The organism is Nonomuraea deserti (assembly GCF_004348685.1).
Lineage (GTDB): Bacteria > Actinomycetota > Actinomycetes > Streptosporangiales > Streptosporangiaceae > Nonomuraea > Nonomuraea deserti.
In genome coordinates this window covers 1-51,593 of sequence record NZ_SMKO01000051.1, presented here as the reverse complement: position 1 = coordinate 51,593, position 51,593 = coordinate 1, and the positions used below count along the sequence as shown (strand labels likewise).

48 protein-coding genes and 1 pseudogene are annotated in these 51,593 nt (G+C 71.9%); 31 read left to right on the top strand and 18 right to left on the bottom strand.

From position 1 onward, the window contains the following. Nucleotides 1-306: 306 nt before the first annotated feature. Nucleotides 307-1,086 carry a gamma subclass chorismate mutase AroQ gene (gene aroQ / locus E1292_RS20395; RefSeq protein WP_220446960.1) on the top strand — a complete coding sequence of 260 codons (780 nt, stop codon included), beginning with the start codon at nt 307-309 and terminating at the stop codon, nt 1,084-1,086. Nucleotides 1,087-1,101: 15 nt separating this feature from the next. Here the strand turns inward: aroQ and E1292_RS20390 are convergent, their stop codons facing one another. Beyond that, nucleotides 1,102-1,557, bottom strand: a complete 456-nt coding sequence (locus E1292_RS20390) for a GNAT family N-acetyltransferase (protein WP_132596824.1) — start codon at nt 1,555-1,557, stop codon at nt 1,102-1,104. A gap of 107 nt (nt 1,558-1,664) precedes the next feature. Here E1292_RS20390 and E1292_RS20385 point away from each other — a divergent pair, with 107 nt between their 5' ends. The 4 genes from E1292_RS20385 (at nt 1,665) to E1292_RS20370 (ending at nt 6,218) form a co-directional block, all read left to right on the top strand. Further along, a complete protein-coding gene (locus E1292_RS20385) occupies nt 1,665-2,039 on the top strand; it encodes an ArsR/SmtB family transcription factor (RefSeq protein WP_132596823.1) in 375 nt (124 codons plus the stop codon). 174 nt (nt 2,040-2,213) lie between these two features. After that, the gene (locus tag E1292_RS20380; RefSeq protein ID WP_220446959.1) at nt 2,214-3,368 is read left to right on the top strand and encodes a serine hydrolase domain-containing protein; all 1,155 of its coding nucleotides are present in this window, start codon (nt 2,214-2,216) and stop codon (nt 3,366-3,368) included. 86 nt (nt 3,369-3,454) lie between these two features. After that, entirely contained in the window at nt 3,455-4,354 is a 900-nt protein-coding gene (locus E1292_RS20375) for a CHRD domain-containing protein (protein WP_132596821.1), read from the top strand. Between the two features lie 160 nt (nt 4,355-4,514). Beyond that, a complete protein-coding gene (locus E1292_RS20370) occupies nt 4,515-6,218 on the top strand; it encodes a SpoIIE family protein phosphatase (protein ID WP_132596820.1) in 1,704 nt (567 codons plus the stop codon). Between the two features lie 23 nt (nt 6,219-6,241). Here E1292_RS20370 and E1292_RS20365 read toward each other — a convergent pair whose 3' ends face one another. Together E1292_RS20365 and E1292_RS20360 are read right to left on the bottom strand one after the other, a co-directional pair. Beyond that, nucleotides 6,242-7,036, bottom strand: coding sequence for a neutral zinc metallopeptidase (locus tag E1292_RS20365; RefSeq protein WP_132596819.1), 795 nt, complete (start codon nt 7,034-7,036; stop codon nt 6,242-6,244). Between the two features lie 11 nt (nt 7,037-7,047). Beyond that, complete coding sequence (locus E1292_RS20360; protein ID WP_132596818.1) at nt 7,048-7,521, bottom strand: hypothetical protein; 474 nt, start codon at nt 7,519-7,521, stop codon at nt 7,048-7,050. A gap of 219 nt (nt 7,522-7,740) precedes the next feature. Between E1292_RS20360 and E1292_RS20355 the strand changes: the two genes are divergently transcribed. Continuing rightward, complete coding sequence (locus tag E1292_RS20355; protein WP_132596817.1) at nt 7,741-9,384, top strand: AMP-binding protein; 1,644 nt, start codon at nt 7,741-7,743, stop codon at nt 9,382-9,384. 20 nt (nt 9,385-9,404) lie between these two features. Here E1292_RS20355 and E1292_RS20350 read toward each other — a convergent pair whose 3' ends face one another. From E1292_RS20350 to E1292_RS20340, 3 genes are all read right to left on the bottom strand, one after another. Beyond that, nucleotides 9,405-10,541, bottom strand: a complete 1,137-nt coding sequence (locus E1292_RS20350; RefSeq protein ID WP_132596816.1) for an FAD-dependent oxidoreductase — start codon at nt 10,539-10,541, stop codon at nt 9,405-9,407. Between the two features lie 95 nt (nt 10,542-10,636). Next, entirely contained in the window at nt 10,637-11,341 is a 705-nt protein-coding gene (locus E1292_RS20345) for a hypothetical protein (RefSeq protein WP_132596815.1), read from the bottom strand. Beyond that, the gene (locus E1292_RS20340) at nt 11,341-11,904 is read right to left on the bottom strand and encodes a matrixin family metalloprotease (RefSeq protein ID WP_132596814.1); all 564 of its coding nucleotides are present in this window, start codon (nt 11,902-11,904) and stop codon (nt 11,341-11,343) included. The genes E1292_RS20345 and E1292_RS20340 overlap by 1 nt, the downstream gene beginning before the upstream one ends. Nucleotides 11,905-12,205: 301 nt before the next feature. Here E1292_RS20340 and E1292_RS20335 point away from each other — a divergent pair, with 301 nt between their 5' ends. Then, the gene (locus tag E1292_RS20335) at nt 12,206-12,928 is read left to right on the top strand and encodes a phosphotransferase (RefSeq protein ID WP_220446958.1); all 723 of its coding nucleotides are present in this window, start codon (nt 12,206-12,208) and stop codon (nt 12,926-12,928) included. A gap of 164 nt (nt 12,929-13,092) precedes the next feature. Here the strand turns inward: E1292_RS20335 and E1292_RS53855 are convergent, their stop codons facing one another. Further along, a complete protein-coding gene (locus E1292_RS53855; protein WP_439331896.1) occupies nt 13,093-15,858 on the bottom strand; it encodes a glycoside hydrolase family 3 protein in 2,766 nt (921 codons plus the stop codon). A gap of 337 nt (nt 15,859-16,195) precedes the next feature. On the opposite strand from E1292_RS53855, the gene E1292_RS20325 reads away from it, so the two are divergent. The 8 genes from E1292_RS20325 (at nt 16,196) to E1292_RS20290 (ending at nt 25,934) form a co-directional block, all read left to right on the top strand. Further along, on the top strand, nt 16,196-17,836 hold the full coding sequence (locus E1292_RS20325) for an ABC transporter substrate-binding protein (RefSeq protein ID WP_220446957.1): 1,641 nt from the start codon (nt 16,196-16,198) through the stop codon (nt 17,834-17,836). Beyond that, nucleotides 17,833-18,834 carry an ABC transporter permease gene (locus tag E1292_RS20320; RefSeq protein WP_132596811.1) on the top strand — a complete coding sequence of 334 codons (1,002 nt, stop codon included), beginning with the start codon at nt 17,833-17,835 and terminating at the stop codon, nt 18,832-18,834. Before E1292_RS20325 ends, E1292_RS20320 begins: the two co-directional genes overlap by 4 nt. Then, nucleotides 18,831-19,691 carry an ABC transporter permease gene (locus tag E1292_RS20315; RefSeq protein WP_132596810.1) on the top strand — a complete coding sequence of 287 codons (861 nt, stop codon included), beginning with the start codon at nt 18,831-18,833 and terminating at the stop codon, nt 19,689-19,691. Before E1292_RS20320 ends, E1292_RS20315 begins: the two co-directional genes overlap by 4 nt. After that, nucleotides 19,688-20,713, top strand: a complete 1,026-nt coding sequence (locus tag E1292_RS20310; RefSeq protein WP_132596809.1) for an ABC transporter ATP-binding protein — start codon at nt 19,688-19,690, stop codon at nt 20,711-20,713. Before E1292_RS20315 ends, E1292_RS20310 begins: the two co-directional genes overlap by 4 nt. Then, nucleotides 20,713-21,795 (top strand): ABC transporter ATP-binding protein, encoded by a 1,083-nt coding sequence (locus E1292_RS20305; RefSeq protein WP_132596808.1) that lies wholly within the window; start codon nt 20,713-20,715, stop codon nt 21,793-21,795. The genes E1292_RS20310 and E1292_RS20305 overlap by 1 nt, the downstream gene beginning before the upstream one ends. After that, complete coding sequence (locus E1292_RS20300) at nt 21,792-22,841, top strand: LacI family DNA-binding transcriptional regulator (protein WP_132596807.1); 1,050 nt, start codon at nt 21,792-21,794, stop codon at nt 22,839-22,841. The genes E1292_RS20305 and E1292_RS20300 overlap by 4 nt, the downstream gene beginning before the upstream one ends. 99 nt (nt 22,842-22,940) lie before the next feature. Continuing rightward, nucleotides 22,941-24,482 carry an FAD-dependent oxidoreductase gene (locus E1292_RS20295; RefSeq protein ID WP_132596806.1) on the top strand — a complete coding sequence of 514 codons (1,542 nt, stop codon included), beginning with the start codon at nt 22,941-22,943 and terminating at the stop codon, nt 24,480-24,482. A 6-nt stretch (nt 24,483-24,488) separates the two neighbouring features. After that, nucleotides 24,489-25,934: a family 16 glycosylhydrolase gene (locus E1292_RS20290; RefSeq protein ID WP_132596805.1), complete on the top strand. Its 1,446-nt coding sequence runs from the start codon at nt 24,489-24,491 to the stop codon at nt 25,932-25,934. A gap of 193 nt (nt 25,935-26,127) precedes the next feature. Here E1292_RS20290 and E1292_RS20285 read toward each other — a convergent pair whose 3' ends face one another. Both E1292_RS20285 and E1292_RS20280 read right to left on the bottom strand, forming a co-directional pair. Next, on the bottom strand, nt 26,128-26,823 hold the full coding sequence (locus E1292_RS20285; protein WP_132596804.1) for a hemerythrin domain-containing protein: 696 nt from the start codon (nt 26,821-26,823) through the stop codon (nt 26,128-26,130). Between the two features lie 47 nt (nt 26,824-26,870). Then, nucleotides 26,871-27,326, bottom strand: coding sequence for a MarR family winged helix-turn-helix transcriptional regulator (locus tag E1292_RS20280; protein ID WP_132596803.1), 456 nt, complete (start codon nt 27,324-27,326; stop codon nt 26,871-26,873). A 113-nt stretch (nt 27,327-27,439) separates the two neighbouring features. On the opposite strand from E1292_RS20280, the gene E1292_RS20275 reads away from it, so the two are divergent. The 3 genes from E1292_RS20275 to E1292_RS20270 all read left to right on the top strand — a co-directional run bounded on the left by E1292_RS20275 (nt 27,440) and on the right by E1292_RS20270 (nt 29,345). After that, nucleotides 27,440-27,730 (top strand): DUF3040 domain-containing protein, encoded by a 291-nt coding sequence (locus E1292_RS20275; RefSeq protein ID WP_165974644.1) that lies wholly within the window; start codon nt 27,440-27,442, stop codon nt 27,728-27,730. A gap of 158 nt (nt 27,731-27,888) precedes the next feature. After that, nucleotides 27,889-28,434, top strand: a complete 546-nt coding sequence (locus E1292_RS53850) for an MFS transporter (protein WP_246090221.1) — start codon at nt 27,889-27,891, stop codon at nt 28,432-28,434. Next, nucleotides 28,386-29,345 (top strand): MFS transporter, encoded by a 960-nt coding sequence (locus tag E1292_RS20270; protein ID WP_246090220.1) that lies wholly within the window; start codon nt 28,386-28,388, stop codon nt 29,343-29,345. The genes E1292_RS53850 and E1292_RS20270 overlap by 49 nt, the downstream gene beginning before the upstream one ends. Here E1292_RS20270 and E1292_RS20265 read toward each other — a convergent pair. Beyond that, a complete protein-coding gene (locus tag E1292_RS20265; RefSeq protein WP_132596801.1) occupies nt 29,340-29,774 on the bottom strand; it encodes a DUF6010 family protein in 435 nt (144 codons plus the stop codon). The genes E1292_RS20270 and E1292_RS20265 overlap by 6 nt on opposite strands. A 229-nt stretch (nt 29,775-30,003) precedes the next feature. On the opposite strand from E1292_RS20265, the gene E1292_RS20260 reads away from it, so the two are divergent. Further along, entirely contained in the window at nt 30,004-30,954 is a 951-nt protein-coding gene (locus E1292_RS20260) for a GlxA family transcriptional regulator (protein ID WP_132596800.1), read from the top strand. A gap of 320 nt (nt 30,955-31,274) precedes the next feature. Here E1292_RS20260 and E1292_RS20255 read toward each other — a convergent pair whose 3' ends face one another. Next, nucleotides 31,275-32,126 carry a glycerophosphodiester phosphodiesterase family protein gene (locus E1292_RS20255; protein WP_246090219.1) on the bottom strand — a complete coding sequence of 284 codons (852 nt, stop codon included), beginning with the start codon at nt 32,124-32,126 and terminating at the stop codon, nt 31,275-31,277. 404 nt (nt 32,127-32,530) lie between these two features. Beyond that, nucleotides 32,531-33,208 carry an SDR family NAD(P)-dependent oxidoreductase gene (locus E1292_RS20250; protein ID WP_132596799.1) on the bottom strand — a complete coding sequence of 226 codons (678 nt, stop codon included), beginning with the start codon at nt 33,206-33,208 and terminating at the stop codon, nt 32,531-32,533. 388 nt (nt 33,209-33,596) lie between these two features. On the opposite strand from E1292_RS20250, the gene E1292_RS20245 reads away from it, so the two are divergent. The 4 genes from E1292_RS20245 (at nt 33,597) to E1292_RS20230 (ending at nt 38,678) form a co-directional block, all read left to right on the top strand. Then, nucleotides 33,597-35,264 (top strand): FAD-binding oxidoreductase, encoded by a 1,668-nt coding sequence (locus tag E1292_RS20245; RefSeq protein ID WP_132596798.1) that lies wholly within the window; start codon nt 33,597-33,599, stop codon nt 35,262-35,264. A 193-nt stretch (nt 35,265-35,457) separates the two neighbouring features. Continuing rightward, on the top strand, nt 35,458-36,690 hold the full coding sequence (locus tag E1292_RS20240) for a sensor histidine kinase (protein ID WP_246090218.1): 1,233 nt from the start codon (nt 35,458-35,460) through the stop codon (nt 36,688-36,690). Next, complete coding sequence (locus tag E1292_RS20235) at nt 36,681-37,346, top strand: response regulator (RefSeq protein ID WP_132596796.1); 666 nt, start codon at nt 36,681-36,683, stop codon at nt 37,344-37,346. Before E1292_RS20240 ends, E1292_RS20235 begins: the two co-directional genes overlap by 10 nt. Before the next feature lie 207 nt (nt 37,347-37,553). Next, nucleotides 37,554-38,678: an alpha/beta hydrolase family protein gene (locus E1292_RS20230; protein WP_132596795.1), complete on the top strand. Its 1,125-nt coding sequence runs from the start codon at nt 37,554-37,556 to the stop codon at nt 38,676-38,678. A gap of 110 nt (nt 38,679-38,788) precedes the next feature. Here E1292_RS20230 and manD read toward each other — a convergent pair whose 3' ends face one another. The 5 genes from manD to E1292_RS20205 all read right to left on the bottom strand — a co-directional run bounded on the left by manD (nt 38,789) and on the right by E1292_RS20205 (nt 44,376). Next, entirely contained in the window at nt 38,789-40,018 is a 1,230-nt protein-coding gene (gene manD / locus E1292_RS20225) for a D-mannonate dehydratase ManD (protein WP_132596794.1), read from the bottom strand. Nucleotides 40,019-40,111: 93 nt separating this feature from the next. After that, on the bottom strand, nt 40,112-41,260 hold the full coding sequence (gene dgoD, locus E1292_RS20220; RefSeq protein WP_132596793.1) for a galactonate dehydratase: 1,149 nt from the start codon (nt 41,258-41,260) through the stop codon (nt 40,112-40,114). Nucleotides 41,261-41,265: 5 nt separating this feature from the next. Then, nucleotides 41,266-42,081 (bottom strand): carbohydrate ABC transporter permease, encoded by an 816-nt coding sequence (locus E1292_RS20215; protein WP_132596792.1) that lies wholly within the window; start codon nt 42,079-42,081, stop codon nt 41,266-41,268. Beyond that, entirely contained in the window at nt 42,078-43,019 is a 942-nt protein-coding gene (locus E1292_RS20210; protein ID WP_220446955.1) for a carbohydrate ABC transporter permease, read from the bottom strand. Before E1292_RS20210 ends, E1292_RS20215 begins: the two co-directional genes overlap by 4 nt. Nucleotides 43,020-43,086: 67 nt before the next feature. Beyond that, nucleotides 43,087-44,376 (bottom strand): ABC transporter substrate-binding protein, encoded by a 1,290-nt coding sequence (locus E1292_RS20205; protein WP_220446954.1) that lies wholly within the window; start codon nt 44,374-44,376, stop codon nt 43,087-43,089. A 137-nt stretch (nt 44,377-44,513) separates the two neighbouring features. On the opposite strand from E1292_RS20205, the gene E1292_RS20200 reads away from it, so the two are divergent. After that, on the top strand, nt 44,514-45,278 hold the full coding sequence (locus E1292_RS20200; RefSeq protein ID WP_220446953.1) for a FadR/GntR family transcriptional regulator: 765 nt from the start codon (nt 44,514-44,516) through the stop codon (nt 45,276-45,278). A 112-nt stretch (nt 45,279-45,390) separates the two neighbouring features. Here the strand turns inward: E1292_RS20200 and E1292_RS20195 are convergent, their stop codons facing one another. Next, nucleotides 45,391-46,068 (bottom strand): GntR family transcriptional regulator, encoded by a 678-nt coding sequence (locus E1292_RS20195; protein WP_132596789.1) that lies wholly within the window; start codon nt 46,066-46,068, stop codon nt 45,391-45,393. 102 nt (nt 46,069-46,170) lie between these two features. Between E1292_RS20195 and E1292_RS20190 the strand changes: the two genes are divergently transcribed. From E1292_RS20190 to E1292_RS20160, 7 genes and pseudogenes are all read left to right on the top strand, one after another. Then, nucleotides 46,171-46,959: an FAD binding domain-containing protein gene (locus E1292_RS20190; protein WP_132596788.1), complete on the top strand. Its 789-nt coding sequence runs from the start codon at nt 46,171-46,173 to the stop codon at nt 46,957-46,959. Between the two features lie 27 nt (nt 46,960-46,986). Beyond that, nucleotides 46,987-47,475: a (2Fe-2S)-binding protein gene (locus E1292_RS20185; protein ID WP_132596787.1), complete on the top strand. Its 489-nt coding sequence runs from the start codon at nt 46,987-46,989 to the stop codon at nt 47,473-47,475. After that, nucleotides 47,472-48,860, top strand: coding sequence for a xanthine dehydrogenase family protein molybdopterin-binding subunit (locus E1292_RS54975; protein WP_132596786.1), 1,389 nt, complete (start codon nt 47,472-47,474; stop codon nt 48,858-48,860). Before E1292_RS20185 ends, E1292_RS54975 begins: the two co-directional genes overlap by 4 nt. A gap of 2 nt (nt 48,861-48,862) precedes the next feature. After that, nucleotides 48,863-49,876 carry a xanthine dehydrogenase family protein molybdopterin-binding subunit gene (locus tag E1292_RS54970; RefSeq protein ID WP_132596785.1) on the top strand — a complete coding sequence of 338 codons (1,014 nt, stop codon included), beginning with the start codon at nt 48,863-48,865 and terminating at the stop codon, nt 49,874-49,876. Next, nucleotides 49,870-50,172, top strand: coding sequence for an EthD family reductase (locus E1292_RS20170; protein WP_132596784.1), 303 nt, complete (start codon nt 49,870-49,872; stop codon nt 50,170-50,172). The genes E1292_RS54970 and E1292_RS20170 overlap by 7 nt, the downstream gene beginning before the upstream one ends. Beyond that, entirely contained in the window at nt 50,169-51,029 is an 861-nt protein-coding gene (locus E1292_RS20165) for an AAA family ATPase (RefSeq protein ID WP_132596783.1), read from the top strand. The genes E1292_RS20170 and E1292_RS20165 overlap by 4 nt, the downstream gene beginning before the upstream one ends. Beyond that, nucleotides 51,022-51,593: pseudogene (locus E1292_RS20160) on the top strand (hypothetical protein); the annotation flags it as partial. The gene E1292_RS20165 and the pseudogene E1292_RS20160, both read left to right, overlap by 8 nt.

Here is a 51,593-nt window from a genome sequence, read left to right as displayed (position 1 = left end):
GGGTGTGGCTCGAGCCGTTCTGTGGTTGTGCTCGGACGCCGCGTCCCCCATCACCGGCCAGGCGCTGTACGTCCGCTCCGGACCCTGCTGCGACTGCGGTGGGCTCCCGCTGCGGAAGTAGCGACCGCCCAGGAGGAACGCCGGGCAGAAGGGGGTCCCTGGCCGGGGAGCTGCTCCGGGTTGCCGCGTCGGTGAGCCCGGAGGTGAGAGCCGCGTGAGCGTTCCGGTGCGGAGAGTGACAAGGGGCAGGGCCGGCTCGTACGCTCGGCAGCGGAAGCACCGTCCGGTCGCTCGGGGAGTCGTCGAATGCCGCAGCACGTCCCGGTTCGTGTACGTCGTCATGCCGCAGCCGTCGTAGCCGTCCTGGTCGCCACCCCCACTCTCGGCCCCGCCCATGCGGCCGCCATGGTCCGGCACGCAACGCTCGCCCCCGGCCACGAGGCAGGCCCTGTCCGGCACGCAACGCTCGCCCCCGGCCACGAGGCAGGCCCTGTCCGGCACGCAACGCTCGCCCCCAGCCACGAGGCAGGCCCTGTCCGGCATGCGTCGTTCGGCTCGGGCCTGTCCGGGCTGGTGGAGCTGGTGGTGGAGCGGCTCCGGCTGGCCGACGCGGTGGCGGCGGCGAAGTTCGGTGGGACGAGCCCGATCGCCGATCCTGAGCGGGAGCGCGCGCTGCTCGGCAGGGTCGCCACGCTGTCGGCCCGGACCGGCCTCCCGGCGGAAGCGGGTGTGCGGTTCTTCCGGGCTCAGATCGAGGCGTCCAAGGTGGTGCAGCGCGGGCTGCACGCGCGCTGGCGGGCCCGCCCCGAGCTGCGTCCCCGCGAGCGCCCCGACCTGGCCATCGAGGTGCGCCCGAGGCTTGACCGGCTCACTCCCCGGCTGTTGCGCCTGCTGAAGGAGGCCGAGCGCGGCCGGAGCGTCCCCGGCCGCTGCCAGGCCCGGCTGGCCGACGCGCGGCTCGCCGCGCAGACCCGGGCCCGCTTCGACGGGCTGCACCGTGACGCCCTGCGCTCGGCTCTGATCCCCGTCTGCCGGCCCGGTACCGTTGATCACCGGCCCCACAGCGGGAAGGGGCCGGTCGAATGAGGCGGCGCGGAGGCGTCAGAGGGTTCTCGTCATGAACGCGCTGTGCGGGTCGGGCTTGTAGTCCGCGAACGGCTCGCAGTACGCGAAGCCGAACTTCTCGTACAACCGCCGGGCGGGCAGGAAGAACTCGGCCGAGCCGGTCTCCAGGCTCAACCGGGTGTAACCCATGCGGCGGGCTTCGGCGATGATGTGGTCCAGCAGCAGGGACGCGATCCCGCCCTGCCGCCGCGCCTGCGAGGTGCGCATCGACTTCACCTCGGCATGGCCGGCGTCCAGCCTCATGATCGCCCCGCAGCCGACGACCGTGTCCTCGTCCATGACCGACCAGAACGTGACCCCGGGCCCGCGGAGCCCGTCGAGGTCGAGCGCGTGCTTGCTCTCCAAGGGCGTGATGGATCGCATCTGCTGGACGTGCTCGTCAAGGAACCTGGCGATCTCCGGGCTGGACAGGTCGTCGACAACGATCTTCATCCGCGTCTCCTTCCGGCGGCTGTCAGGCATAGCGTGCCAGCCCGCCGCCGGCCGGGCTCCGGAGGGTGGCGGCCGCGAGTCCCCGTACTCGCCTATGCTTTAGACATATGCCGAAGCAGGGGGTTGCTCTCGTGACCGTCGCCGCCGGGCAGCAGTGCTGCGCGCCGATCGCCCGCGAGCCGCTGTCGGAAAGCGCCGCGGCCGACCTCGCCGCGCTGCTCAAAGCGGTCGCCGATCCGGTACGCCTGCGCCTGCTGTCGCTGATCGCCTCCCACCCCGGCGGCGAGGTGTGCGTGTGCGACCTCACCGGCGCGTTCGACCTGACCGCCCCGACGATCTCCCACCATCTGAAGGTGCTGCGCACCGCGGGACTGATCGGCGGCGAGCGGCGCGGCACCTGGGTCTACTACTGGGTCGTGCCCGCGCAGGTGGCCCGGCTGGGGGAGCTGTTCATCCCGCTGGCGCAGCCCGCCGGCGCATGACGGAACGGGTGGCCGGCAGGCCGCCTTCGTGGCCGCACCTCACCCGACGGCCGCGGTAACGCGCAGGAAACGCCTCCCCGTGTTGGATCGCGGGCCAAGAGGGTCGTTCTTGGAGGAGGCATGGTCATGGAACGTCGATCACCTGTGGCATCGCGACGGTCCTTGCTGGGAGTGATGGGAGCCGCGCCGTTCGTGGTCGCCGGTGGCATGGTGGCGGGGCCCGCGTCGGCCGCCTCGTCCCGGCGCGGCCGGATACCGAAGGAGTTGCGCCCCGGCGGCGAGTACGACCGGTACCTCGCCGCCCGGGCCAAGGCCGACGAGTTCTCCGGCACGGTCCTGCTGGTCCACCGCGGCAGACCCGTGCTGGAGCGCGCCTACGGCATGGCCGACAAGGCCGGGAAGGTGCCCAATCGCAAGGACACCCTTTTCAACCTCGGCTCGATCGGCAAGTGCTTCACCGCCACGGCCCTGCTGCAGCTGGTGCAGCGGCGCAAGGTGGCACTCCACGAGAAGCTGGGCGCCTACCTGGACGGGTTCCCCGCCGAGGTGGCCGGGAACGTGACCGTCCACCAGCTGCTGACGCACACCTCCGGTGTGGGCAGGCCGCCGAAGCAGAGCGGACCGCCGGACCAGGAGGAGCAGGACTGGGACTCGGTCGAGGAGGTGTGGGAGGGCACCCTGAAGGCCATCCGTCCCCTGCCGACGCAGTTCACGCCGGGCACCAGGTACCAGTACAGCAACGACGGGTTCGTCGTGCTCGGCGCCATCGTGGCCGAGGTGTCGGGGCAGAACTACTACGACTACGTACGCAAGCACGTGTTCGCTCCCGCCGGCATGAAGCGTACGGACTTCTACACCAGGCCGCAGATCCTGGCCGCGGACGACATCGCGCACTCCTACACGACCGACCGCCGGACCGGTGAGCGGTACGACTTCACGGCGAGCGAGAGGGCCCCGTTCGTCGGCCTGCCCGCCGGCGGCTCCTACTCGACCACGGGAGAGCTGCTGAAGTTCGTGCAGGCTCTGCAGGAGGACGGCAAGCTGCTCGATCACGCGACCGTCGAGATGGCGACCAGCGGCAAGACCGTCGTGCCTCCCGAGGAGGGCCAGGACCCGCTGCTGCTGTGCTCCCACTACGGCTACGGGTTCGCGGCGAACATCTTCGACGGCCGGCGCCTCTTCGGCCACACCGGCGGCGGCCCGGGGGTGGGCGACACCTACAACGTCTATCCCGACCTGGACTGGGTGTCGGTGACCCTCGGCAACTACGACAGCACGTGGACCAAGCCCATCCTCCACCTGGAACGCCGGCTCATCACGGGCAACTAGACGGCGGGCGCGCCGGCCCGGACGGTGGTTGAACCCCGGTGGGGGAGGGGGCCGTACCAGGCCGAGAGACCACCGAAAGGGCAATCATGAACATGCGCACCCTCAGCGTCCCCGGCCTGCCCGTCGCCGTCGTGCTGATCGTCACCTCGCTCGGCCCGGCGACGGCAGGCGCCGCCACGCCCGTCTACCTGGCGGCGGCGCTCGAAGGCGCCAACGAGGTGCCCGCCAAGGGGACGAAGGCCGGCGATCAGGACGGCGGCGCGATCGCCGTGTTCCGCGTCCACGGTCACCGGGTCGACTACGCCGTCCGGTGGCACAAGATCGCCGCGCCCAGCGGGTTCCACATCCACCGCGGCCGGGCCGGGGAGAACGGCGACGTCAAGATCCCGTTCTTCGGCCAGGCGTTGCCCGCCACCCTCCACGCCGTCAAGGGGACAATCACGGTCAAGGACCTCAACCTGCTCGGCCGCATCCTCAACAATCCCGGCAACTGGTACGCCAACCTGCACAACGCGAAGTTCGCCGCCGGAGCCGTGCGCGCCCAGCTGCACCGGATCCGCCCGGTGGCGCTGGAGTCGGTGCTGGCGCACGGGTTCAGCACCACGCTCACGACGCGGGCCGACGGGCGGCAGGAGGTCCCGGCGGCCGGCACGAAGGTCGGCGACCGCGACGGCCGGGCCGGATGGCTGGTGCAGCCGCAGGGCGAACGGGTGTGGTTCGCCGCCGCGTGGAAACGGATCGGCGCGCCGGTGGGCGCGCACCTCCACCGCGCGCCGAAGGGCAAGAACGGGCCGGTGGCCGTGCCCTTCTTCGCCGCGAAGAAGGGCCTGCCGGCCGGGATCAACGGCGTCGCCGGCAGCGCGACCACCTCCGCCGCGCTGGCCCGCCGCATCTGGGACAACCCGCAGAACTGGTACGCGAACCTGCACACCGCCCGGTTCCCCGGCGGAGCGATCCGCGGCCAGCTCTACCAGGGCGACTGGTAGGCCGGCGGCGCCAGCGCGCGCCCTGGTGGGTCCCGTCGGCGCCGCCTCGACGGCCGCGCACGGAATGTAGTGCACGCTGTCATGAAATGTCCGTAATAGGTAGATGGTGATGTGGGAGGTCGCTGGGTAGAGCTCGCAGCACGGGGGAAAGGAGGCGGCCATGAACGTTCCAGCGGGAGACGCCGGATGGTCCTTGGCGGCGGAGGCCGCATGCTTCTTCCGGCTGGGGGACCTCTCCGACGCCGGGACGTACGTGGTGGACGACGCGGGGCGGATCGTCGGCATCAACCCCCGGGCGGAGCAGATTCTCGACCGCGCCGCCTCGACCCTGCTGGGCATGGACGCCCACGACATGCTGCACCGCGGGAAATACGGAGAACCCCTGCCACGCAGCCGGTGCGTGATGCGGCAGGCCCTCGTCGCCGGCGAGACCAGGCAGAGCCACCACGAATGGGTGGAGCGCGGGGACGGCTCGCTGCTGGCGGTCGCCCTGATGGTGACCCCCTGCCGGATCGGCGAGGGAGGGAAGGGCGCGCTGGTGCTCTTCCACGAGGCCTCCTCACCCGCGCCCGTCGAGGGGCACCGGGGACGGTCCGCCTCGACGATGCCGGAGCTGGACCGGCTGGCCCTGCTGGCGGAGACGACCGCGACCCTCACCTCGAGCCTGGACGTCGACGAGACCGTGCGCCAGCTCATCCGCCTGGTGGTGCCCCTGCTGGCGGACTGGGCGGTGGTGGACCTGCTCACCGAGGAGGGCGGGGTGTCGCGCGTCGCCGTGGTGCACTACGAGAACGGCGTCCGGGTGCACCGGCGGAATCTGGAGGGGCCGATGCCGCCGTTGCCGCAGGAGTCGTCGATGCCCCTGTCGCGGGCGCTGCGCGGAGTCACCCCCGCGCTGGTGGGGCCGCAGGACTACCAGGGGCCTCCCGACGCGGACATCGCGGTGGCGCAGCGGGAGCTGTTCGAGGAGACCGGCATGCACTCCGCGAGCATCGCGCCGATCCGCGGCGTGCGGGAGGTGGTGGGCGCCCTGACCCTGGGACGCTCCGAGCGGTCCTGGGCGTTCACGCCGGCCGATCTCCTGCTGGTCGAGGACATCGCCCGCCGTGCCGGGCTCGCGCTCGACAACGCCCGCCTGTACGAGCGGCAGCGGCGGGTCGCGGAGACCATGCAGCGCCACCTGCTGCCGACGCTGCCCCGGGTGCCGGGGTTGCAGATGAGCGCGCGCTACCTGCCCGCGCCGGACGCCTCCCAGGTCGGCGGCGACTGGTACGACGCCTTCATCCTGTCCGGCGGGGTGACGGGCCTGGTGATCGGGGACGTCGTCGGCCACGACCTCGACGCCGCGGCGGGCATGGCCCAGGTCTGCAACATGCTGCGCGCGTACGCAGGGGAGGTGGAGGAGCCTCCCAGCGTGATCGTGAACCGGCTCGACGAGGCGGTGGTGCGGATGGCCGAGACGACGATGGCCACCGTCATCTTCGCCCGGGTGGAGCAGCCGGAAGACGCCTGGCGGCTGCGCTGGACCAACGCGGGGCACCCGCCGCCCCTCCTGGTCGAACGCGACGGGCGGACCCGCTTCCTGGAGGGCGGCAGCGGCCTGCTGCTGGGCACCGGGCTGTCTCCCGGGCGCGTGGACGCCGCCGTCGAGCTGCCGCGGGGCGCGGTCCTGCTGCTCTACACGGACGGGCTGATCGAGTCGCCCGGTCACTCCCTCGACGACGGGCTGGCCAGGCTTGCCAGGTACGCCTCGTCCCTGGTCGACCGGCCCCTCGGCTCGATCTGTGACGCGCTCCTCGCCGGCGTGCGCCCCTCCGACAACGACGACGACGTCGCCATGCTCGCCCTCCGCATCCCCGGCTGACCCGCGGGCTGCCGGGGGGCCGGTCAGGCCACCTTGGCGGACGCGGCGGCCCAGGTGTTGCAGGAGCCGGGGTCGCCGGTGGCGAAACCGCGCCCCACCCAGGAGCGGACCGTGGCGGTCGTGCCGTACCAGCTCATCCTGCCGTCCTGGTCGCCGACGGGGAGGGACTTGAAGTGGTGCCAGTCCTTCGCGGAGCGCCCCTTCATGGGCCAGACGCTCTTCATGAAGGCGCCGCCCAGGCAGGCCGACTGGAGGAAGTAGCGCCGGGACTGCTCGCGGGACTCCGCCTTTCCGTCGGCGGACAGCTCGCCGAGGGCGGCCGAGATCCCGGTCAGGTACTGCACGTGGTAGGCGTACATGGAGGCGGCCGTGTGGAACAGCCACAGGTCGGAGGGGTTGGCGGCCCACTCTTCGCCGATCTGGAAGATCAGCGTGCGGGACTTCTCGCAGTACCAGGCCTGGGAGTCGGCGCCGTCCACCGCCAGGCCGCAGTAATTCCTGGGGATCCGGTTCATGTGCCGCACCCTGACCGGTTCGTACGGCAGGCCGGCGCCGGTGAGGTGCCGTTTCCAGGCGCGCTCCAGGCAGGCGACGACCGCGTTGACGTAGGCGCGTGCCAGCTTGCGGTCGCCGCGCCTGACCGCGGGCTCCGTGCAGGTGGTCCTGGGGAGCGGACCTGCCTGGTAGAGCGGGTTGGCGGTCAGCTCGGAGCGGTCGACGGGGTGGACCGCCGTGCCCGCGGCGGCCGTGCCCATCGATGGCCCGGCCAGCGGCGCGGCGAGGGTGCCCGCCAGCGCCGTGATCATGAAAAGTCTCACGTGGCGTGACTTTAGGGCCCGGTCCGACCGCCGACAAATCGCCGCCGGCCGGTCGACGTGGCGTAGGACCGGATCGTCTCCATGAACAATACGATCACGACGATCCCGAGGACCCCGTGGTACCACTGCCAGCCCACGCCGATGCCGACGAACCCGTCCACGGCCATGATGCCGGCGCCGCCGCCGACGGCCGCGGCCATCACGGCGAGCACGAGCAGCATCAGCCGTCTGGGCACCCGGCGGCCCGGCGGCAGGACCGTGAGGAGGACGATCGCCGCCCCCACCACTCCGGACGCGGTCGCGAGCCACTGCGCCGCGGCCGCGTCCATGAAGTAGCTCGCGGCCTCGGAGGCCGGCACCGGCGGGCCGCCGGGGAACCCGAGCCGGTCCTGCGCGGCGAAGGCGGCCTTCCCGGCGGCGTAACCGAGGAACAGCCCCGCCACCGCGTACGCGGGCCAGCGTCGTGGCCGATCAGAACGCTTCATGGCGGTAACCGTAGACGCCGCCCGCCGGGTCTCCTTCCCCGCGTCAGGGGAGGTGCATCCCCCGCGAGAGGGAGAATCCCCGGAAACGGCGTCGGCTACGTCATTTGTCCACCCGCCGCCCGGTCATTTGGGCGGTGTCGCCCGGATCAGGTCCGTGCCTACCATGTGGCGCGGACGGCGCCGGCGATTTCCGCCGGGAACGAGAAGGGAGACCGATCCGTGGACGTCTCCATCGGCACGATCTGGGAGGCCGTCGCCCGCCGCCTTCCCGACGCGGTGGCCATCTCCGAGCCGGGGCGCGACCACACCTACGCCGAGTTCGACGACCGGGCGGCGCGGCTGGCCGCGGCGCTGGAGCGGGCCGGGGTCGGGCCGGGTGACACGGTGGCCTGCTACCTCTACAACGGCGCGGCCTACCTCGAGACCGTGTTCGCGGCGTTCAAGCTCGGCGCCGTGCCGGTCAACGCGAACTACCGCTACACCGGGGAGGAACTGTCCGCCGTGCTCCGGGACGCCGACGCGGCGGCGATCGTCTTCAGCGGCGAGCTGGCCGCCCACGTCGGCCACGCCGCGCGTACGGTGTCCACGCTGCGCCTGCTCGTACGGGCCGGCGCGCCCGCGGACGGAGCCGCCGGCCCTCCCGCGGCCGGCCTGGACGACCTCCTCGCCGGTACGGAGCCCCGGCCCGCCGCGTCGCGGCCGAGCTCGGACCGGCTGTTCATGTACACGGGCGGCACCACGGGCCGGCCGAAGGGCGTCATCTGGCGGCAGGGCGACCTGCTGCACTCGCTGACGGTGCCGATCTACCGGCCGCTGGGCGTGTCCGAGCTGCCCGCGACGCTCGACGAGGCGGCGCGGATCGCGGAGAGCGCGCATGCGCGGGGCCGGGCGCCCGCGACGATGCCGGTGGTCCCGCTCATGCACGCCACCGGGCTGTTCAACTCGATGGGCGCCCTGCTCACCGGCGGCCGGGTCATCACCACGCGCAAGGGCGGGCTCGACGCGCGGCACGTGTGGGAGACCGCCGCGGCGCGGCGGGCGGGCACGATCATCGTGGCCGGCAACGCGGTCTGCCGGCCGCTCGTCGACGAGCTCGTCGCGGCGGAGGAGGCCGGGCGGCCGCACGACCTGTCCTCGCTCACATCGGTGATCAGCTCGGGTACGGTCCTCAGCGACGGCCTCAAGCGGGCCCTGCACGAGCGCGCCGACGTCACGATCATCGATGCGCTCGCCTCCAGCGAGGGCGGGCCGTTCGCCTTCGCCATCACCTCCTCCGCCGGCGACCTGCCGAGCCGCTTCCTGCCGGTCCCCGCGACCAAGGTCATCTCCCACGAGGGCGCCGAGGTCGCCCCCGGCAGGGGGGAGACGGGCGTGCTCGCCTACGGCGGCCCGCTGCCGCTCGGCTACCACAAGGACCCGGCCAGGACCGCCGCCACGTTCCGCGTCATCGACGGCGTCCGCCACTCCGTCCCCGGCGACCTCGTGCAGGTCGAGGCGGACGGCGCGATCCGGTTCCTCGGCCGGGGCTCGGGTGTGATCAACACGGGCGGGGAGAAGGTGTTCCCCCAGGAGGTCGAGAACGTGCTGCTCGCCCACCCGGGCGTGACGGACTGCATCGTGGTGGGCGTCCAGGACGAGACGTGGGGCGAGCGCGTCTCGGCGGTGGTCGCCACCGCGGACGACACCCTGACGGAGCAGGAGCTCCAGGGCTGGGTCCGCCGCGACCTGGCCGGATACAAGGTCCCGCGCGCCATCGTGCTCCTCCCGGCGCTGCGCAGGACGCCCACGGGCAAGCTCGAAGTCGCGTGGGCCCGGCGCGTGATCGAGGAGGCGAGCGCCGGCTCAGGCGGGCGGCGGGGCTGACACGCCGGCGCCGGGTGGTCTCAGATCCGGTCGCTGAGAGCGCTCAGCAGGCGTCCGAACCCCCGGGTGGCCAGCCGCGGCGGCGCGGCGCCGTTCATGCGCATGAGGCGCTCGCTCTGCATCAGCGTCCGCGGGCCGGACACGGCGAGGGTGTTCGAGGCGACGGTGGAGGCCAGGGCCGCCCGCCGCCTGCGCCTGGCGGAGTACACGCCGACGACCTCGGCCGGCTCGGTCACCGTGGCCAGGCAGTCCACCAATGTCGCCACGTCCTCCAGCGCCTGGTTGGCGCCCTGCGCCCCGACGGGTGGCATGCTGTGCGCCGCGTCCCCGAGCAGCACGCACCGCCCCTCACCCCAGCGGCACGGCACCTTGTGCCGGGTGTGCGGGAACAACTCGGCGTCGCCGTCGCGCAGCGAGTCCAGCACCTGCTCGACCGGGGAGGCCCACCCCGCGAACCGCCGGCGCAACAGCTCCAGCGGCTTGTTCTCCCTCGGCGCGTCCGGTGACCACGGCACGTCGAAGAACCACTGCATGAGCCCGTCGCCCGCGCTCGCGTAGCCGAAGTCGCCCTGCCGGCCGATCATCAGCGTCGTCACCGACCCCAGGTCGAACGGGGCCGGCGTCAGACCCTGCCAGATCGCCGCGCCGGTCAGCGCCGCCGGGGCGTCGCCCAGGACGTGGGCCCGCACCCGCGAGTGCACGCCGTCGGCGCCCACCAGGAAGTCGCCGCGGTACTCCTCGCCGGTCCGCGTCCGCACCCGCACGCCGTCGCCGTCGCCCCGCACCTCCGTGACCCGCGCGCCGAACCGTACGGTGCCCCCGGGCAGCCCGCCGTCCAGGAGAGTGATCAACGAACCGCGCGGGAGCACCCGGGCCGCCGACCCGAACCGCTCCGCCAGCGCCTCCAGGTCGAGCTCCAGCACCGGGTGGCCGCCTGCGGTCCGCAGGCGCATCGCCGTCAGCCGCCGGCCCGTGCCTTCCAGGTCGACGCCGATGTCGCCGAGGATGGCCGTGCCGTTGCACCACAAGGTGATGGCCCCGCCCCCCAGCCGCAGCCCCGGCGCCTGCTCCAGCACCACCACCTCGTGCCCGGCGGCGATCAGGCCCCGTGCCGCCGCGAGCCCGCTGATCCCCGCTCCCGCCACAAGCACCCGCACCGGCGGCCTCCAAACTCTACAGAGAGTAGTACTACACTTTATAGAGTCTTGGGGTCGCCGGCCGGACCGGGGTGCCGATCGCTCTTATGGGCTGATCAGTCCGTCTTCGCAAGCTCGTCAAGGGCGGCGCGGGTGACCTGGAGCGGGTTGCCGGGAAGCGGGGTGTACGTGTCGCCCGCTTTCGCGGACGTCGCCGCCCTGCCGTCCGGGCTCGTCGCGACGTACTGGCCCTGTTCCGGACTCACCATGGTGTGATCCCCGGTGTCGTCCCAGGCGTGCAGGAACAGCAGATAGCTCCTGTCCTGGCCGAGCTTGACCTCGTCGAGCGCGGTCAGCTTCTCGCCGCCGAGCTCGCCGCCGAGCTGCCGGACCTCGACGGAGCGCACGTCGGCGGGACCGCCCTTGAACACGTGGGTGATGTCCGCCGTGGCGATGGTGACGATGTCGCCGACCTCCTGTTCGGCCAGCTTCCTGGCCTCGGCCAGCTCATCGGGGCCGAGCCCGTACAAGGGGTTGGCCCTGGGGTCGTCGTACCCCTCGTCGCCGGGTTCGAGGATCTTCGAGGGCTTGTCCCTCGCGGTGCGCATGCCGGTGACGTTGGCCTGCACCACGAGGTCCGCGTCGTCCCACATCTCCTGCACGGAGGCGAAAGCCGGGTAGTCGGCCGACACGACCGCCTCCTGCGTGCCGGTCCTGTCCATGGAGATCGCCGTCGTCGTGGCGGCTCCGCTCCCGCATCCCGCCACAGGAAGGACGAGGCCCGCGATGACGGCGAGCGTGGCAAGGTGTCGCTTCGCCATCAGAACTTCCTCGTGTAGCCGGTGGTGTAGTAGTCCGTCACGTCGCTGTTGTCGTGAGCCTGGCGGCGCGTCATGGTGTTCCGGTTACGGCACCTGCACATGATCGAATCGTCGCGCTCGTTGTGCCCCAGGCTCAGCGCATGGCCGAGCTCGTGCGTGAAGACGCTGTGCACGAAATTCTGGAACCGGCCGGCCTCGGCGGTGATGGTCCGGGCATTGAGGGTGATGTAGCAGCCCGTCGACCCGCCGTTGACGTGGTAGCTGTAGTAGTGCCCGTACGACGACGAGCTGTAGCGTCCCGCCTTGACGTTGCAGTTGGCGCCCGATGCCTTGTGCAGGGCCACCCTGCCGTGCTCCGACCAGCGTTGTGGCGCCTTGGTCATGGGTTGCTCCCACTCATCGTTGTAGCCGGTCACGTGGTGATAGCTGAAGTTCGACCACTTCTGCCCGTAGTCCTTCCTGTGCGCCGACACAGGGGTGGCGGTCAGCGGCACGACGGCGGCGACCAGCCCCACGACGACCACGCCCGTGGCCGTGCGGTAGTGACGGGGGTTATGCCTCAACAGGAAACCTCCTTGATCACAGCACTGCGGATCAAGATCTTCCTAGGGCGGCCGTTGTTTCTTTTCTGTTTCCGTTCACGAACCCACCGCCTTCCGGTGCCGGCAGCGCGGACATGACCTGCCTCCCGGCGCGCGAGGAACGGCTACCGCGGCCTTGCTGCGGAAGCGGTCCCGTGCGAGATTTCATGGGGCGCAAGGACGGAGCAGGGAACCATCGATCGACGTGAGCCGCCCGGCCGGAGCCCGTTGGGAGGCGCTCGTGACCGGGAGTCGGCTCGGTGGCGGAAACGACGGGGGCGCCGTGCGCGTGGGATCCCAGGTCCGGCGGCCGGTGCGGGCGTGGACGGCATCCGTGCACCGGCTGCTGCGGCACCTGGAGAGCAAGGGATTCCACGGGGCTCCCCGCGTGCTCGGCATCGACGCCGACGGATACGAGATCCTCACCTACCTCGAGGGCGACACCGTCGGCGACGCCCAGGTCTGGCCGTGGTGGACCCGCGCCGAGGACACGCTCGTGCAGGTGGCGTCGTGGCTGAGGTCGTACCACGAGACGGTGGCCGACTTCGTGCCGCCCGCGGACGCTCACTGGCGCACCGGCCGGCCGTGGAAGCCCGGACTGGTCATCGGGCACAACGACGCCAGCCCGTCCAACGCCGCCTACCACGCCGGGCGGCTGGTCGGCTTCTTCGACTGGGACTTCGCCGGCCCGACCACGGTGGACTCCGACGTGGCGTCGATGGCGCTGTGCTGGGTGCCGCTGCACGCCCGTCACGTGGCCGCCGCGGAGGGGTTCACCCAGTTCGACGCGCGGCCCGCGCGGTTGCGCCGCTTCCTGGAGGCGTACGGATGGGAGGGCCGGACGGAGACCATCATCGAGGACGCCCAGGCGCAGATGTGCGCGCGGGCGGCCCTGATCCGCCGGCTGGGCGTCACCGGCGACGGCCTCTACGCCAGGCTGCTGCGCCGGGGCGTCGCCGACGACCTCGACCAGGCCGTCCGCGAACTCGACGGCTTCCCGCGCTAGCGCAGCACGCCGCGCCCACCGCGACGGGCTCGGCCCAGGTCGAGGCGACGCCGTCCGCGTGCGACAGGAAGTCCGGGCCGAGCTCGCGCGGCGACCGTGGCGGTGCCTCGCAGATGCGGACCGAACTGCGGCGGGACCGGCAGAGCGCCTGAGCGACGGTCGCCCTACGGCACGCTGATCCGGGCGGTGAGGGGGAGGTCCGCGACGCTGGCGCCGGCGTGGACGGTGAACTCGCCCGGCTCGGTCCGCCAGCCACCGTCCCAATGCTGGAACGCGCGGCGCGCGAGCAAGATCGTGACCCGTTCTGCCTGCCCGGCGCCGGCGCGCACCACCGCGTATCCGGCCAGCCAGCGCACCGGCCGGTCCACCGCGCTCGACTCCCGTGACAGATACACCTGCACCACGTGCTTGCCCGCACGCCCGCCGGTGTTGCGCACGGTCAGGCTCACCTCGCCGGGAGTGGCGGCGAGGTCGGTCAGCTCCCAGCTCGTGTAGCCGAGCCCGTGCCCGAACGCGTAGGCGGGCTCGGTCCCGGCACGCAGCCACGCGCGGTAGCCGACGTGGACGCCCTCGTCGTAGGCCACCACCCCGTCCACAGGGGCGGTTTCCAGGACCGGCACGTCCGCCTCCTCGCCGGGCCAGGTGGTGGGCAGCCGGCCGCCCGGCTCGGCCGCCCCGAGCAGCACGTCGGCCAGGGCGTCGCCGAACTCCTGCCCGCCGAACCAGCCCAGCAGCACGGCGGCCACCTCGTTCCGCCACGGCATGAGCACGGGCGCGCCCGCGTTGACGACGACGACCGCGCGCGGGTTGGCCGCGGCGACCGCACGCACCAGCCTGTCCTGCGCGCCGGGAAGCGCCAGCGTGGCCCGGTCGGCCGCCTCACGTTCGATCTCCGGGCTCGTGCCGACCACGACCACGGCCACCTCCGCCCGCCGCGCCGCCGCCACCGCCGCCTCGACCGCCTCCACCTCGCCGGCGTCCATCTCACCGGCGTCCGTCTCGACCGCCTTCACCTCGCCGGCGTCCATCCCGCCGGCACCTGTCGTGTTGACGGAGGTCTCGTCGGTGTCGGTCGCGTCGGCGGAGGCTCCGTAGGTGGTGGTCACGTCGGCGGAGGCCCTGGCGGCGTCCATCATGACGGTGTCGGTGTTGGTTGGGTCAGTGTTCGTCGTGTTGGTGGTGGTCGCGTCGGCGGCTGGGGTGTCGGTGCGGGTGCCGGCCGTTTCCGGCGTGGCCGCGTCGTGGGTGCCCGCCGTACCGGGGGTCGGACTGGCCGGGGCCAGGTCCTCGCCCAGCGTGAGGGTCAGGCCGTTACCCCGTGGTACGCCGTCCAGCCTGGCCGTCAGCCGGGCCTCTCCGGCGGCGAGCTCGACCGTGACCGAGGCGTGCGGCGGCGAGACCAGGCCGCCGCCGAAGTCCTCGCCCTCGTGCACCAGCTCCCGCTCCAGCACCCGCACACCGTCCACGGCCAGCGTGGCGAACCCGGCTCCCGCGACGCCGAGCCGCACTGTGCCCGGCGCCCGTACCAGGTAGCGGGTGGTGACCTCCACCGACGTCGTGCCCGCAGGACGGGATCCGCCCAGCCTGGCGAGGTCGGACGAGCGGCGGTTCTCGCATAGCAGCTCCCGGCCGCCGGAGTCGAGGAAGCGGGCGCGCACCCCCGGTTCGCCGGAGACGGGGTCGGTCAGCCGCGTGATCGGCAGCGCCGCGAGGCCCTCCTGGGTGACGGCGCCGAGGGTCCACGTGATCTCGGCGTCCGGCAGCGCGGCGCGCAGCCCGTCCAGGGGGGAGATGACGTACGGCGGTGTCACGGTGGCGCTTCCGCCGCCCTGGCTGCGGAACTGGAGGGCGTTGTGCCCGATCACCGCGACCGACCGGGGGCCGGGAGCGGGCCACGGCAGCTCGCCCTCGTTGCGCACCAGCACCATCCCGTCGGCCGCCACCCGCCGCGCCAGCACGGCGCCGTCCTCGACGGAAACCGCCGGCGCCGTAGCCGGGGGCGCGCCGGTGGATGTCCCGCAAGCGGGAGTGCGGCCATCCCGCGTGCCGGTGGCTGGGTCAAGGGCGGGGGTCGATCCATCCCGTGCGCCGGTGGCTGGGTCAAGGGCGGGGGTCGATCCATCCCGTGCGCCGGTGGCTGAGTCGGGGGCGGTGGTCAAGTCGTCGCGTGTGCCGGTGGCTGGGGTGGGGGTGTCCAGAGCGCCGACGCGGGCGGCCAGTCGCAGCAGGCGCCGTACCTTCTCGTCGACCGCAGCCTCCGGGACGCGCCCGTCGCGCACCGCCGCGACCAGCGCGTCCCCCCACGGCCCGTCCGGTCCGGGCATCGCCAGGTCCTGCCTGGCCAGCGCGGCGGGTACGGTCGACCGCGCGGCCCACCAGTCGGACACCACCACGCCGTCGAACCCCCACTCGCCGCACAACGGCTCGGCCAGCAGCGGGTTCTCCGTCATGGTGGCGCCGTTGACCGCGTTGTACGCGGACATCACCACCCAGGCCCGCCCCTCGACCACGGCCTTCTCGAACGCCGCCAGGTACAGCTCGCGCAGCGCCCGCTCGCTCACCACGACGTTCGCCGTGAAGCGCCCGGTCTCGAAGTCGTTGCCCACGTAGTGCTTGGGAGTCGCGGCGACGCCGAGGCTCTGGACTCCGCGCACGTACGCCGCCGCCAGGTCCGCGGTCAGCAGCGGGTCCTCGGAGTACGCCTCGAAGTGGCGGCCTCCGAGCGGGCTGCGGTGCAGGTTGATCGTCGGCCCGAGCACCACGTGGGCGCCCTTGCGCCGCGCCTCGGCCGCCAGCACCGCCCCGTACGCGTGGGCGGTGGCGACGTCCCAGGTGGCGGCGAGCGCGGTGGCGGACGGCAGGTTCACCGCGGGGTCGCGCTCGTCCCAGGTGACGCCGCGGATGCCGGACGGCCCGTCGGACAGCACCATGGGGCGCAACCCGATGCCGGGATCGGCGTGGGTGCTCCACTCGTCCGCTCCGGTCAGCAGGCGGACCTTGCGCTCCAGGGTGAGCTTGTCCAGGAGCCGGTCGATCTGGTGCACGGATGCCTCCCGCTGCTCATACGTATGAGCACATCTGCCGAATGGGTTGATCCGGGACGCTAAGCACAGAACGCTCGCCCGTCAAGGGGGACGAAAAGTTCCGGTCACACCCTTGACGCCTGGCCGTAACGTCCATACCGTCCCTGTTCATACGTAGAAGCAACCGGTCCTTCCCCGTCCGGGCTGGCTTGCGCATACGTATGCGCACCCCCTGGAGACACACATGCGAACAAGAGGACTCCTGGTCGCCGTCGTGATGGTGCTCGTCACCGCGTGCACGGCGGGTGTCCAGAACCGGTCGGCCGGCGGCGCCCGCGCGGACACCATCGTCTTCGGCAAGACCGACGCCGGCACGACGTACATCCGCAACTACAACGTCGTCGGGCCCGCGACGCAGAAGACCCCGAACGCGGAGATGATCTACGAGCCGCTGGCCCGCATCGACTACAGCGACGGCGGCACGGTCAAGCCGTGGCTGGCCGAGAGCCTCGAGTTCAACGAGAAGGGCACCCGGCTCACGATCAAGGTGCGCCAGGGCGTGACGTTCTCCGACGGCGCGCCGCTGACCGCCGACGACGTCGTGTTCTCCCTGAGCCTGCCCCTGGAGAACCCGGACTTCAACCTGGGCGGCACCACGTACACGGCCGTGGAGAAGGTGGACGAGTCCACGGTCGCGGTCACGTTCGGCAAGCCCGGGTTCAGCGAGATCAACCAGTTCGCCTCGTCGTCGTTGCCGATGGTGCCGAAGAAGATCTGGGAGAAGCAGGACCTCAACACCTGGACGAACCCCGACCCCGTGGGCACCGGCCCGTTCGTCCTGGAGTCGTTCGCCGCCCAGCAGATCACGCTGCGCGCCCGCGACGACTACTGGGGCGGCACGTTCCCCATGAAACACCTGAAGATCATCCCGACCAACCAGGACGCGGTGAAGGCGCAACTGCTGCGCGGCGAGGTCGACTGGGCGATCCAGTCATGGCCCGGCGCCGAGCAGGAATACGTCGCCAAGGACCCGCAGAAGCACCTCTACCAGCTGTACGCCACCGGCGGCGCGTACTCGATGCTCTACAACACCGCCGAGCCGCCTTTCGACGACGTGCACGTGCGCCGCGCGCTGGCGATGACGATCCCGCGCGGCGACATCGTCACCACGCTCAACCGGCCCGGCACCGAGGCGGGCCCCACCGGCCTCGTCGACCTCGTCTACCGGGACTGGATCAAGCCGGAGTACCGCGGCAAGGTGCAGCAGGTCGACGCCGGGGGCGCCAAGCGCGAGCTGGCGGAAGGCGGCTGGACGGTCACCGACGGCAAGCTGGTCAAGGACGGCAAGTCGTACGCGCCCACCCTCTCCTTCAACCAGGACTTCGGCTGGGCCCCCTACGCCGACATCATGATCAACAGCTGGAAGTCGGCGCTCGGACTGCAGGTCAAACCCGCCGGAGCCCCCGGCGCCAACCTGTACGAGAGCCAGCAGCTCGGCAAGTTCGACCTGACGATCCTCGCCACCGGCGGCGCCGGCGTGAGCGGCGTCTACAGCATGCTGGCCGGCCGCGCCGCCAAGCCCGTCGGCAAGAAGGCCGCCACCAACCAGGGCCGCTGGCGCGACGCGAGGACCGACGCCGTGCTCGCCAAGCTGATGGGAACCGCCGACACCGGCGAGCTCAAGCGGTACGCCCAGGAGATGCAGACGATCGTCGTCGACCAGGTGCCCTTCAGCCCGATCTACAACTCGTACTGGTTCGTGGCGATCAACGCCGGGCGGTGGACCGGCTGGCCCACCCCCGACAAGTTCACCTACATCCCGTTCCCCGGCCTGGGCCCCGACACCACGATGACGCTGATGAACCTCAAGCGTGCCGCCCCATGACAGGCAGGCGCTTCCTGGCCAGACGGCTCGGCTTCTACGCCGCCGCCGTGTGGTCGGCCGTCACCCTCAACTTCCTCATCCCGCGCCTCATGCCCGGAGACCCGTCGCTGGCGATCATCGAGGAGCTGGAGCGGGTCAGCGGCCAGTCGCTGCCGCCGCGCACGCTGGAGTCCATCCAGCGCCTGTTCGGCGACCCGAGCGCCAACCTCGGCGCCCAATACCTGGACTATCTGGGCCAGCTCGCCCGGCTCGACCTGGGCGTGTCGATCAGGAACTTCCCGACCCCGGTCAGCGACCTGGTCTGGCAGGGCCTGCCGTGGACGCTGCTGCTGGTCGGCAGCACCACCGTGGTGGCGTTCCTGGTCGGCACCGGGCTCGGCGTGATCGCCGGGTGGCGGGCCGGCGGCCGGTTCGACTCGATCGTCAGCCCGCTGACCACGTTCGTGTCGTCGGTGCCGTACTTCTGGGTGGCGCTGCTGGCGTTGTGGGCGTTCGGGTTCCTGCTCGGCTGGTTCCCCCTCGCCGGCGGCTACGACCCGGACCTGCCCGTCGGTCTCAACGCGCCGTTCGTGCTGAGCGTCCTGCACTACGGCGCCCTGCCCGCCGCCACGATCGTGTTCTCGGCGTTCGGCGGCTGGCTGCTCGGCATGCGCAACATGACCGTCACCACGGTCCGCGAGGACTACGTGCTGCTCGCCCTGGCCAAGGGCCTGTCGCCGCGGAGGGTCATGCTCCGGTACGCCGCCCGCAACGCCATGCTGCCGAACTTCACCGGCTTCGCCCTCGCGCTCGGCGGCGTCGTCGGCGGCGCGCTGCTGACCGAGATCGTCTTCAGCTACCCCGGCATCGGCTACCTGCTCTTCATCTCGCTGCAGCAGCGCGACTACCCGGTGATGCAGGGCGTCTTCTTCCTCCTCACGCTCACCGTGCTGCTGGCCAACCTGGCGGCCGACTCGGTGTACGCGCTGCTCGACCCGCGCATCAGGGAGCGCGCATGAAGGTACGCGCAGGCTCGGCGATCATCGCCTTCTTCGCGCTCGTCGCGATCTTCGGCGGCTGGTTCAGCGAGACCGTGCTGGGCCTCGATCCCAGGGCCAACGACATTCAGGCCATCGCCCAGCCGCCGTCGGGCGAGCACCTGCTCGGCACCACCCAGTTCGGGCAGGACGTGCTGGCCCAGGTGATCGCGGGGGCGAGCGGCTCGATGTTCGTGGGGTTCCTGGCCGCCGCGATCGGCACGGCGCTGGCGGTGCTGGTCGGCGTGACCGCCGGCTACTTCGGCGGCGGCGTGGACGGCGTGCTGAACTTCCTGACGAACCTCTTCCTCGTCATGCCGGTGCTGCCGCTCATCTTCGTCGTGGCCGGCTACCTGCAGGGCACGGGCCTGTGGACGATCGCGCTCATCATCGGGCTGTTCGGCTGGGCGGGCGGCGCCCGCACGCTGCGCGCCCAGGCCATGAGCGTGGCGGGACGCGACTTCGTACGCGCCATGCGGCTGCTCGGCGAGAGCAACCGCCGGCTCGTCTTCTTCGAGGTGCTGCCGCACCTGACCGGGCTGATCGCCTCGATGTTCCTGCACGCGCTGATCGGCGCGGTGCTGGCCGAGGCCGGGCTGGCCTTTCTCGGGATCTCCGACTCAGCGGCGATCAGCTGGGGCACCATGATCCAGGCGGCGCAGCAGCAGAGCGCGGTGCTGCGCGGGCTGTGGTGGTGGTTCGTGCCGCCGGGGTTGTGCATCGCGCTCATCGGCACGGCGGCGGCCCTGGTCAACTTCGGCGTGGACGAGGTGGCCAACCCCAAACTCCGGGTCGTCAGGACCCGCCGGCGACGGATCGCGAGGAGCGAGGCGGCATGACCTCCCAGACACAGGAACACGCGCCGGCCACCCCGGCCGCCCACCGCGCGGTGCTGCGGGTGGACGGGCTCAGCGTCGAGTACGCCGGGGAGGTGCGGGCGTGCGTGGACGTGTCGTTCACGCTGCGCCGCGGCGAGATCCTGGGCGTGGCCGGAGAGTCGGGGTCGGGCAAGTCCACCCTGATCACCGCGCTGACCCGGCTCCAGCGCCCGCCCGCCGTGACCACCGCGGGCCGCATCCTCTACCACGGCCGCGACGGCGGCCCGCCCGTCGACCTCGTGACGCTGGACGACAAGGCCCTGCGGGACCTGCGCTGGACGAGCCTGTCCATCGTCCTGCAGAGCGCCATGGACGCCCTCAACCCCGTGCTGCGGCTCGGCGCCCAGTTCGCCGACGCGCTGCGCGCTCACGACCGGCGGATGAGCAAGAAGGAGGCCTGGCAGCGGGCCGCCGAACTGCTGGCCATGGTCGGCATCTCGGCCGACCGGGTGCGCGGCTACCCCCACCAGCTCTCCGGCGGCATGCGGCAGCGCGCGGCCATCGCCCTCGCCCTGGCCTGCCGGCCCGACCTGGTCGTCATGGACGAGCCGACCACCGCCGTGGACGTGGTCATGCAGCGCCAGATCCTCTCCCAGGTGCTGCGCCTGCGCGACGAGCTGGGCTTCGCCGTCGTTTTCGTCACCCACGACCTGTCGCTGCTGCTGGAGGTGGCCGACCGGATCGCCATCATGTACGCGGGCCGCATCGTGGAGATCGGCACCGCGCGGGCCCTCTACACCGGCCCGAAACACCCGTACACCCAGGGCCTGCGTGACTCGTTCCCGCCGCTGCACGCCCCGCTGCGGCCGCTGTCCGGCATCCCCGGCAGCCCGCCCGACCTGCGCAGGCCACCGCCAGGGTGCGCGTTCCACCCCCGCTGCCCCGAGCGCTTCGACGGCTGCGACCGCATCCTGCCCGAGCTCGTCCCGGCCGCCGGGCACGAGGTCGCCTGCCTGCTCTACCCTGCTGGAGGTGACCGGTGATGAGCGAGCCCGTGCTCGAGGCGCGTGACGTCGCCAAGCACTTCCCCGTCGGCAGGCGCGGCGTCGTGCGAGCCGTGGAGGACGCCACCCTGGCGCTGCTGCCCGGCCGGATCGTGGCCCTGGTGGGCGAGAGCGGCAGCGGCAAGACCACGCTGGCCCGCGTGCTCGCCCGCTTCTATCCGCCCACCAGCGGCGAGGTGCTGCTGCACGGCCGCGCCGGCACCGGCCGCCGCGGCTACCACAGCGACGTGCAGCTGATCTTCCAGGACCCGTTCGGGTCGCTCAACCCGCTGCACCGCGTCCGCTACAACCTCGAACGCGCCCTGCGCCTGCACCACCGCACGCGCGACCGGCGGGAGCTGGAGCGGCAGGTGCTGGATTTGCTCGAACGGGTCAGCCTCAGCCCCGCGGGCGACTTCGTCGACAAGTTCCCCCACGAGCTGTCCGGCGGCCAGCGCCAGCGGGTCGTCATCGCCCGCGCGCTCGCCGTACGGCCGAAGGTGCTGCTCGGCGACGAGCCCATCTCGATGCTGGACGTGTCGATCCGGCTCGACATGCTCAACCTGCTCGCCCGGCTGCGCGACGAGGACGGGCTGGCGCTGCTCTACATCACGCACGACATCGCGAGCGCCCGCTACCTCTGCGACGACATCGTCGTCATGTACGCCGGGCGCATGATCGAGGGCGGGCCCAAGGAGGACGTGATCGCCCGGCCCCGCCACCCGTACACCAAGCTGCTCATCGAGTCCTCGCCCGACCCCGGCCGCGGCGAGGACGACCGTGCCGCGCTGTTCGACGGGGCCGACGAGCTGGGCGAGCCGCCGAGCCTGGTGAACCCGCCCGCCGGGTGCCGCTTCCACCCGCGCTGCCCGTTCGCGATGCCCGAGTGCGAGCAGAGCCCGCCGCCGCGCACCGACCTGGGCGGCGGGCACTGGGCGCACTGCTGGCTGCACCAGAAGGGCCGGGCCGGCGATCTCGCGTCCACCACCCACGCGGCCGCGCCGGCCCTGCGAGCCGCCGGCCCCGCCGATGCCCCTGGTGCCGCCGATGATTGCGGTGACGGCAAGGAGGAAGGTCCATGACGCCCAAGCGCCGCGGGCAGGCCCCGCGCCAGTCCGACGTGGCCCGGCTGGCCGGGGTGTCCCAGTCGGCCGTGTCCCGCGTGATCAGCGGGGACGTGGACTCCGCGCGCATCCCCGAGGAGACCCGCCAGCGGGTGCTCGCGGCGATCAAGGAGCTCGGGTACGTCCCCAACGCGTCCGCCCGCAACCTGCGCAACAAGCGCAACCGCCTGATCGGCGTGCACACCTTCGAGGCGGTCTTCCCGCACGCCCGCGACGACTTCTACTTCGAGTTCCTGCTCGGCATCGAGGAGCGGGCCGAGCAGACCGGCTTCGACCTGGTGATGTTCACCTCGACGGGAGCGGGCGACGGGCGGCGCAGGGTCTACCGCGACGGCACCAACCGGCTCAACCTGGCCGACGGCAGCGTGCTGCTGGGCGTCTCCACCGACCGGGCGGAGCTGGCCAGGCTGTGGGCCGACGGCTACCCGTTCGTGCACATCGGCCGGAGGGAGGTGCCCGGCGCGGAGATCCCGTGCGTGATCCCCGACTACCGCGGCGCCGCCACCGGCATCGTCGACAAGCTGGCCGGACACGGCCACCGCCGCTTCGCCTACCTGCGCGAGCCCATGGAGATGGAGCCGTACGCCGACCGGCGCGACGGCTACCGCGAGGCGGTGGAGCGGCTCGGCCTGACCGACAGGTCGCCCGGCTTCCGCGGCGAGAGCGGACTGACCGGCGAGTGGATCGACGAGCTCGTCCGCGGCGGCGAGACGGCGGTGGTCGCCGAGAGCGTCCGGCTGGCCGAGCAGCTGCTGGGCGGGCTCAGGGAGCGTGGCGTACGAGTGCCCGAGGACATCTCCGTCGCCGTGCTCGAAGCCACCTGGGAGGGCACCTCCGCCCAGTGGGACTCCCTGGAGATCCCGCGCGTCGCGATCGGCCGCATCGCCGTCGACCGGGTCATCGACATGCTCGACCACCCCGACCAGCCACCCGAGAGCCTGCTCGTCCCCTGCCCGATCGTCCCCGGCACGACCATCGCCGCCGCCCGCGAAGAGCGGCCCTAGACCCCGACGACCAGCTCACCCGGGCCGCGCCGCGGCCCGGCGATGGCGCCTGCCCTTATAGACGCTGCTCTCTCATACACAAGAAGGAGCCCACGGGGAATGACGGAACTCCGAACTGACGTGCTCGTCGTCGGCGGCGGCCTGGGAGGCGTCGCGGCCGCGCTCACGGCCGCGAAACTCGGCCGCAAGGTGATCGTGACCGAGCACACCGACTGGCTGGGCGGCCAGCTGACCGCCCAGGCCGTGCCGCCGGACGAGCACCCCTGGATCGAGCGGGAGTTCGCCCCGCCGGGCTACGCCGACCTGCGCCGCCGGGTGCGCGACTACTACCGGCGCAACTACCCGGTGCGCCCGGGCGCCGGCCCGCTGACGGACCCCGGGCTCGGCATCGTCAGCAGGATGAACCACGAGCCGCGCGTGGCCGTCGCCGTACTCGACGAGATGCTCGCCCCCTGGCGGGCGTCGGGCCTGATCACCGTGCTGCTCCGGCACGAGCCCGTCGCCGCGTGGACGAGCGGCGACAGGATCGACGCCGTCACGCTGCGCGACCTGGAGACGGGCGGGGAGCTGACCGTCGCGGCGCCGTACGTGGTCGACGCCACCGAGCTGGGCGACCTGCTGGAGCTCGCGGACGTCGAACACGTCGTCGGGGCCGAGGGGCGCGACACGACCGGCGAGCCGCACGCCCCCTCCACCGCCGACCCCCTCGACCAGCAGGCCATCTCGTGGTGCTTCGCGCTGGAGCACCGGCCGGGCGAGGAGCACGTCATCGACCGGCCCGCCGGCTACGAGCACTGGCGCGACACCGTCGCGCCGTTCTGGCCGGGGCCGCAGCTGTCGTGGACGGACGTCGTGCCGATCACGCTGGAGCGGCGCGAGTGGCGGCTTTTCGGCGACGGGACCGGGCACTTCGACCTGTGGCAGTTCCGCCGCGTCCTGGCCGGCGAGCAGTTCACCGGCCTGCCCGACCTGACCATGGTGAACTGGCCGCAGATCGACTACTGGGAGAGCCCGCTGCTCGGCGCCGACCCCGCCGTCGCCCTGGCGGGCAGCCGGGAGCTGTCGTTGTCGTTCCTGTACTGGATGCAGACCGAGGGCGGCTACCCCGGCCTGCGGCTGCGGCCCGACGTGACCGGCACCCGCGACGGGCTGGCCAAGACCCCCTACATCCGCGAGTCGCGCCGCATCGTCGCCGAGTTCACCGTCCTGGAGCAGCACGTCGGCGTGCAGGCCAGGCCGGAGGGCACGGGCAGCGAAATCTTCCACGACAGCGTGGGGCTCGGCCGCTACCGCATCGACCTGCATCCCAGCACCGCGGGGCGCACCTACGTCGACATCGAGGCGTACCCCTTCCAGATCCCGCTCGGGGCGCTCGTCCCCGTACGCGTGGACAACCTGCTGCCCGCCAACAAGAACATCGGCACCACCCACATCACCAACGGCTGCTACCGGCTGCATCCCGTCGAGTGGGCCATCGGCGAGGCCGTGGGCGCGCTCGCGGGCTTCTGCCTGGACCGCGACCTGCCGCCGCGCAAGGTCCGCTCCGACGCCGCGCAACTGTCGGACTACCAGCACCTGCTGAGCGACACGCTCGGCATCACGCTCGCCTGGCCGGAAGAGATCCGTACCCATCGAGAGTAGGAGCCCATGTCCCGCTTGAGCGCCACCGTGACCGCCCTCATCCTCGGCCTGCTGGCCCTGATCCCCGTCCAGCCCGCCACCGCCGCCACCGCCGCCGCCGGGGGCGCGTCGTTCATCGACCGCTTCGACGGCGCCCTCGACACCAGCCGCTGGTACGTCTCCGACGGCTGGAACAACGGCGACCACCAGAACTGCCAGTTCAACAAGAACAACGTACGGGTGGAGGGCGGAGCGCTCACCATCACCTTCGACGACAAGGCGTACGGGGCGCGCGACTACTCCTGCGCCGAGGTGCAGTCGCGGGCCCGGCTCGGCTACGGCACGTTCGAGACCAGGATGAAAGCGGGCAAGGGCAGCGGCCTGAACTCCGCCTTCTTCTCCTACATCGGCCCGGTGCACGACCAGCCGTGGGACGAGATCGACTTCGAGGTGCTCGGCAAGGACACCACCAAGGTCGAGGTGAACTCGTGGGTCAACGGCACCTCCTCCGGCGGCTTCCCCGCCGCGCTGCCCGCCGACTCGGCCTCGACCTACGTCGACTTCGCGTACGTGTGGGAGCCCGGCCGGCTGCGCTTCTTCGTCAACGGCACGCTGGTCAAGACCCTGACCGGCGGCCAGGTGCCCACCCACGAGCAGATCCTGTACGCCCAGATCTGGGGCAGCGACACGCTGACCGGCTGGATGGGCCCCTTCACCTACCCGGGCCACCCCGTCGAGGCGTCCTACGACCACATCGCCTACACCAGGCTCGGTGACCCGTGCCAGTTCACCGGCTCCGTCGCCTGCTCGGTCACCACGTCGTTCGTCGACGGCTTCGACACCCTCGACACCTCCCGCTGGTACGTCTCCGACGGCTGGAACAACGGCGCCCAGCAGAACTGCACCTGGGCCGGCGACCAGGTGTCCGCCTCCGGAGGCATGCTCAACCTGTCGTTCGCCAAGAAGGCGGCCGGCGACCGGCAGTACGCCTGTGCCGAGATCCAGACCCGCCGGCGGCTGGGACACGGCACCTACGAGGCCCGGCTGAAAGGGGTCGCCGGGTCAGGTCTGATGTCGGCGATGTTCACCTACGTCACCGGCGAGGCCATCGACATCAAGGTCATGGGCCGCGACCCCGGCAAGGTCAAGCTCGTCGCCTGGGACGACGGCACGCCGCTGGGGGAGATGCTGGCGCCGATCCCCGAGGGGTTCGTCGACGTGGGCATGGTGTGGTCCGAAACCAGGATCGACTACTACGTCAACGGCACGAAGGTCCATTCGATCACGGACGCCGCGCGGCTGCCCAAGCGCGACGCCAACCTGTTCCTCAACGTGTGGGGGAGCGACACGCTGACCGAGCACATGGGTCCGTTCGAGGACCCGGGCAGGACGCTCACCTTCCAGGTGGACCGGGTCGCCTACACGGCCCCCGGCGACCCCTGCCAGTTCACCGGCTCCATCGCCTGCGCCTGACGGGGGAGACCGCGGGCCGTCCCTGACGGCCCGCGGTTCTCCGCCGCCCCGCGCCCCGCCGCCCCCGCGCCTGCGCGTACGCCGAGGCGGGGATAGCACGTGAACGCCTGCTCGGTGACGCTCACCGAGGCGGGCCGGCCGCTCGACCTGGCCGTGCAGGGGATCAGCCCGCTGAAGTGAGAGCGCGTACGGATCACCTGCGGAGCCGGCGCGTGACGCGCACCCGCCACCGGATCGGCCCGCAGGCCAGGTAGGCGAAGCCGACGTCCGGGTCGCCGGCCGCCAGGGCGGCGCAGAGCGCGGCGGGGTCGGTGCGCGCGTGCAGGTCGAGCCGTTCGCCCAGGGCCAGCCGGCGCAGCCGGTCGCTGACGGCGTCGAGCAGCTGGTCCGCCGGGAGCGCGTCCAGGTCGATGACGGGGCCTTCGGTGAGCGTGAACCAGCGGTGCGGGCAGGCTCCGAGGGAGGCGGTCGAGATCGTCGGCCTGCCGGGCGTGGCCAGGGTCGCCTGCTCCATGGCGAAGTGGCGTTCGAGCTGGGTGAGCAGGTCGCGGACGATGGTGGCGAGCTGCGCGGGTGAGCGGGTGCCGTCGCCTCGGGCCGCGACGGCGATGGTGTCCACACAGGCGCGCAGCCGCGCGTGGTCGCGGGCCAGGCGCGACAGCTCGGGGGTGGCCTCGTTGGCGGGGAAGAGCAGCCGTTCCTCGTCGGTGACCTGCCTGATGAGCTCGGCGCGCAGGTAGCGGGCCAGCGCCGCCAGCTCACTGCGGGGCCACCGGTTCTCCGACGCGATCCGCAGGACGCGACGGGCGCGGTCGGTGATGTGGGCCAGGAGGAGAGCGTGCTCCGAGGTCAGCGTGGTGGGCGTGGTCGTCGTGGTCCCAGTGTCCATGATCCCTTCCTCAACCGCGTGCGTGCGTGGCCGGTGCCGTGGAACTCCTACGAGGACGGGTCCCCCTTGGCGGCGGGAGAAGCTCCGTGCCAGGTCGGGGGGAGGAGGGCGGTGTCCATGCGCCGCAGCTCGTCGCGGTGCAGCGCGCTCAGACGCCCCAGGACCCGTTCGCCTTCGCGGGTCAGCATCACCCGCACCGCCCTGCCGTCGCTGGGATGGGCGCCCCGGCGTACGAGACCCTGCCCCTGCGCGCGGCTGACCAGCTCGACCACGCTGTGGTGGCGCAGCATCAGCCGGTCGGCGAGCTCCCGCACGGTGGCCCAGTCGCGTCCCGGGAACCCCTTCAGGGCCAGGAGCAGCTGATACTGCTGCGGCGTGAGGCCGGCGGCGCGCACCGCCTCCTCGCTGAAGCGCAGGTAGCTGCGGATCCCGAAGCGGAACCGGGCCAGCGCCTCGAAGTCCTCCTTGGTCAGGGGCGTGCGCTCCGCTGCCTGGTCCTCCATCGCCCCCGCCGACCTCCTGTGCAAACGTACCCGTAGACTCCAGTTTATATCGTGTTACGATAGAAATCGTCCAGAAGGGTGACGAATCGCACCTGGGCCCCCGGAGGTGTGTCGTGCTCGACGACCACGAACGTGAAGCGTTGCGCGAGATCCAGCGCCGGCTGCGGGTCGACGACCCCGACTTCGCGAAGTCCTTCGGCACCGGCACGCGCCGACTACGCGGGGCAGCGGCCCCGGACCTGTCCAGACGGGCGTACACCGCCATGCTCGTCGTCAGCTCGGGATTCGGGGTGATCCTGCTGCTGGCCGGATCGCCGTTCCTCGCCCTGCTGTTCGCCGCGCTGACCGTGTGGGTCTGGCACGCACGCGCGCAGCGCGACGAGAACGACCGCGAACGACCGTGAACGGGCCGCGAGAACGACCGCGAACGACCGTGACCAGGCGGCCTCCTGGCCGGACGGACGGGTGAGCGGGCCGAGGTCTGTCGCGGGCGGGGGATGGGTATCCCTTTCGGGGTCTCTGACAGCCTTGTGCTGTCCCGTCCCCGACCGAACGGAGCCCGGTGGCGCCTCCCCCCATCCCCACCAGATCGAGCGGGCTCGTCACCGCCGCCCTGGCCTTCAGCGGCATGGTCGTGTCGATGATGTTCACCCTGATGGTGCCCATCATCCCCGACCTGCCGCGGCTGCTGTCGGCCTCGGCGGAGGACGCGTCCTGGGCCATCACGTCCACGCTGCTGTCCTCGGCGGTGTTCACGCCGGTGAGCGGGCGTCTGGGAGACATGTACGGCAAGCGCCGCATGATGGTGATCAGCCTCGCCCTGATGGTCATCGGATCGGCGATCTGCGTCTTCACCAGCGCGCTGCCCCTCGTGGTGCTCGGCCGTACGCTGCAGGGCTGCGCGGTCGGAGTGATCCCGCTCGGCATCAGCATCATGCGTGACCTGCTGCCGGCCGGGCGGCTGGGCTCGGCCATGGCCCTGATGAGCGCGACGCTGGGCGCGGGCGGCGCGATCGGGCTCCCGCTGGGCGCCGTCGTCGCGCAGTACGCCGCTGGCACATGCTCTTCCTGGTGGCCGCGGCGATGGGCGCGACGGGGCTGGTCCTGACCCTCACAGTCGTCCCCGACTCGTCGCTGCGCGCGGGGGGACGCTTCGACTTCCCCGGTGTGGCGGGCCTGACGGCCGGTCTGGTGTGCTTCCTGCTGCCCATCAGCAAGGGCGGCGGCTGGGGCTGGACGAGCCCGCTGACCCTGGGGCTGTTCGCCGCGGCGGCCGTCATCTTCGCCGTCTGGGCGTTCGTGGAGCTGCGGGTCGCCAACCCCCTGGTCGACCTGCGGACGACCACCCGGCGGCAGGTGCTGCTCACCAACCTGGCGTCCATCGCCTTCGGATTCGCCATGTTCGGCACCCAGCTGGTCTTCCCCCAGGTGCTCCAGACCTCGCCCGCCTCCGGTTACGGGCTCGGGCTCTCCCTGTTCGAGGCCGGGCTGTGCATGGCGGTCGGCGGCGGCATGATGATCGTGCTCTCGCCCGTCTCGGCCCGCGTCACCGGCGCCTACGGCCCCAAGGTGACCCTCATGCTCGGCGCCCTGCTCGCCGTCGCGGGCTACGCCGGCGCGCTGGCGGTGATGACGGAGGTCTGGCACGTCGCGCTGGCCGCGACCGTCGTCTCGGCCGGGGCAGGCCTCGGCTACGCCGCGATGCCCGCCTCGATCATGAGCTCGGTCCCCGTCTCGGAGACGGCCGCGGCCAACGGCTTCAACTCGCTGATGCGCTCCATCGGCACCGCCACGGCCAGCGCGGTGATCAGCACCGTGCTGGCCGCGCACACCGTGCAGCTGGGCGCCGCCACGCTGCCCTCCCTGGACGGCCTTCGCTACGCGCTGATCATCTCGATGGCCGCCGGGGTGGCCGGGATGACCATCTCCGCGTTCCTGCCCCGGCGCCGGTCCTCCCGTCCGGGTGCCGGTCCGGAGCGCCTGGTGACGCGCACGCCCGGCGTACAGGCGCCGTCATGATCCCCGTGCGGCCGGCGTCGACCGCGCGGCCGGCCCGCGGGTCAGGCGGGCGCGCAGCCAGCCGAAGACCGAGGGGCCGCCCGCGAAGCACCACAGCGCTATCACCGGATCGCAGATCGCGCAGCCGAAGGAGGAGTCCTCGGCGAAGGGCAGGAGAGGGCTGCCCTGCAGATGGTGCAGTACGTCCCAGGCCGTGTGGAGCAGCCAGCCGATGCCGATGAACGTCCAGCTCTCCAGCCCCCGGTAGGCGACGTAGCACATGACGACCGGCAGCACGAACTCCCAGTAGCCGAGCCCGCCGCCGCCGAGATAGGCGGCTCCGGCGCCCGCGACCACCACGGCGTTGACGGGACGCCGGTGCGGCTCCGGGATCAGGGAAATGAGGGAGACGGCTACCAGGCCGATCAGGATCGGCATGACGATGGACATGAGGTGAAGTGATCCGTTCTGGGCACGGTGGTGGGAGGTCGCCGCTCCTTCTCGAGTACGCGGCACTTTCGCAGCGCCCAGGCTAGACCGGCCCCTTCACGCGGCCCCATGGGCTGGATCGACAACTTCCAACGGATTCCCGCCACGCGCCTCCATCGGGTGCGCCACCCGCCGCCGGCGCATCGACCAGCGCAGGCGCCGGTGGCGAGTTCTCGTCTACCGTGTCCCCATGCACACGGTGGCGGTCCTGGCCCTGGACCAGGTGGTGGCGGCCGATCTGGCTACCCCGATCGAGGTGTTCGGGCGTGCCCGGCTGGCCGACGGGCGCCGCCCGTACCGCGTCCTGGTCTGCGCGCCGACGCCGCAGGTGGACAGCGGCGCGTTCACGCTCGTCGCCCCGCACGGCCTCGAAGCGCTGGCGGAGGCGGACACCATCGTCGTGCCGGGCTGCTCCGAACACGCCTCCCCGCCGGGCCCGGAGGTGCTCGACGCCCTGCGCGCGGCGGTCGCGGCCGGCACCCGGGTCGCATCCATCTGCGCGGGGGCGTTCGTCCTCGCCGCGGCGGGGCTGCTCGACGGGCTGAGCGCGACGACCCACTGGGTCGCGGCGCGGCGGCTGGCCGAGTCGTTCCCGCGGGTCGATGTGCGGCCGGACGTGCTGTACGTCGACAACGGCCAGATCCTGACCTCGGCGGGCGCCGCGGCCGGCATGGACCTGTGCCTGCACATCATCCGCCGCGACCTCGGCTCCGCGGTCGCCGCCGACTCGGCCCGGCTGGCGGTCGTGCCCCTGGAACGAGAGGGCGGGCAGGCGCAGTTCATCGTGCACGCCCAGCCGCCGGTGCCCAGGGGCTCGCTGCTGGAGCCCGTGCTGTCGTGGATCGAGGACAACCTCGCCCAGGAGATCACCCTCGCGCGGCTGGCGGCGCGCAGCGGGCTCAGCGAGCGCACCTTCAGCCGCCGCTTCCGCGAGCAGACCGGCACAACCCCGCTGCAGTGGCTGCTGCGAGCCCGGGTGCGCCGGGCCCAGTTCCTGCTGGAGACCACCGACCACGGCGTGGAGCGCATCGCCGCGCAGGCCGGGTTCGGATCGGCCACCGCCTTCAGGGAGAGGTTCAGGCGCGTCGTCGGCGTCACCCCCCAGTCCTACCGTTCCTCCTTCCGCACGAACACCATGTGACGGGCGGGACACGACAGGCCGGGCGCCGCCGGCGACAGGGCCCGAGGTGGTGCCTGTACCACCATCGAATCCACCTGCGAGCACCATCGATCCGTAGCCCTGCCGCCCACATACCGTCATCTCATGATCAAACGACAGGTACGGGCGTCCGCGACGGCGGCGCTCCCGCTCGCGTACACACCGGCCGCCGCGGCCGACGGGCCGCCCGACAGGGCCGGATCGATCGTGTGGGGCGACTGCCCCGCCCCGCCGGCCGGGATGGAGTTCGACTCTACGACTGAGAGATGCGGGCGCGACCACCGGACCCGAGGGCGGCCGGTCTACCCGCAGGCGCCGGTGAGCCAGGTGCGATATTCCCTCGTGAAGTTCGTCATCACACTCTCCGGCGCCTGGGCCAGCACCTCCTGCCAGCGGCTCACGTTGCCGCTCCAGGCGGGTGTCGGCTCCTCCCAGCTCACGCCGTCGGTCCAGCGGGCCTCGGAGCCCTTGAGGAGGCCGGGGTGGCGCTTGGCGAGCTCGGCCTGGATCCAGGAGTCAAGGGAGTAGACCAGGATGCGTTGAGAGGCCTGGCGTTCCTTGATCGGGTCGGAGATCTCCTTCCAGGCGGCCGCCGCGTAGACGGGGTCGGACAGGACGGCTCTGGCCTCGGTCTTGACCTCCAGCAGAGCGATCAGGCCGGTTGAGCGCACGTGGTCGAGCCATTGCCGCAGCGTGTAGACCTGCTCTCCCGCGTACGGGCCGCGTGCGATGCGGCGGTCGCGCAGGTTGTCGCTTCCTGCCGTCCACCAGATGTCGGTGATGTTCTTCCTGGTGCCCGTCAGCCCGTTGGTGGTGGTGTTGTGCCACATGACGGCCTTGGTGCCGTGCCGGGTGAGCTGGACGTCGCCTTCCACCCCGTCGGCGCCCCTGGCTTTCTGGTCGTTCACGGCGCGGACGTTGTTGGGCTGGCGGATCTGGTCGCGTTCCCAGGGGTTCGGCCCTGAAGGGTAGCCGCCGTGCCCGAAGACGAGCGGGCAGGAGGCCACGCGGCCCGCCCTCGCCTGGGAGTGCGCCACGGGCGGCGTGACCGTCATCGCGATTGCGGCCAGCGAGGTCACGAACGCAGCCTTCGTCCTGAGCAGCATGAGTATCGCGACTCCGTCCGTGGGGGGCCGGGCAAGGATGATCCGCACGGGCAGAGTATGCGCGGAGCCCCAGCCGATCAAGGGTGGGAGGCGTGGCGGCGTCCGTGCCCAGGTCGGGGGTAAAAACCAGGTCAGAAGCTGCCCGAACGGGCAGACCCGGGACACGTGGGGTGTTGTCGCTGGGAGCGGGCACACCACCGTCCCGTGAACGGCACGAGCACCACGGAGGACACCATGTCTCTTCTGCACTACATCGGCATCGCCCGTCCACCAGTGCCTAATCCGGATCTATATCCGGACGGCTCCGGCGCTAGTGCGCGCCGCCGCCGTCGGCGTCGCCGGTGAGCTGACCGCCGACCTCAGAAGCATCCGGCCGAGAACCGTTTCGGTCGGATGCTTCGCTGTCGCATCGCGCCGTCCACGGCCCGTGAACCCGAAGGGACCGGCGCAGCTCAACGCGGCGACGGCAGTACGGACAGCTCGCTGGGGTAGGCGTCCGCCGGCGCGCTCAGCACCCAGACGATCATCGCCGCCAGCGTCTGCGGCCGGATGCACGACGCCGGGTCGTACGCGCGCCCGAAGGCCCGCCTGACCTCCCCCAGCAGGTCGGTCGCCGTCGCCGCGGGATAGACCGTGGTGACGCGTACCCCATGGGCGGCCTCCTCCTCGCGCAGCGAATCCGCCAGCTCCCGCAGCGCCGCCTTGCTGCCGACGAACGCCGACCACCGGGGAACGCCGGTCATCCCGGGCGAGGCGTTGACGAAGACCACATGGCCCTGGGACCGGCGCAAGGCGGGCAACGTCCGGCGTACCAGCTCGGCGGCCGAGGCCACGTTCACCGCCAGCGTGCGCCGCCAGGTGTCCGGGCCGGCATCCGCGACGGCCTCGACGGGGGAGATCCCCGCGCAGTGCACCAGCGCCTGCACGTCATCCAGCTCTCCCGCATCCTCCAGCGCGGCCAAGGCGGCGGCCAGCGTGCCGGGTTCGGCCAGGTCCGCCTCGACCCCTGGGACAGCCAGCCGCCCGACGCCGCGCCCCACGGCGGTCACCCGATGCCCCGCCTCCGCCAGCGCGCCGACCACCGCCCTGCCGATCCCCCCGGTGGCCCCGGTCACCAGCACATGTCCCACAACGGTTCCCCTTCTCCCGAGCCCTCCCCGCCGGTGGCGGCGGGTCACGGCCGGATCCCTTCTTCCACCTCGCGGGCCTACGACGCGGTCGTCCCTTACGCCGATTTCGCCCGGGAAGCGCTCGCGCAGACGCCACTCGATTATGCGGTGCTCTCCGGCTAGCCGAGTTCCGGCCGCACCGGCCGCACCGCCGCACCGGCCGCACCGGCCTCCGGCCGCGCCAACCCCCGGGTGGCCGGAGCCGTCCTCCGCCGGTCAGCCGTTCGGTGGGGCGGGTCAGCCGTTCGGCGGGGTGGAGGGTTCAGCCGCCGGTTCATGGCATGGGTTGATGTGCGCCTCGCTGCCGGATTGGGAGGCTGACGACCTCCAGTCGGAAGGAGCGAGACACATGTCGGAAGTGAGCGGTGGGAGCCCGAGCCCGCCCGGCCGCATGGCTTTGAGCCGTCGTGGGCTGCTCGCCGGTGCGGGTGCCGGAGCGGTCACGGGGGCGGTCGCCGGGGCGGCCGGCACGTGGGGTGCCGATGCCGCGTCGGCGGAATCGGACGCGGCGGCGTTCGAGGCGGTGACGGTACGTCCTGGTGACGCCCGTTACGACGCCCTGTTGCGGGGCAACAACTTCAGGTTCGCGGGCCGGCCGGACGAGATCCGCGTGGTCGGGTCGACCGACCAGGTGGTGCGCGCCGTGTCGGACGCGGTGCGGTCCGGCAGGCGGGTCGCGGTACGCAGTGGCGGACACTGCTTCGAGAACCTCACCGCCGACCCGGCGGTACGCGTGCTGCTGGACCTCTCCCCGATGGACGAGGTCGCCTATGACGCCGGGCGGCGGGCGTTCGCCGTACAACCCGGAGCGACGCTCGGGCAGGTGTACCGGACGCTGTTCAAGGGCTGGGGCGTGACGATCCCCGCGGGCAGTTGCCCGGGAGTGGGCGCCGGTGGGCACTTCGCAGGCGGCGGGTACGGCGCCCTGTCCCGGCGGTACGGCTCGGTGGTGGATCACCTGTACGGCGTGGAGGTCGTGGTGGTCGGCCGTGACGGCAGCGCCCGCGCGGTGGTGGCCACCCGCGAGCCGGACGACCCGAACCGCGACCTGTGGTGGGCGCACACCGGTGGTGGCGGCGGCAACTTCGGCGTGGTCACCCGCTACTGGCTGCGCTCGTCCGGAGCCACCGGCACCGACCCGGCCAGGCTGCTGCCGGCGTCGCCGCAGCGGATGTCGCAGCACGCGACCTTCTGGTCGTGGGAGCACATGACCGAACGGGCGCTCACCGGGCTGCTCCGCAACTTCGGGACCTGGCATGAGCGCAACAGCGCGCCCGGCTCCCCGTACACCGGGTTGTACGGGATCCTCCAGCCGTCGCACCGCGCAGGCGGAACCGTCATGCTGGTCGCCCAGATCGACGCGGACTTCCCCAGAGCCGACACGATGGTGACCGACTTCGTGTCGGCGGTGACCGCCGGAGTCGACCTGACCCCGGTGCTCGACATCCGGCGGACGGTGCCGTGGTTGCACGCGATGACCTGGCCGGGCACCGGCGAGGCCGGCGACGTGCTCACTCGCCGGTACAAGATCAAGGCCGGCTACCTGCGACGCTCCTTCACCGAGACCCAGCTCGCGGCCGTCTACCGCAACCTGACGAACTCCACCGGCGGGCCGGAGTCCGGCATGCTGCTCATCGGCTACGGCGGCCAGGTCGGCGCGGTGGCGCCAGGGGCCACGGCGGTCGCCCAGCGGGACGTGATCATGAAGGCGGTCTACCAGACGATCTGGGGCGAGGAGAAGGACGACGCGGCCAACCTCGCCTGGGTACGCGGCTTCTACCGCGACGTGTACGCCGGCACCGGCGGCGTGCCGGTGCCCGGCGAGGTCGACGACGGCTCCTACATCAACTACGCCGACGCCGACCTGGCCGACCCGAAGTGGAACACGTCGGGTGTGTCCGCGCACACGCTCTACTACAAGGACAACTACCCGCGCCTGCAGCGGGCGAAGGCCCGGTGGGACCCGCGCAACGTCTTCATGCACGCCCTCGCCATCGAGCCTCCCCGGGCCGGCTGACCGGCGCCGGACGTGCCGGCGTGGCGGTTAGATTGGCCGCTGGGAGCGGGCGCGGGGGAGGAGGGCACGGATGAGCGATCCAGCGACACGGTGGCCGGCACGTTGGCGGACATGGCGGCCGGCACCGTCGCAGACGCGGTGGCAGACGCGGTGGCAGACGCGGTGGCAGACGCGGTGGAGGGCATGGCGGCCGGTGCCGGCGGCCGTCGGGCCGTACGCGTTGCTGGCGTTCGTGGCCGCGGTCACCGTGGCCGACCGGCGAGCGGCAGGCGCGCTCCTGCTCGTCGACCTGGTCCTCTGCGCGCTGCTGGCGGCGTGGATGCTGGGGGTTCACACGCTCCGTCCCGCCTGGCGCGAGCGTGCGCCGGTGATGGCGGTCTTCATCGCCGTGCTGGTCCTGCTCTGGGCGGCTCTGGTCGTCAGGTCGCCGTGGTTCGGCTTCTTCACCCCCGCCGTCTACGTTCACGCCTTCCGGGTCCTGCCCTGGCCGTGGCAGCCGGTCGGCGTCGCCGCGGTGGGGACGGTGGCGGGCACGGCGCAGGCGTACGGCGTCGACAAGAGCACGGCCGCCGGCCTGGTCACCTACGGAGCCATCGTCGCCGCGAACGTCATCCCCATGTGCGCCTTCGCCTGGTTCGCCCGGCGCGACGACCGGCGGAACGAGGAGCGGGACCGTGCGCTCCACGAGGCGCGCGAGGCGAACCGCAAGCTGGCGGCGTCGCTGGCGGAGAACGCGGCCCTGCACGAGCAGCTGCTGGCGCGGGCGCGCGACGCCGGCGTGCAGGACGAGCGGCAGCGGATGGCGCGGGAGATCCACGACACGCTGGCGCAGGGTTTCACCGGCATCATCAGCCAGTTGCGCGCGGCCGAGCACGCCGGCGACGATCCGCCGGGATGGCGCCGGCACGTCGCGGCCGCGACCGAGCTGGCCAGGGAGAGCCTGTCGGAGGCGCGGCGGTCGGTGCACGCGCTGCGTCCGGAGCCGCTGCGCTCGGCGCGGCTGAGCGAGGCGCTGGCGGGCGTCGTCGAGCGCTGGTCGGCACTGCACGACATCACCGTCCAGGTCACGACGACCGGCACGGCGCGGCCGATCCGGCCCGAGGCCGAGGCGGCGCTGCTCAGGATCGCGCAGGAGGCCCTGGCCAACGTGGCCAAGCACGCGCGGGCGACCAGGGTGGGGGTGACGTTGTCGTATCTGGAGCACGAGGCGGCTCTGGACGTCCGCGACGACGGCGGCGGCTTCGACCCGGCCAGGCTCGACGCCGCCGCCGAAAGCCTGCGGGCCGATCGCGGCGGGTTCGGCCTGATCGCGATGCGGCAACGGATCGAGAGCGTGTCCGGCACCCTGCAGGTCGAGTCGGAGCCGGGCGCCGGCACGGGCATCTCGGCCCGCGTCCCCTCCGAGCGGGCGGAGGCATGCGCGTGAGCGGCCCCGCCGGCCCGATCCGGCTGCTGATCGTGGACGATCACCCGGTGGTCAGAGACGGGCTGAGCAGCATGTTCGCCCGCGACCCGGAGTTCGAGGTGCTCGGCGAGGCCGCCGACGGAGCCGAGGCGGTCCGGCTGGCCCAGGCCCTGCGTCCGGACGTGATCCTCATGGACCTGCGGATGCCCGGCATGGACGGCGTGAGCGCGATCAGGCAGCTCGCCGAGCGGGGGAGCGAGGCCCGCGTGCTGGTGCTGACCACGTACGACACCGACAGCCACGTGCTTCCGGCGATCGAGGCGGGCGCCACCGGATACCTCCTCAAGGACGCTCCCCGCGACGAGTTGTCGCGGGGGGTCCGGGCGGCGGCCCGCGGCGAGGCGGTGCTCGCCCCGTCGGTGGCGGCCCTGCTGATGAACCGCGTGCGCGCGCCCGTGCCCGGGCCGCTCAGCCCGCGCGAGGTCGAAGTGCTCCAGCTGGTGGCGTCCGGGGCCACGAACCGGGAGGCGGCGGCCCGGTTGTTCCTCACCGAGGCGACCATCAAGTCGCACATGCTCAACATCTACGCCAAGCTCGGGGTCAACGACCGCGCCGCCGCCGTCACCGAGGCGTTCAACCGGGGGCTGCTCGTCCCGCGACCGCCCCAGCACCCCTGACGGCAGGCGATGCCTGTCCGTTCGCGGGACGAACGCGAGAGCTCCGGCGCGCCGCATCCGGTTCCCAGAAGACGGCGAGAACCTGTCGGCCATCACGACGGGGGTGAGCAGGACGACGGCTGACCGGCCATCCCCTACGAAAGTCGCTGGGGCCGTGTGACTTTCGCCGGGGACGGTCGACCGCCGTCACGCGGCACGGTTGAGCGCATGAAGAAGACCGTGACCGCGAGCGTTCTCGCGCTTTCCGCATCACTGACCACCCTGGGCGCGATCCCGGCCGAGGCCGCCGCGCCCGTCACCGCCCTGCCGGCGCCGACCGGTGACCACCCGGTCGGCAGGACCGACCTGCACCTGATCGACTCCAGCCGCCCCGACCCCTGGGTGACCGACCGGAACGCGCGCGAGCTGATGGTCTCGATCTGGTACCCGGCGCGCAAGGCCGCCGGCAAGCGCGCGCCGTACCTCACGCCGCAGGAATCAGAGCTGATCATTAGGAGCGAGCCGCGGCTCGCGGACGTACCGGCGGACACGCTCGCCAAGACCGTGACGCACGCCCGCGCCGGCGTTCCCGCGCAGCAGCGGAAAGGCGGATGGCCTCTGGTGGTCCTGTCGCCCGGCATGACGCTGCCCCGCGCGAGCATGACCTCGCTGGCCGAGGAGTTCGCCAGCCGCGGCTACCTGGTGGCGGGGATCGAGCACACGTACGAGTCGCTGGCCACCACCTTCCCCGACGGCAGGACCGTCACCTTCGAGGCGGGGAAGGCCGGCCAGACCCCTGAGACGGGCGAGAAGGTGGCCCGGGTGCGGGCCGCGGACACCGAGTTCGTCCTCAAGCGGCTGGAAGCGGACAAGCGCTGGAAACGGCTGATCGACGAGAGGAGGATCGCCATGGTGGGTCACTCGGTCGGCGGCCAGAGCGCGGCGCACCTGCTGCCGGTGTCGGGGCGGATCAAGGCCGCGGTCAATCTCGACGGCACCTACAACCCCAAGACGCCGGCCAAGCCGCTGGTCAAGCCCTTCATGATGATCGGCAATCCCCGGCACCAGCCGGAATCGGGCGGCAAGGACGGCTCGTGGGACCTGTTCTGGCCGCACGTGAAGGGTGACGGGAAACGCTGGCTGACCGTGACCGGCGCCGAACACATGAGCTTCATGGACTATGCGGTGCTGCTGCCGCAGCTCGGGCTGCCCAAGACGCCGATCGACGGCAAGCGCGCCCTCAAGATCACTCGTTCGTACGTCACCGCCTTCCTCGACGCGCACCTCAAGGGCGAGCGTCGGCCTCTCCTGGACAAGCCGTCGCGGAAGTACCCCGAAGTGAAGTTCTGGTAGCCCCCGGGCGGGGCGCTACGGAGACGCTTTCCAGGGTCGCCCGCATCTCCCTGAGCGGCCCGCGGGGGCGGGGCCCGCCCGGCACCACGACGGGCCGGGCGGGCCGGTGCTCACCAGTCGTGGACGGTGCCGTCCTTGAGCCGGTTGAACGGCAGGTACGCCGCCTGGTACGGGAAGCGCGCCGCGGCCTCCTCGTCGAGGTCCACGCCGAGCCCCGGCAGCTCGCCGGGGTGCAGGTAGCCGTCGGCGAAGGTGAACGACTGCCGGAACACCTCGTTGGTGGCGGCGCCGTGCTGCATGTACTCCTGGATGCCGAAGTTGTGGATCGCGAGGTCCAGGTGCAGGGCGGCGGCCATGCCGACCGGCGAGATGTCGGTCGGGCCGTGGATCCCGGACTTGATCTGGTACTGGGCGGCGTAGTCGAGCAGTTTCCGCATGGCCGTGATCCCGCCGGTGTGGGTGACGGCGGACCGCACGTAGTCGATGAGCTGCTCGCGGATCAGCGTCTGGTAGTCCCACACGGTGTTGAAGATCTCGCCGATGGCCAGCGGGGTGGTGGTGTGCCGGCGGACCAGGCGCAGCGCCTCCTGGTTCTCCGCGGGCGTGCAGTCCTCCAGCCAGAACAGGTCGTACGGTTCGAGCGCCTTGCCGAGCTTGGCCGCCTGGATGGGGGTCATCCGGTGGTGCCCGTCGTGCAGCAGCGGCAACTCGGGCCCGAACTCGCCCCGCACCGCCTCGAACACGCCGGGCAGGTGGCGCAGGTAGGCCCGGGTGTCCCAGTCCTCCTCCGCGGGGAGCGCGGTGCGCTGGGCCGGCTCGTAGTCGTAGCGCTTGCCGTCGACGCTCGGCTGGGCGGCCACGCCGTACACGGCGTTGATGCCAGGGACGGAGGTCTGCACCCGGATCGAGCGGTACCCCAGCTCCAGGTGCCGGCGGATCGAGTCGAACAGCTCGGGCAGGTCCCGGCCCGAGGCGTGCCCGTACGCCATGATCCCGGTCCTGGAGGCGCCGCCGAGCAGCTGGTAGAGGGGCATCCCGGCGGCCTTGGCCTTGATGTCCCAGAGCGCCACGTCGACGGCCGCGATGGCGGCCATGGTGACGGGCCCGCGCCGCCAGTACGCCGAGCGGTAGAGGAACTGCCAGGTGTCCTCGATGCGGTGCGGGTCGCGCCCGATCAGCAGGGGGACGACGTGGTCGGCCAGGTACGACGCGACCGACAGTTCCCGACCGTTGAGGGTGCCGTCGCCCAGCCCCGTGATCCCGTCATCCGTCGTGATCCTGAGGGTGACGAAGTTGCGGTCGGGGCTGGTGACGATGACGTCCGCAGCGGTGATCTTCACGTGGTGCCTTTCTCACGGGTGGTGCGAGCGGGGGACGGGCCGGGCCGCGGGCCGTGGACGCGCGGCGGCCCCGCTGGTCATGCCGGGGGCATGTCACCATTCCGCGTAGGAGCCGTCCCGGTGCCGCCAGACGGGGCTGCGCCAGGCGTGCCCCTTCTTGTCGGCGGCGCGGACCTGCGCATCGTCGATCTCGATGCCCAGTCCGGGCGCGGTGAGCCGCTCGACGTGCCCGTCCACGAAGGTCAACGGGGTCTTGTCGGCGCAGTAGTCGAGCACGTCGGCGCCGCGGTTGTAGTGGATGCCGAGGCTCTGTTCCTGGATCAGGTAGTTCGGCGTGGCGAAGCCGACCTGCAGGCAGGCCGCGAGGGCGATCGGGCCGAGCGGGCAGTGCGGCGCGAGTTGCACGTCGTACACGTCGGCGAGCGCGGCGATCTTGCGTACCTCGGTGATGCCTCCGGCGTGCGAGAGGTCCGGCTGGGCGACCGCGATGCCGGCCTGGAAGACGGGCAGGAACTCCTGCCGGCTGTAGAGCCGTTCGCCGGTCGACACCGGGACGGTGGTCGAGCCGACGAACGCGCCGATGAGGTGGGAGTTCTCCGGGACGACCGGCTCCTCGATGAACATCGGCCGGTACGGCTCCAGCAGCGGCGCCAGCCGGCGGGCGTTGGCCAGGGTGAACCGCCCGTGCAGGTCGACGGCGACGTCGCGGTGGTTGCCGAGCACCTCGCGGGCGGCGGCCACCCGGCCGATCACGCCGTCCAGCTCGGCGACCGACGCGACCGGGCTCATCCTGCCGGAGGCGTTCATCTTCACCGCGGTGAGCCCGGCCTCCACCTGGGCGGCGATGTGGTCGCGCACCTCGCCGGGCTCGTCGCCGCCGACCCAGCCGTACACGCGGATGCGGTCCCTGACCGGGCCGCCCAGCAGCTGGTGCACGGGGGCGCCGAAGTGCTTGCCCGCGATGTCCCAGAGCGCCTGGTCGAGGCCCGCCACGGCACTGGCCAGGATCGGGCCGCCCCGGTAGAACGAGCCCTTGGTCATCACCTGCCAGTGGTCCTCGATGCGCAGCGCGTCCCGGCCGACCAGCAGCTCGGCCAGCTGGTGCACGGCGGCGCGGACGGTCTCGGACCGCCCTTCGCAGGTGGCCTCGCCCCAGCCGACGATCCCGGAGCCGGTCTCCACCCGGACGAAGAGCCAGCGGGGGGCGACCAGGAAGGTCTCGATGCGTGCGATGGTGGTCATGCCGGTCAGCCCTTCGTCGCGCCGGCCGTGAGGCCGGAGACCACGTACTTCTGCACGAACAAGGCGATCACCATGATCGGCAGGGTCACCACGGTGGTCGCGGCCATCAGGCCGCCCCAGTCGATGCTGGCGTAACCGACGAAGTCGAAGATCGCCACGGGCAGGGTCTTGGTGCCGGCGTCGGAGAGCACGAGCGCGAACATGAAGTTGTTCCAGGAGAAGATGAAGGACAGGATCCCGGCGGTGGCGATCCCCGGCATGGACAGCGGCAGCGTGATGCGCCGGAAGGCGCCGATGTGGGTCAGCCCGTCGACCAGTGCCGCCTCCTCCAGCTCCGCCGGCAGGCTGTCGAAATAGCCCATCATGATGTAGACCACCAGCGGCAGCGAGACGAACATGTGGCTGATGATCAGCACCCCGAAGCCCCCGACCATCTTCAGGTTGGAGAAGACGTAGAACCAGGGCACCAGGAGCGAGACGCCGGGGATGACCCGGGCCATCAGCACCACCAGCGCGGACTTCCTCATGTTGAACCGGCTCATCGAGTACGCCGCCGGCAGGCCGAGGATCAGCGACGCCACGGTGGCGGCGAACGCCACCCAGAGGCTGTTGAGGATGAACTCGACGTAGTTCGCCTGCTGGAGCACCTTGGCGTAGTTGGCCAGGGTGGGGGAGAAGACCAGCGCCTTGCCCGGATCGTAGATGTCGACGTTGGTCTTGAACGACGCGGCGATCATCCAGATCAGGGGTGCGATCAGCGTGAGCACCACGACGGTGAGCGCCACCACCCGGAACACCCGGTACGCGGGCCGTGGCTTCATCGCTGGGCCTCCTTGCGCCGGGCGGTCAGGGCCCACATGGCCCCGATGATGATCAGGAAGAAGAGGATGAGGACGGTGGAGGAGACGCCGTACTCGTTGTAGTCGAAGCTGAGGCCGTAGGCGTACACGTTGAGGGTCTCCACCTCGTGGAACGAGCCGCCGCCCCGCCCCTTGGTGGCGTAGAGGATGTCGAAGGTCTTCAGCGCGTCGATGCCGCGCAGCAGGATCGCCACGGTCAGCGTGGGCGCCAGCAGCGGCAGGGTGACGTGCCGGAAACGCTGCCAGGTGCTGGCGCCGTCGATGCGGGCCGCCTCCTGCGGCTCGTCCGACAGCGATGTCAGCCCGGCCAGCAGGATCAGCGCCACCATCGGCGTCCACTGCCACACGTCGATGAAGATCGTGGTGGGCAGGGCCGTGTGCTGGCCGGCGAGCCACGGCTGCGGCCCGATGCCGAACCAGCCGAGCAGCTGGTTGGCCAGGCCGATGTTCGGGTCGAAGATGAGCCGCCACATCATGCCGACCGCGACGGGGGTGGCGACGAGCGGCAGCAGGATGGCGACGCGTACCCACTTCTGGGCCTTGAACGGCCGCCAGAGCAGCAGGGCGATCGCCATTCCGAGGACCACCTCGAACAGCAGCGCGACGCCGGTGAACGCGGCGGTCCTGCCGACGGCGGGCCAGAACCGTGCGGTGTCGGAGAGCACGTCGAGGTAGTTCTGCAGGCCCACGAACTCGCTCTCCGCGCGGACGGACCCCTCGGCGTCGGTCAGGCTGAGGTAGCCGGTCCAGGCCAGGGGGAAGACGAGCAGCGCGGCGACGAAGGTCATCGCGGGCGCGGCGAAGAGCCATTTGCGGTGGTCGTCGACCCAGCGCACCCAGCCGGGCGTGCCGGGGGCGGTGGGAGTGCCGCGCGCCGCCTTGGTCGTGATCGTTGCCATGAGGTCTCCAGGGATGGGCAAGGTACGCGGGTGGCGGGCGCTCGCTCCCGCCACCCGCGTGTGCCGCTTACTTGGCCTCGTCGTCCAGGAACTTCTGGAACGCGGCGTTGGCCGTGTCGGCGGACGCGGCGGCGTCCTTGCCGGTGATCGCGTCCACGATCGGCTGGCCGACGATCTCGCGGGCCTCGGCGACCTGGACGACCAGCGGCCGATCATGGCCCACCCCGTCCTTGGTGCTGGCCGCGATGGCCTCCGCCAGGTCCTTCGGGAAGGTCGAGGTGCCTTCGGGATCGGCCCAGACGGAGGTGCGGGCGCCCGGCACGCCGGACTTCTGCTGGGCGAGCGTCTGCTCCTTGCTGGTGGCCCACTCGATGAACTTCCAGGCGTTGTCCGTGTTCTCGGAGCTGTCGTTGATGCCCAGCGCCCACGACGGGATGTTGTACGGCTTGGAACCGGCGGGGCCTGCCGGGAACGGAGCGAAGCCCACCTTGTCCGAGATCTTGGACTTGGCCGGGTCGGTGGCGTTCTTGTAGAGCGAGTTCGCCTCGGTGTAGAAGGCGGCCTTGCCCTGGGTGAAGATGGCCATCGCCTCGGGCCAGCCCATGTCGGTGCTGACGTTCGCCGGGCCGGAGTCCTTGATCAGCCCGCCGTAGTAGGCGTACGCCTGCTTGGCCGCCTCGCTGTTGACCGCGGCCTTGCCGCCGCCGTCGACGAAGTCGCCGCCGAAGCTGTAGAGGAAGCTGGAGAACTGGGTGACCGCCGTGGACTTGCCGGTGCGGGAGACGAACCCGGCGACGTCCGGCTCGGCCGCCTTGATCTTGGCGGCTGCGGCCTTCAGCTCGTCGAGGGTCTTCGGCGGGCCGCTCAGGCCGGCCTTGTCGAGCAGGTCCTTGCGGTAGTAGAGGACCTCCTGCTCGGTGATGATCGGGATCCCGACGGGCTTGCCCTCGTACGTGGTGGCCTCCACCGGGCCGGCCTGGAAGTCGCCGAAGTCCCAGCTTTCGGACTTCACCTGGGCGGACAGGTCGGCGAGGTACTTGTTCTTGGCGAAGAGCTTGCCCTCCTGCAGCGGGCGGTACATCATCACGTCGATGTCGGCCGAGCCGGCGTTCAGCTTGACGTTGTACTGGTCGGAGAGCTGGTCCTCGCCGAGCTGGGTGACCTCGACCTTGAGCCCGGTCTGCTTCTCGAACGCGGGCAGCGCCTTCTTGATGTTCTCGGTCCACACGTGGTTGGCCAGGGTGACCCGGATCGTCTTGGACGCGCCGGCGTCGTCGCCGCCACCGCCGCAGGCGGACAGGCCCATGGCCACGACCACGGCCAGAGATGTACCGAGTATCGATCGACGTCGTCGCACGTCATCTCGCCTTTCTGTCATGGCCGCCGCCCTCTCGAACAGCGCCACGCTCTCATAGCATCCGCTTAATGCCGGGATGCTAGGACAAATAGGCTGATTTATTCAAGTCTCGACTTCTAACTGATATGCTTTATCCCGTGGATCAGTCTTCAGCCCCAGGGGGCGCAACCACCCAGCGCGCCCCTGGCGAGGCTGGGCTGCACGCACGCGTCCTCGACCACCTGGGCACCGCCATCTGCAGCGGCGAGATGGCCGCCGGTTCCGTCCTGAGCATCGACGACCTGGTCGACCGCTGCCAGGTCTCCCGCTCGGTGATCCGCGAGGTGCTGCGGGTGCTCGCCTCCATGGGGCTCATCGAGTCCCGGCGCCGGGTCGGCGTCATGATCCAGCCCGCCAAGGCGTGGAAGGTCTTCGATCCGCGCGTGATCCGCTGGCGGCTCGCCTCGGACGCCCGGATGGCGCAGATGCGCTCGATCACCGAGCTGCGCACCGCGATCGAGCCGCATGCCGCCTGGCTGGCCGCCGAGCGGATCGACGACGACGACGCCAGCGAGTTAGTCGGGGTCGCGGCCAAGCTGTGGGCCGCCGGCAAGGCCGGTGACGAGGCGCGCTTCCTCGTCCTGGACATCGACTTCCACCGGCGGGTGCTGGCGGCCTCCGGCAACGAGATGTTCGAGGAGCTGCAGCTGATCGTCGCCGAGGTGCTGGCCGGCCGTCACCACTATCACCTGATGCCCCACTACCCGGACGAGCAGGCGCTGCAGTTGCACACCGACGTGGCCCACGCGATCCAGCGGCGCGACGGCGAGCGGGCCAGGCAGGCCATGGTGGAGATCATGGAGCAGGGTTTCGCCGAGATGAGGTCGATGTGGGAGCGCACCGCCGAGCCAGGCGGCGCGTGACCCGGTCGGCCCGGCGTTGAGCCGGAAACGCGCCGCGGGAGGGGGTGCGTGACCCGGTCGGCCCGGCGCTGAGCCGGAAACGCGCCGCCGAGCCGGGCGGTGCGTTGCCCGGTCAGCCCGTCGCGGAGTCGCGCATGCGCCCGTGGGCGTCGTGGGGGAGGTCGGCGTAGTGCCACTGGTGGTCGCGGGCCTGCCGGCACGCCGTCTCCAGGTCGCCGCCCTCGATCGCGGCCAGCAGCTCGGCGTGGTCGCGTACGACGTCGTGCGGATCGACCTCGGTCGCGACCATCGTGACCGACGTGCGAGCCTCGATCTGCAGGCCCTCCCAGGTGAGCTTGAGCAGCTCGTTGTGCGCCGCCTCGACGATGTGCCGGTGGAAGGACACGCTCGCCCGCGTCGCCGCCTCGCTGTCGCCGCGTTCGGCGGCGTCCCGCATCGCCTCCACGTCGGCCCGCAGTGACTCCACCGGCACGGTCCCGGCCAGCAGAGCCAGCCGGGTGGCCGTCTCCTCCAGCGCGGCGCGGACGACATAGCTCTCGCGCAGCGTCTCCTGGACGAAGGGCCGCACGAAGGTGCCCCGGCGCGGCTGGGTCTCCACGAGCCGCATGGCCTCCAGCTCGCGCAGCGCCTCGCGTACGGGCGCCTGGCTGGTGCCATAGGTGGCCGCGAGCCGCGTCTCCACCAGCCGCTCACCGGGCCTGACCTGGCCGGAGACGATCCTGCCGACCAGCGAGTCGCGGATCTGCCGCGCCAGCGTGAGACGCGGCAGCTTGGAGGGCTCTTCGGTCACGGAACGATCCTACCGATTATCGATGAAGACGATCTCTTGACGCATCCTTGTCGATAATCAATTATCGATAATCAGAGGGACCTCGGCGCAAGGAGGCCGCGCATGGCGATCCAGGCGGTGCACGTACCGGAGTCCCTCGATGGCGTGGTCGCCTGCTCGGCGCGGGGCGGTCGGATCATGGGCGGAGGCACGGTCGTCATGCCCCAGCTCACCAGCGGGTCCACGGCGGTGACCGAGCTGGTCAGCCTGCGCCGCGCGGGGCTCGGCGGCGTCGAGGTGCGCGACGGGGTGGCCACGATCGGGGCGGCGGCCACGCTCACCGCCGTGGGCGAGCATCCCGCCCTCGCCTTCCTGCGGCCGGCGCTGCGCACGATCGCCTCACCGACCATCAGGAACCAGGCCACCGTGGGCGGCAACCTGTTCGTCGCGCAACCGTACGGCGACCTGGCCGTCTGCCTGCTCGCCCTCGACGCCACCTGCGAGATCGCCGGGCCGGCCGGCCGGAGAGACGCACCGGTGGCCGACGTCCTGGCCGCCGGGATCGCCGCGGGCGAGGTCGTCGTCGCCGTACGGGTCACGCTGCCGGAGCCGGGCGCCTGGCACTACCACAAGGCCATGCGCCGCCGCCTGAACTCGGCGGCCATCGTCACCGTCGCCTCCGTCACCTCGGCCGGTGACCGCAGGATCGCGCTGGGCGGCCTCGCCCCGCGTCCCGTGCGCGCGGTGTCCGCCGAACGCCTGCTGAGCGGCCGGCCGCTGACACCGGAGAACCTCACCGAGGCGGGCGAGGCGGCCCGCGCCGACATCGACCCCTTCGACGACGCCTACGCCAGCGCGTGGTACCGGGCGCGAGTCCTGCCCGTGCACCTGCGCCGTGCCTTCCTCCCGTGAAGCGCCCGCACCAGAAGAGGTGGGATCGTGCCGTCACAGATCGTCTCGCTCGTCGTCAACGGTGAGCGGCGGGAGTTCATCGCCGCGCCGGGGGCCACGCTGCTCGCCTGCCTGCGCGAATCGCTGGGGCTCATCGCGGCCAAACGAGGCTGCGCGCAGGGCGCCTGCGGCACCTGCACGGTCCTCGTCGACGGCCGGCCCGAGGCCGCCTGCCTGGTCGCGGTGGAGACCGTCGCGGACGGGTCCGTCCGCACGCTGGAGGGCGTCACGTCCGGAGGCGAACTGGACGAGGTGCAGAGCGCCTTCATCGACTGCTTCGCCACCCAGTGCGGCTTCTGCACCTCCGGCATGATCATGGTCGCCGAGGCGCTGCTCGACCGGAACCCCGACCCGAGCGAGGACGACGTCATCGAGGCGATCTCGGGGAACGTCTGCCGGTGCACCGGCTACCGGCCCATCGTGATCGCCATCATGGAGGCGGCCAGGCGGCGCCGGGAGCAGGCGGTGCCGCGATGACGTACCGGCTCGCCCCCATCGACACCGGCGCCTTCGTGGCCGAGCGGGACGGCGACCACCACACCGTCATCGGCTCGGTGGTGCGGCGCTCCGACGCGCGCGGGCACGTCACGGGACGCACCGAGTTCTTCGAGGACGTGGCCGCGCCGCGGCTCGCGCACCTCAAGATGCACCGCTCGGCCCGGCACCACGCGAGGATCACCGACGTGGACGTGAGCGGGGCGCTCGCCGTGCCCGGCGTGCTGCGCGTCCTCACCCACGCCGACGTCCCGAACAACGTCTACACCGTGCTCAAGCTGATCGGCGTCGAGCCGGACGACGAGCCCGTCCTCGCCGTGGACAAGGTGCGCTACCTCGGCGAGCCCATCTGCGCCGTGGTCGCCGAGACCGAGGCGGCCGCGCTGGAGGGCGCGGCCGCGATCGAGGTCGGCTACGAGGACCTGCCGCCCGTCTTCGACGTCGAGGAGGCGCTGAAGGAGGGCGCGCCGCTGGTCAACGAGTACCAGGGGCAGAATTACTTCGTCTACGAGGGCCACCACTGCCGGCGGATCCGGTTCGGCGACGTGGAGAAGGCGTTCGGCCAGGCCGACCACGTCTTCGAGTGGCGCTACCAGTCGTCGCCGATCGAGCAGGCTCCCGTCGAGACCACCGGCTGCGTCGTCGTCCCGCAGGCCGACGGGCGGCTGCGCATCCACTCCGACACCCAGGCGTGCTTCTTCACCCTGGACAACACCGCGCTGATCCTGGGCGTGCCGTTCAACAAGCTGCGCATCGTGGGCGGAACGGTCGGCGGCGGGTTCGGCGGCAAGGTGGACGTGGTGGTCGAGCCGATCGCGTGCGTCGCCGCGATGGCGGTCGATCGCCCGGTCAAGTTCGTCTACGACCGGGCAGAGGAGATGCAGGTCTCCTCCCCGCGCGCGGCCGAGCGCATCGTCATCAAGGACGCCGTGATGGACGACGGCCGGATCATCGGCCGCAAGGTCACCCTGTACGTCGACGCCGGCGCGTACGCCCGCCACAGCCCGTACGGCACCACCAAGGCCGCCGCGCACCTGCCCGGCCCCTACACGATTCCCAACGTGTGGGCCGACTGCCACTGCGTGTTCACCAACCGCACGCCGTCCAGCGCCATGCGCGGTTTCGGCGTGACCATCGCCGACTTCGCGCTGGAGTCGCAGATGGACCGGATCGCCCGCGCCCTCGACATGGACCCGCTCCAGCTCCGGCTGATCAACGCCTACCGCGACGGCGACCTCAAGGCCCACCGCAAGATCGCCGAGGGCACGGCCCTGGTCGAGGTGATCCAGAAGGCGGCGGAGCTGGCCGGGCACGAGCTGCCCGAGGCGTACCGCAGGATGTCCTCCACGACCCGAGAGGGGCTGTAGCGATGGCGAAGCTGCGCGGCCGGGGGCACGCGTCGGTGAACTACCCCACCGGCATGAACCTGGGCGGCGACCCCTCGCAGGCGCTGATCCACGCCACGACCACCGGCACGTTCGTGGTCTCGCTCTCCTCGGTGGACCTGGGCCAGGGCATCAAGACGATCGCCGCCCAGTGCGCCGCGGAGACGCTCGGCCTGCCGATCGGGAACGTGCTCGTCGACACCGCCGACACCGACACCGGCCCGCACTGCATGGGCACCTTCGCCAGCCGCGGCAGCCACCGCGTCGGCAACGCCGTCATCATGGCCGCGGCCGAGGCGCGCGGCGTGATGCTGGAGGTGGCCGCCGAGGAGCTGGAGGTCGACGCGGCCGACCTGGAGACCGACGGCACCGGCTTCATCATGGTCAAGGGCGCGCAGGACAGGCGCATCCACGTCACCGACCTGGCGCTGGCCGCGCACTTCAAGCACGGGCGGACGATCTCCGGCCGCGGCGTCTACCTCAAGGAGCCGAGCGCGCCCGTGCCCGAGACGGGGGAGATGGACCCCGACTCCTGCCAGGCGCACGCGTGCACGGTCGCCGTCGTCGAGGTCGACGACGAGACCGGGGTGGTCGAGGTGCTGGAGCTGTTCAACACGTACGAGGTGGGCAGGGCGCTCAACCCGGCCATGGCGACGCAGCAGGTGGAGGGCGGGGCGTGGATGGGCGTGTCGCACGCCCTGTTCGAGACCACCGAGCCGTACTACCCGGTCCGCGACCACGGCCCGCGCGACTTCGCCGGCTACCTGATGCCGGGGCCCGCCGACCTCCCGATCCAGCACAGCCTGCTCCTGGAGCGCCCGGCCGCGAACGGGCCGTACGGCGCCAAGGGGATCGGCGAGATGACGGCCAACGCCCCGATCCCGGCCATCGCCAACGCGATCTTCGACGCCTGCGGTGTGCGCCTGACGTCGATGCCGTTCACCCCGGAACGCGTCCTGCGAGGGCTGGACGCCTTGAGGATGGAGGAACCATGTTGAAGGTCATATCGCTGCTCAAGCGCGCCGAGGGCCTGTCCCGCGAGGAGTACGCCACGTGGGTGGTGGAGGAGCACGTCGAGTTCGCCAGGAAGCTGCCCGGCCTGCGCAAGTACACGGTCAACGTGAGCAACGGCGACGACGCGGCGTACGACTCGGTGCACGAGCTGTACTTCGACGACGAGGACGCCCGCGCCGCCGCGTTCGGCTCCGAGCATGGCAAGGCGGCGGCGGCCGACGCGTCCGCGCACACCTCCTCGCGCATTCACCTGCTGACCACCGAGCACGCGCAGCTGTGACCCCCGGCCCCGGTGAGCTGGCCGCGGCGCTGGAGGGTAAGGGGTATTTCGCGGACGAAGGGCTGGCCACGGCCGTCCACCTGGCGCTGCGCCTGAGGCGGCCGCTGCTGCTGGAGGGCGAGCCGGGCGTCGGGAAGACCGAGGTGGCCGCGGTGCTGTCGCGGATCACCGGCCTGGAGCTGATCCGCCTGCAGTGCTTCGAAGGGCTGGACTCCGGCCAGGCCCTCTACGAGTGGGACCACCCCAAGCAGCTCCTCCACGTCCGGGTGGCCGAGAGCCGCGGCCAGGACGTCGGCGACCTCTACCGCGAGGAGTTCCTGCTGCGCCGTCCGCTGCTGCGCGCCGTGCAGGCCGAGCGGGGCGCGGTGCTGCTGATCGACGAGATCGACCGGGCCGACAGCGAGTTCGAGGCGTTCCTGCTGGAGTTCCTCGGCGACTACCAGATCACGATTCCGGAGCTGGGCACCGTGCGGGCCGGCACGCCGCCGATCGTGGTGCTGACCTCCAACCGTACGCGCGAGCTGCACGACGCGCTCAAGCGACGCTGCCTCTACCACTGGATCGCCTTCCCCGAACCGGGACGCGAGCGGGCGATCCTCCGCGCGTCCGTGCCCGGGCTGGAGGAGCGGGCGGCCGAAGGGCTCGTCCGGGCGGTCCAGCGCGTACGAGGGCTGCCGCTGCTCAAGCGGCCCGGCATCGCCGAGTCGGTGGAGTGGGCCCGTGGCGCCATGGCGCTGGCGGAGGGCGGCGACCCGTGGCCGCTGGCCCTGCGCCGGGCCCTCGGCCTGCTGATCAAGGACGAGGAGGACACCCGGCTCCTCCTGGGTCACGCCGAGGACGTGTTCAGCGATGCCTGACGCCCGCTCGGTGGCCGATCCGGCCGGGCTGGCCGCGGATCACCTGTGGGGGTTCCTGGTCGCGCTGCGCGAGGCCGGGCTCCGCACCGCGCCGGCCAAGCGGGCCGACCTGCTGCGGGTGGTCGCGGAATCCCCGCCGTCCGGCATGGCCGCGATGTACTGGTCCGCCCGGATCACCCTGCTCCAGGACGTGGCCGACCTGCCCGCCTTCGACCGCGTCTTCGACGCCTGGTTCCGGCACGGCGCCACCGACGACCCGCCGACCCTGAGGGACGACGGCGCACCGTCCCCCGGCGGTCCCGGCGAGGACGAACCGCCGGCCCAGGAGGCGCGGCCGGGCGACGGGACCGAGGCCAGCACCACGAGCACCTACGGCACGCGGGACTTCGGCAGGACCCGCGAGCGCACGCTCATGCGCGCCCTCGAAGCCGCCTGGCCCGCCGCGCTGCCCGCCACCGCGTCACGCCGCCGCCGCCCGGCCCGGTCGGGCGACCGGCTGGACGTGCGGCACGCGTGGCGGCGCGCCCACCGCCACGACGGGGAGATCATCGAACTGCGCCACCT

Excerpts from the sequence above, each read along its gene's own strand:
- E1292_RS20190 (WP_132596788.1), top strand. The coding sequence starts at position 46,171 with ATGGCGATCCAGGCGGTGCACGTACCGGAGTCCCTCGATGGCGTGGTC.
- E1292_RS20215 (WP_132596792.1), bottom strand. The coding sequence starts at position 42,081 with ATGAAGCCACGGCCCGCGTACCGGGTGTTCCGGGTGGTGGCGCTCACC.
- E1292_RS20300 (WP_132596807.1), top strand. The coding sequence starts at position 21,792 with ATGACGCCCAAGCGCCGCGGGCAGGCCCCGCGCCAGTCCGACGTGGCC.
- E1292_RS20260 (WP_132596800.1), top strand. The coding sequence starts at position 30,004 with ATGCACACGGTGGCGGTCCTGGCCCTGGACCAGGTGGTGGCGGCCGAT.
- E1292_RS20345 (WP_132596815.1), bottom strand. The coding sequence starts at position 11,341 with ATGGCGAAGCGACACCTTGCCACGCTCGCCGTCATCGCGGGCCTCGTC.
- E1292_RS20290 (WP_132596805.1), top strand. The coding sequence starts at position 24,489 with ATGTCCCGCTTGAGCGCCACCGTGACCGCCCTCATCCTCGGCCTGCTG.
- E1292_RS54975 (WP_132596786.1), top strand. The coding sequence starts at position 47,472 with ATGACGTACCGGCTCGCCCCCATCGACACCGGCGCCTTCGTGGCCGAG.
- E1292_RS20385 (WP_132596823.1), top strand. The coding sequence starts at position 1,665 with ATGCCGAAGCAGGGGGTTGCTCTCGTGACCGTCGCCGCCGGGCAGCAG.
- E1292_RS20285 (WP_132596804.1), bottom strand. The coding sequence starts at position 26,823 with ATGGACACTGGGACCACGACGACCACGCCCACCACGCTGACCTCGGAG.
- E1292_RS20310 (WP_132596809.1), top strand. The coding sequence starts at position 19,688 with ATGACCTCCCAGACACAGGAACACGCGCCGGCCACCCCGGCCGCCCAC.
- dgoD (WP_132596793.1), bottom strand. The coding sequence starts at position 41,260 with ATGACCACCATCGCACGCATCGAGACCTTCCTGGTCGCCCCCCGCTGG.
- aroQ (WP_220446960.1), top strand. The coding sequence starts at position 307 with ATGCCGCAGCACGTCCCGGTTCGTGTACGTCGTCATGCCGCAGCCGTC.
- E1292_RS20360 (WP_132596818.1), bottom strand. The coding sequence starts at position 7,521 with ATGAAGCGTTCTGATCGGCCACGACGCTGGCCCGCGTACGCGGTGGCG.
- E1292_RS20295 (WP_132596806.1), top strand. The coding sequence starts at position 22,941 with ATGACGGAACTCCGAACTGACGTGCTCGTCGTCGGCGGCGGCCTGGGA.
- E1292_RS20170 (WP_132596784.1), top strand. The coding sequence starts at position 49,870 with ATGTTGAAGGTCATATCGCTGCTCAAGCGCGCCGAGGGCCTGTCCCGC.
- E1292_RS54970 (WP_132596785.1), top strand. The coding sequence starts at position 48,863 with ATGGCGAAGCTGCGCGGCCGGGGGCACGCGTCGGTGAACTACCCCACC.
- E1292_RS20320 (WP_132596811.1), top strand. The coding sequence starts at position 17,833 with ATGACAGGCAGGCGCTTCCTGGCCAGACGGCTCGGCTTCTACGCCGCC.
- E1292_RS20370 (WP_132596820.1), top strand. The coding sequence starts at position 4,515 with ATGAACGTTCCAGCGGGAGACGCCGGATGGTCCTTGGCGGCGGAGGCC.
- E1292_RS20315 (WP_132596810.1), top strand. The coding sequence starts at position 18,831 with ATGAAGGTACGCGCAGGCTCGGCGATCATCGCCTTCTTCGCGCTCGTC.
- E1292_RS20305 (WP_132596808.1), top strand. The coding sequence starts at position 20,713 with ATGAGCGAGCCCGTGCTCGAGGCGCGTGACGTCGCCAAGCACTTCCCC.
- E1292_RS20210 (WP_220446955.1), bottom strand. The coding sequence starts at position 43,019 with ATGGCAACGATCACGACCAAGGCGGCGCGCGGCACTCCCACCGCCCCC.
- E1292_RS20375 (WP_132596821.1), top strand. The coding sequence starts at position 3,455 with ATGAACATGCGCACCCTCAGCGTCCCCGGCCTGCCCGTCGCCGTCGTG.
- E1292_RS20280 (WP_132596803.1), bottom strand. The coding sequence starts at position 27,326 with ATGGAGGACCAGGCAGCGGAGCGCACGCCCCTGACCAAGGAGGACTTC.
- E1292_RS20270 (WP_246090220.1), top strand. The coding sequence starts at position 28,386 with ATGCTCTTCCTGGTGGCCGCGGCGATGGGCGCGACGGGGCTGGTCCTG.
- E1292_RS20390 (WP_132596824.1), bottom strand. The coding sequence starts at position 1,557 with ATGAAGATCGTTGTCGACGACCTGTCCAGCCCGGAGATCGCCAGGTTC.
- E1292_RS20325 (WP_220446957.1), top strand. The coding sequence starts at position 16,196 with ATGCGAACAAGAGGACTCCTGGTCGCCGTCGTGATGGTGCTCGTCACC.
- E1292_RS20380 (WP_220446959.1), top strand. The coding sequence starts at position 2,214 with ATGGGAGCCGCGCCGTTCGTGGTCGCCGGTGGCATGGTGGCGGGGCCC.
- E1292_RS53855 (WP_439331896.1), bottom strand. The coding sequence starts at position 15,858 with ATGGTGCTGTCCGACGGGCCGTCCGGCATCCGCGGCGTCACCTGGGAC.
- E1292_RS20245 (WP_132596798.1), top strand. The coding sequence starts at position 33,597 with ATGTCGGAAGTGAGCGGTGGGAGCCCGAGCCCGCCCGGCCGCATGGCT.
- E1292_RS20265 (WP_132596801.1), bottom strand. The coding sequence starts at position 29,774 with ATGTCCATCGTCATGCCGATCCTGATCGGCCTGGTAGCCGTCTCCCTC.
- E1292_RS20230 (WP_132596795.1), top strand. The coding sequence starts at position 37,554 with ATGAAGAAGACCGTGACCGCGAGCGTTCTCGCGCTTTCCGCATCACTG.
- E1292_RS20235 (WP_132596796.1), top strand. The coding sequence starts at position 36,681 with ATGCGCGTGAGCGGCCCCGCCGGCCCGATCCGGCTGCTGATCGTGGAC.